At 66.8% G+C, this 57671-nt stretch carries 50 protein-coding genes (2 of these 50 running past the window's edge); 30 read left to right on the top strand and 20 right to left on the bottom strand.

The window, feature by feature from the left end; translation table 11 throughout:
• The 3 genes in view from sphst_RS17780 to sphst_RS17790 are tightly spaced (each overlapping or abutting the next) and all read left to right on the top strand, a layout consistent with a single transcriptional unit that may run on beyond the window.
• Positions 1 to 958: the 3' portion of a TadE/TadG family type IV pilus assembly protein gene (locus sphst_RS17780; RefSeq protein ID WP_159043699.1), read on the top strand. 743 nt of this gene lie to the left of the window's left edge; the window shows 958 of its 1701 coding nt (coding positions 744–1701); its start codon lies off the left edge, out of view; its stop codon occupies positions 956 to 958.
• The gene (locus sphst_RS20780) at positions 955 to 1554 is read left to right on the top strand and encodes a TadE/TadG family type IV pilus assembly protein (RefSeq protein WP_051916449.1); all 600 of its coding nucleotides are present in this window, start codon (positions 955 to 957) and stop codon (positions 1552 to 1554) included. Before sphst_RS17780 ends, sphst_RS20780 begins: the two co-directional genes overlap by 4 nt.
• Complete coding sequence (locus tag sphst_RS17790; protein ID WP_159043700.1) at positions 1551 to 2207, top strand: TadE/TadG family type IV pilus assembly protein; 657 nt, start codon at positions 1551 to 1553, stop codon at positions 2205 to 2207. The genes sphst_RS20780 and sphst_RS17790 overlap by 4 nt, the downstream gene beginning before the upstream one ends.
• A gap of 50 nt (positions 2208 to 2257) precedes the next feature.
• Here the strand turns inward: sphst_RS17790 and sphst_RS17795 are convergent, their stop codons facing one another.
• Together sphst_RS17795 and pdhA are read right to left on the bottom strand one after the other, a co-directional pair.
• Positions 2258 to 3682 (bottom strand): pyruvate dehydrogenase complex E1 component subunit beta, encoded by a 1425-nt coding sequence (locus tag sphst_RS17795; RefSeq protein ID WP_031394776.1) that lies wholly within the window; start codon positions 3680 to 3682, stop codon positions 2258 to 2260.
• Entirely contained in the window at positions 3682 to 4731 is a 1050-nt protein-coding gene (pdhA, locus tag sphst_RS17800) for a pyruvate dehydrogenase (acetyl-transferring) E1 component subunit alpha (RefSeq protein WP_031394777.1), read from the bottom strand. Before pdhA ends, sphst_RS17795 begins: the two co-directional genes overlap by 1 nt.
• Before the next feature lie 218 nt (positions 4732 to 4949).
• Between pdhA and sphst_RS17805 the strand changes: the two genes are divergently transcribed.
• The 3 genes from sphst_RS17805 to sphst_RS17815 are packed head-to-tail and all read left to right on the top strand — an operon-like array spanning position 4950 to position 8571.
• Positions 4950 to 6302 carry an MFS transporter gene (locus tag sphst_RS17805; protein WP_056676181.1) on the top strand — a complete coding sequence of 451 codons (1353 nt, stop codon included), beginning with the start codon at positions 4950 to 4952 and terminating at the stop codon, positions 6300 to 6302.
• Positions 6299 to 7219 carry a cysteine synthase A gene (cysK, locus tag sphst_RS17810; RefSeq protein ID WP_031394778.1) on the top strand — a complete coding sequence of 307 codons (921 nt, stop codon included), beginning with the start codon at positions 6299 to 6301 and terminating at the stop codon, positions 7217 to 7219. Before sphst_RS17805 ends, cysK begins: the two co-directional genes overlap by 4 nt.
• Positions 7220 to 7224: 5 nt before the next feature.
• Positions 7225 to 8571 (top strand): cell wall hydrolase, encoded by a 1347-nt coding sequence (locus sphst_RS17815; RefSeq protein WP_107045951.1) that lies wholly within the window; start codon positions 7225 to 7227, stop codon positions 8569 to 8571.
• 107 nt (positions 8572 to 8678) lie between these two features.
• Here the strand turns inward: sphst_RS17815 and ahcY are convergent, their stop codons facing one another.
• Positions 8679 to 10112 (bottom strand): adenosylhomocysteinase, encoded by a 1434-nt coding sequence (gene ahcY, locus sphst_RS17820; RefSeq protein WP_031394782.1) that lies wholly within the window; start codon positions 10110 to 10112, stop codon positions 8679 to 8681.
• Between the two features lie 173 nt (positions 10113 to 10285).
• Complete coding sequence (locus tag sphst_RS17825; RefSeq protein ID WP_031394783.1) at positions 10286 to 10846, bottom strand: YqgE/AlgH family protein; 561 nt, start codon at positions 10844 to 10846, stop codon at positions 10286 to 10288.
• Between the two features lie 109 nt (positions 10847 to 10955).
• Between sphst_RS17825 and sphst_RS17830 the strand changes: the two genes are divergently transcribed.
• The 3 genes from sphst_RS17830 (at position 10956) to sphst_RS20975 (ending at position 13536) form a co-directional block, all read left to right on the top strand.
• A complete protein-coding gene (locus tag sphst_RS17830) occupies positions 10956 to 11435 on the top strand; it encodes a peroxiredoxin (protein WP_031394784.1) in 480 nt (159 codons plus the stop codon).
• A gap of 121 nt (positions 11436 to 11556) precedes the next feature.
• Positions 11557 to 12993, top strand: coding sequence for an AMP nucleosidase (locus sphst_RS17835; RefSeq protein WP_056676192.1), 1437 nt, complete (start codon positions 11557 to 11559; stop codon positions 12991 to 12993).
• A gap of 78 nt (positions 12994 to 13071) precedes the next feature.
• Complete coding sequence (locus sphst_RS20975) at positions 13072 to 13536, top strand: hypothetical protein (RefSeq protein WP_199849014.1); 465 nt, start codon at positions 13072 to 13074, stop codon at positions 13534 to 13536.
• 164 nt (positions 13537 to 13700) lie between these two features.
• On the opposite strand, the gene sphst_RS17845 is transcribed toward sphst_RS20975, so the two are convergent.
• Positions 13701 to 15533: a M2 family metallopeptidase gene (locus sphst_RS17845; protein WP_107045952.1), complete on the bottom strand. Its 1833-nt coding sequence runs from the start codon at positions 15531 to 15533 to the stop codon at positions 13701 to 13703.
• Positions 15534 to 15695: 162 nt separating this feature from the next.
• Positions 15696 to 16457 (bottom strand): alpha/beta fold hydrolase, encoded by a 762-nt coding sequence (locus sphst_RS17850; RefSeq protein WP_031394465.1) that lies wholly within the window; start codon positions 16455 to 16457, stop codon positions 15696 to 15698.
• 214 nt (positions 16458 to 16671) lie between these two features.
• Here sphst_RS17850 and sphst_RS17855 point away from each other — a divergent pair, with 214 nt between their 5' ends.
• A complete protein-coding gene (locus sphst_RS17855) occupies positions 16672 to 17313 on the top strand; it encodes a YitT family protein (RefSeq protein WP_031394464.1) in 642 nt (213 codons plus the stop codon).
• 185 nt (positions 17314 to 17498) lie between these two features.
• Here the strand turns inward: sphst_RS17855 and sphst_RS17860 are convergent, their stop codons facing one another.
• Entirely contained in the window at positions 17499 to 18527 is a 1029-nt protein-coding gene (locus sphst_RS17860) for an aspartate-semialdehyde dehydrogenase (RefSeq protein WP_031394463.1), read from the bottom strand.
• Between the two features lie 98 nt (positions 18528 to 18625).
• Positions 18626 to 20830, bottom strand: a complete 2205-nt coding sequence (locus tag sphst_RS17865) for a S9 family peptidase (RefSeq protein ID WP_051916417.1) — start codon at positions 20828 to 20830, stop codon at positions 18626 to 18628.
• A gap of 401 nt (positions 20831 to 21231) precedes the next feature.
• On the opposite strand from sphst_RS17865, the gene sphst_RS17870 reads away from it, so the two are divergent.
• Positions 21232 to 21900 carry a DUF6975 family protein gene (locus sphst_RS17870; RefSeq protein ID WP_107045912.1) on the top strand — a complete coding sequence of 223 codons (669 nt, stop codon included), beginning with the start codon at positions 21232 to 21234 and terminating at the stop codon, positions 21898 to 21900.
• An 18-nt stretch (positions 21901 to 21918) separates the two neighbouring features.
• On the opposite strand, the gene bla is transcribed toward sphst_RS17870, so the two are convergent.
• A complete protein-coding gene (gene bla, locus sphst_RS17875) occupies positions 21919 to 22785 on the bottom strand; it encodes a class A beta-lactamase (RefSeq protein ID WP_107045913.1) in 867 nt (288 codons plus the stop codon).
• Between the two features lie 171 nt (positions 22786 to 22956).
• Here bla and sphst_RS17880 point away from each other — a divergent pair, with 171 nt between their 5' ends.
• From sphst_RS17880 to sphst_RS17900, 5 genes are all read left to right on the top strand, one after another.
• Complete coding sequence (locus tag sphst_RS17880; protein WP_031394950.1) at positions 22957 to 23811, top strand: AAA family ATPase; 855 nt, start codon at positions 22957 to 22959, stop codon at positions 23809 to 23811.
• A gap of 128 nt (positions 23812 to 23939) precedes the next feature.
• The gene (locus sphst_RS17885) at positions 23940 to 25343 is read left to right on the top strand and encodes a hypothetical protein (protein WP_107045914.1); all 1404 of its coding nucleotides are present in this window, start codon (positions 23940 to 23942) and stop codon (positions 25341 to 25343) included.
• 73 nt (positions 25344 to 25416) lie between these two features.
• Positions 25417 to 25962 (top strand): CHAP domain-containing protein, encoded by a 546-nt coding sequence (locus tag sphst_RS17890; protein WP_031394952.1) that lies wholly within the window; start codon positions 25417 to 25419, stop codon positions 25960 to 25962.
• Positions 25963 to 26026: 64 nt separating this feature from the next.
• Complete coding sequence (locus sphst_RS17895; protein ID WP_031394953.1) at positions 26027 to 27205, top strand: vWA domain-containing protein; 1179 nt, start codon at positions 26027 to 26029, stop codon at positions 27203 to 27205.
• Between the two features lie 83 nt (positions 27206 to 27288).
• On the top strand, positions 27289 to 27597 hold the full coding sequence (locus sphst_RS17900; protein WP_056676217.1) for a hypothetical protein: 309 nt from the start codon (positions 27289 to 27291) through the stop codon (positions 27595 to 27597).
• Between the two features lie 57 nt (positions 27598 to 27654).
• On the opposite strand, the gene sphst_RS17905 is transcribed toward sphst_RS17900, so the two are convergent.
• Entirely contained in the window at positions 27655 to 28752 is a 1098-nt protein-coding gene (locus sphst_RS17905) for an anhydro-N-acetylmuramic acid kinase (protein ID WP_031393575.1), read from the bottom strand.
• A 96-nt stretch (positions 28753 to 28848) separates the two neighbouring features.
• Here sphst_RS17905 and rimO point away from each other — a divergent pair, with 96 nt between their 5' ends.
• On the top strand, positions 28849 to 30177 hold the full coding sequence (gene rimO, locus sphst_RS17910) for a 30S ribosomal protein S12 methylthiotransferase RimO (protein WP_031393576.1): 1329 nt from the start codon (positions 28849 to 28851) through the stop codon (positions 30175 to 30177).
• A 78-nt stretch (positions 30178 to 30255) separates the two neighbouring features.
• Here the strand turns inward: rimO and sphst_RS17915 are convergent, their stop codons facing one another.
• On the bottom strand, positions 30256 to 30402 hold the full coding sequence (locus sphst_RS17915) for a lmo0937 family membrane protein (RefSeq protein ID WP_107045915.1): 147 nt from the start codon (positions 30400 to 30402) through the stop codon (positions 30256 to 30258).
• A 161-nt stretch (positions 30403 to 30563) separates the two neighbouring features.
• Between sphst_RS17915 and sphst_RS17920 the strand changes: the two genes are divergently transcribed.
• Complete coding sequence (locus sphst_RS17920) at positions 30564 to 31958, top strand: serine hydrolase domain-containing protein (RefSeq protein WP_031393577.1); 1395 nt, start codon at positions 30564 to 30566, stop codon at positions 31956 to 31958.
• 10 nt (positions 31959 to 31968) lie between these two features.
• The gene (locus sphst_RS17925; RefSeq protein WP_031393578.1) at positions 31969 to 33357 is read left to right on the top strand and encodes a leucyl aminopeptidase family protein; all 1389 of its coding nucleotides are present in this window, start codon (positions 31969 to 31971) and stop codon (positions 33355 to 33357) included.
• Positions 33358 to 33411: 54 nt separating this feature from the next.
• On the opposite strand, the gene tpiA is transcribed toward sphst_RS17925, so the two are convergent.
• Positions 33412 to 34167 carry a triose-phosphate isomerase gene (gene tpiA / locus sphst_RS17930; RefSeq protein WP_107045916.1) on the bottom strand — a complete coding sequence of 252 codons (756 nt, stop codon included), beginning with the start codon at positions 34165 to 34167 and terminating at the stop codon, positions 33412 to 33414.
• Between the two features lie 118 nt (positions 34168 to 34285).
• Here tpiA and sphst_RS17935 point away from each other — a divergent pair, with 118 nt between their 5' ends.
• Both sphst_RS17935 and sphst_RS17940 read left to right on the top strand, forming a co-directional pair.
• On the top strand, positions 34286 to 36229 hold the full coding sequence (locus sphst_RS17935; RefSeq protein ID WP_031393580.1) for a peptidylprolyl isomerase: 1944 nt from the start codon (positions 34286 to 34288) through the stop codon (positions 36227 to 36229).
• The gene (locus sphst_RS17940) at positions 36213 to 37718 is read left to right on the top strand and encodes an anthranilate synthase component I family protein (protein ID WP_107045917.1); all 1506 of its coding nucleotides are present in this window, start codon (positions 36213 to 36215) and stop codon (positions 37716 to 37718) included. The genes sphst_RS17935 and sphst_RS17940 overlap by 17 nt, the downstream gene beginning before the upstream one ends.
• 88 nt (positions 37719 to 37806) lie before the next feature.
• Here sphst_RS17940 and sphst_RS17945 read toward each other — a convergent pair whose 3' ends face one another.
• Positions 37807 to 38217 (bottom strand): hypothetical protein, encoded by a 411-nt coding sequence (locus tag sphst_RS17945; protein ID WP_031440380.1) that lies wholly within the window; start codon positions 38215 to 38217, stop codon positions 37807 to 37809.
• Positions 38218 to 38384: 167 nt separating this feature from the next.
• Here sphst_RS17945 and sphst_RS17950 point away from each other — a divergent pair, with 167 nt between their 5' ends.
• Genes sphst_RS17950 through moaC form a run of 4 tightly spaced genes read left to right on the top strand, consistent with a single transcriptional unit; the run spans position 38385 to position 41230 of the window.
• Complete coding sequence (locus tag sphst_RS17950) at positions 38385 to 38993, top strand: anthranilate synthase component II (protein WP_031395467.1); 609 nt, start codon at positions 38385 to 38387, stop codon at positions 38991 to 38993.
• Positions 38990 to 39982 carry an anthranilate phosphoribosyltransferase gene (gene trpD, locus sphst_RS17955; RefSeq protein WP_107045918.1) on the top strand — a complete coding sequence of 331 codons (993 nt, stop codon included), beginning with the start codon at positions 38990 to 38992 and terminating at the stop codon, positions 39980 to 39982. The genes sphst_RS17950 and trpD overlap by 4 nt, the downstream gene beginning before the upstream one ends.
• Before the next feature lies 1 nt (position 39983).
• On the top strand, positions 39984 to 40760 hold the full coding sequence (gene trpC / locus sphst_RS17960) for an indole-3-glycerol phosphate synthase TrpC (protein ID WP_107045919.1): 777 nt from the start codon (positions 39984 to 39986) through the stop codon (positions 40758 to 40760).
• The gene (gene moaC, locus sphst_RS17965) at positions 40757 to 41230 is read left to right on the top strand and encodes a cyclic pyranopterin monophosphate synthase MoaC (protein ID WP_031396379.1); all 474 of its coding nucleotides are present in this window, start codon (positions 40757 to 40759) and stop codon (positions 41228 to 41230) included. The genes trpC and moaC overlap by 4 nt, the downstream gene beginning before the upstream one ends.
• 24 nt (positions 41231 to 41254) lie before the next feature.
• Here the strand turns inward: moaC and sphst_RS17970 are convergent, their stop codons facing one another.
• From sphst_RS17970 to sphst_RS17995, 6 genes are all read right to left on the bottom strand, one after another.
• The gene (locus sphst_RS17970) at positions 41255 to 44452 is read right to left on the bottom strand and encodes an autotransporter outer membrane beta-barrel domain-containing protein (RefSeq protein WP_107045920.1); all 3198 of its coding nucleotides are present in this window, start codon (positions 44450 to 44452) and stop codon (positions 41255 to 41257) included.
• Positions 44453 to 44531: 79 nt separating this feature from the next.
• Positions 44532 to 46913 (bottom strand): TonB-dependent receptor domain-containing protein, encoded by a 2382-nt coding sequence (locus sphst_RS17975; RefSeq protein ID WP_234387733.1) that lies wholly within the window; start codon positions 46911 to 46913, stop codon positions 44532 to 44534.
• Positions 46910 to 47845 carry a FecR family protein gene (locus sphst_RS17980; protein ID WP_159043701.1) on the bottom strand — a complete coding sequence of 312 codons (936 nt, stop codon included), beginning with the start codon at positions 47843 to 47845 and terminating at the stop codon, positions 46910 to 46912. Before sphst_RS17980 ends, sphst_RS17975 begins: the two co-directional genes overlap by 4 nt.
• A 36-nt stretch (positions 47846 to 47881) precedes the next feature.
• Positions 47882 to 48397, bottom strand: a complete 516-nt coding sequence (locus sphst_RS17985; protein ID WP_031394382.1) for an RNA polymerase sigma factor — start codon at positions 48395 to 48397, stop codon at positions 47882 to 47884.
• Positions 48398 to 48505: 108 nt separating this feature from the next.
• A complete protein-coding gene (locus sphst_RS17990; RefSeq protein WP_031394383.1) occupies positions 48506 to 48805 on the bottom strand; it encodes a putative quinol monooxygenase in 300 nt (99 codons plus the stop codon).
• 72 nt (positions 48806 to 48877) lie between these two features.
• Positions 48878 to 49966 (bottom strand): Gfo/Idh/MocA family protein, encoded by a 1089-nt coding sequence (locus tag sphst_RS17995; RefSeq protein WP_267895135.1) that lies wholly within the window; start codon positions 49964 to 49966, stop codon positions 48878 to 48880.
• A 31-nt stretch (positions 49967 to 49997) separates the two neighbouring features.
• On the opposite strand from sphst_RS17995, the gene sphst_RS18000 reads away from it, so the two are divergent.
• The 4 genes from sphst_RS18000 to sphst_RS18015 all read left to right on the top strand — a co-directional run bounded on the left by sphst_RS18000 (position 49998) and on the right by sphst_RS18015 (position 55733).
• On the top strand, positions 49998 to 50891 hold the full coding sequence (locus sphst_RS18000) for an aldo/keto reductase (RefSeq protein WP_031394385.1): 894 nt from the start codon (positions 49998 to 50000) through the stop codon (positions 50889 to 50891).
• Positions 50888 to 51967: an LLM class flavin-dependent oxidoreductase gene (locus sphst_RS18005; RefSeq protein WP_031394386.1), complete on the top strand. Its 1080-nt coding sequence runs from the start codon at positions 50888 to 50890 to the stop codon at positions 51965 to 51967. Before sphst_RS18000 ends, sphst_RS18005 begins: the two co-directional genes overlap by 4 nt.
• Before the next feature lie 100 nt (positions 51968 to 52067).
• Entirely contained in the window at positions 52068 to 53318 is a 1251-nt protein-coding gene (locus tag sphst_RS18010) for an MFS transporter (protein WP_043157037.1), read from the top strand.
• An 87-nt stretch (positions 53319 to 53405) separates the two neighbouring features.
• A complete protein-coding gene (locus sphst_RS18015; RefSeq protein WP_107045922.1) occupies positions 53406 to 55733 on the top strand; it encodes a TonB-dependent receptor in 2328 nt (775 codons plus the stop codon).
• A gap of 37 nt (positions 55734 to 55770) precedes the next feature.
• Here the strand turns inward: sphst_RS18015 and sphst_RS18020 are convergent, their stop codons facing one another.
• Positions 55771 to 57177, bottom strand: a complete 1407-nt coding sequence (locus sphst_RS18020) for a coniferyl aldehyde dehydrogenase (RefSeq protein WP_442800413.1) — start codon at positions 57175 to 57177, stop codon at positions 55771 to 55773.
• Positions 57178 to 57429: 252 nt separating this feature from the next.
• Between sphst_RS18020 and sphst_RS18025 the strand changes: the two genes are divergently transcribed.
• On the top strand, positions 57430 to 57671 hold the start of the coding sequence (locus sphst_RS18025) for an alpha/beta fold hydrolase (protein ID WP_056408660.1). The gene runs 730 nt beyond the window's last position; 242 of the gene's 972 nt are visible here — the first part of the coding sequence; its start codon is at positions 57430 to 57432; its stop codon lies beyond the right edge, outside the window.

The raw sequence follows: 57671 nt of genomic DNA on the forward strand, positions 1-57671 counted from the left end.
GACCGGCGGACCTGTCTACAGCTCGCTGAACTGGTGCAACGCGTATGACGGCAGCTATTCAAGCTATTGGGGGGTCTGCTCGAACTACTGGACCTACCAGCAGGCGACGCTGAACACCGCGACGTTCAAGACGGGCGCCTCGGTACCGACGCCTGGCGGATCGCCCAGCGCGGCGACATCGAAATGGGCCGGGTGCATCGAGGAGCGCCAGACCAACAACACGACGATCGACGGCGGATCGCTGACGACGGCACCGTCGGACGCGTGGGACCTCGACATCAACCGGTTGCCGAACTCGGACGCCAGCCGTTGGGCGCCGTGGTGGCCCGAGACGGAATTCGATCCCGACCGGCGCGCCATCTATACCGACCCGAAATACTGCGCCAGCGAGGCCAGCCGCCTGAAGGAATACTACGGCGACAAGGCCGGCTTCATGAAATACCTCAATGATCTGCAACCGCTTGGCGGCACCTATCATGATATCGGCATGATATGGGGCGCCCGGTTTATCTCATCGGACGGCATCTTCGCATCGGCAACGCCCGAAACGAACAATCAGAGCGATCCGGACAATCCAAGAAAGCTTCGCGGCTTCTCGGTCAGGAAGTTCATGATCTTCATGACCGACGGCGACCTGTCGCCATACCTGGACGTCTATACGACCTATGGCGCGGAGGAGCGCGACAAGCGCGTGCTGGGAACGACGACGGGCAATACCACTCAGCTCGCCGCAGCGCAGCTGTCGCGCCATCTCCAGCGATTTCGCATGGCCTGCAATGCTGCCAGGGCGCAGGGTATCCAGCTGTACGTCATTGCGTTTTCGACCACGCTGACCAACGACATGCGGGATTGCGCGACACAGCCTTCCATGGCGTCAGGCATCACCACGTCCGCCGCGCTCATCCAGAAGTTCAAGGAAATCGGTACCAAGGTCGGATCGCTACGGGTGAGCCAGTGATCGCGCGATTAGCGCCGGCAAGGTGGCGCATTGCGGCAGACGTCGCGGGCGCAACAATCGTCGAATTCGCCCTGATCGTACCGTTACTGATCGGGTTGCTGATGATGATCCTGGAGGTCGGGTATCAGAATTATGTCGAGGCTATGGTACAAGGCGCGCTCGCAAAGGCATCACGGCTGACCACGGTCGGCAATACGACCGCCGCCAACGTGAGCGCAACGATCAAGGCCGAGGTCCGCGCCGTCGTCCCGGCAGAATATGTCACAGTGTCGACGCGCCGCTATTACAACTTCTCGAATGTCGGCAAGCCCGAGAAGATCACGTCGGACACGGACCCGCGCGGCACGTTCAATCTCGGGGACTGTTTCGAAGATGCGAACAACAACGGCATTTACGACGCGACGCCTGGCGATGACGGTGTTGGTAGCGCGGACGACGTCATCTTCTACACGGCGACCGTGAGATACCCCAATCTGACGCCGGTCGGACCGCTCATGGGCTGGACGCGCACCCGGACAGTCACGGAAACGACGCTGGTACGTAACCAGCCCTTTACCTCGCGTGCGGCACCGACGGTCGTATGTACCAAGCCATGACGAGGACGGACCGCACCGCAAGGCCAAGGGTTCTCGCGGACACGCGCGGGCTCGCGATGATCGAATTTGCGATCGTTGCGCCGTTCCTGCTGACACTGGGTCTCGCCGGCGCCGAACTGACGCACATGTCGATCGCCAAGATGCGCGTCAACCAGATCGCCACGACCGCGTCCGACAACGTCGCACGCGTGCGGGATTCGATCAACGAGGCCGATGTCAACGAGGTCCTGCTCAGCCCGAGGTTGCTAGGGACCGATATCGACTTTGCCGATAACGGCCGCGTCGTGATTTCGAGCGTCGAACCCAATGGTCAGACCGGCACGAAGGCGGGACAGTGGATCCGTTGGCAGCGGTGCACGGGGGCGCTGAACACAAGTGCCTCGCAGCCGGCTTATGGCCTGCAGGACAAGGGCAAGGCCGATGCAAGCCTGCAATATATGGGACTGGCCAGTCGCAAGATTGCGGCGGCCCCCGGAACCGCGCTGATCTTCATCGAGGTGACCTACAAGTATCAGCCGCTCGTCTCGCAGCGATTCTTCGGCGCCCCGGTCCTGCGTGCTGAAGCGGTTTACAATGTGCGCGAACGCAACGACCAGACCCTGGCCGCCGTTGCGGGAGTCACGCCGAGTCTGTGCTCGACCTACGCAGCATGATCGCTCCGACCGGTGAACCCGGTCGGAGCGATCAGCAACGGCTCACCCGATTACCGGTACGTCACCTTCTTCGCCGCATCGACGACCTTGGCGACATCGACCAGCATGAGCTTTTCGAGGTTCGCCGCATAGGGCATCGGCACGTCCTCGTTGGTCACGCGCAGCACCGGCGCGTCGAGGTCGTCGAAGCCGTGCTCCATCACCACCGACACGATCTCGGACGCGATCGAGCAGGTTGCCCAGTTTTCCTCGACGATGATCATGCGGTTGGTCTTGGCGAGGCTTTTCAGCACCGTGTCGGTGTCGAGCGGGCGCAGCGTGCGCAGGTCGATGACCTCTGCGTCGATGCCCTCCTCGGCGAGCTTCTCGGCGGCTTCGAGGCTGATGCCTACGCCGATCGAATAGCTGACGATCGTCACGTCCTTGCCCTCGCGGACGATCCGCGCCTTGCCGATCGGCAGGACATGGTCGTCGAGCTTGGGAACGTCGAAGCTGCGGCCGTACATCAGCTCGTTCTCGAGGAACACGACCGGATCGTCGGTGCGGATCGCCGCCTTTAGTAGGCCCTTGGCATCCGCGGCATCATAGGGCGCGATCACGATCAGGCCGGGGACGCTCGCATACCAGGCCGCGAAGTTGTGCGAATGCTGCGCACCCACGCGCGACGCGGCGCCGTTGGGACCACGGAACACGATCGGGCAGCGCATCTGGCCACCCGACATGTAGTTGGTCTTGGCGGCCGAGTTGATGATGTGATCGATCGCCTGCAACGCGAAGTTGAAGGTCATGAACTCGACGATCGGGCGGAGGCCACCCATCGCCGCGCCTGCACCGATGCCGGCAAAGCCGTATTCGGTGATCGGCGTGTCGATCACCCGACGCTCGCCGAACTCGTCGAGCAGCCCCTGCGTGACCTTGTACGCGCCCTGATACTGCGCGACTTCCTCGCCCATCACGAAGACGCGGTCGTCCTCGCGCATTTCCTCGGCCATCGCATCGCGTAGCGCCTCGCGGACGGTTGTCTTGACCATCTCGGTACCCTCCGGGATCGCCGGATCGGTCTTGCCGACCTTCTCCGCCGACGCGACGAGCTGCTGCGTCCCGCTCTCGGCCTTGGCAGGCGACGCGCCCTCGGGCACCGGCGGCGCCTTGTCGTCCGACGGAGTCTCCTTGGGCGCGGCGTTGGCGGCTTCGCCCGCGCGCGCCTCGGTCGGCGCGCTGTCGGCGCTTTCGCCCTCTTCGAGCAGCGTCGCGATGACGGTGCCGACCTTCACATTGTCGGTACCCTCGGCGACCATGATCTTGCCGATCGTGCCCTCGTCGACAGCCTCGAACTCCATCGTCGCCTTGTCGGTCTCGATCTCGGCTATGATGTCGCCGGACTTGACGCTATCGCCTTCCTTGACGAGCCATTTGGCGAGCGTACCCTCTTCCATCGTCGGGGAGAGCGCGGGCATCTTGATCTCGATCGCCATCAGTACGACTCCACCAGAACGTCGGTGTAGAGCTCGGCGACATCCGGCTCGGGGGTCTGTTCGGCGAAATCGGCGGCTTCGTTCACAGTCTTCCTGATCTCTTGTTCGATGGACTTCAGGTCCGCCTCGGTCACGCCCTGCTCGTCGAGCAGCTTCTTGATGTGATCGATCGGGTCGGACTTGTCGCGGACCGCCTGGACCTCGTCACGCGTACGGTATTTCGCCGGATCGGACATCGAGTGGCCACGATAGCGATAGGTCTTCATCTCGAGGATGACCGGGCCCTTGCCCGCGCGGACCCAGGCGATCGCCTCTTCGGCGGCCCCGCGGCACGCCAGCACGTCCATGCCGTCGACCTGGATGCCGGGAATGCGGAACGATTCGCCGCGGCGATAGAGCTGGTCCTCGGCCGAGGCGCGATTGACGCTCGTACCCATGGCGTACTGGTTGTTCTCGATCACGAAGATGATCGGGAGCTTCCACAGCTCGGCCATGTTGAAGCTCTCATACACCTGGCCCTGGTTCGCGGCGCCGTCGCCGAAATAGGCCATGCAGATGCCGCCGTCGTTCGAATATTTATGCTTGAACGCGAGGCCGGTGCCCAGCGACACCTGAGCACCGACGATGCCGTGCCCGCCGTAGAATTTATGCTCGGTCGAGAACATGTGCATCGACCCGCCCTTGCCCTTCGAGATGCCCGAGCCGCGCCCGGTCAGCTCGGCCATGATAACCTTCGGGTCGATCCCGTAGGCGAGCATGTGGCCGTGGTCGCGATAGCCGGTGATGACCGAATCGGTCTCGCCGTCGAGCGCGGACTGCAGGCCGACGGCGACGGCTTCCTGGCCGATGTACAGATGGCAGAAGCCGCCGATCAGGCCGAGACCGTAAAGCTGGCCCGCCTTTTCCTCGAAACGCCGGATCAGCAGCATCTGCTTGTAGAAGGCGAGCAGCTCGTCCTTGCTGGCCTCATAGGGCTTGGGTTCGGCTGGCCGTTCACGGTTGGTGATCGGGGGCTCGGCGATTGCACGTGCTGGGGGGGCTTTGGCCACGATGTGGGAAACCTCGTTTTCCGTAGGGGAGTTGCCGCAGCCTATAGGCGCGGACGGGGCCGAACATCAATTCCCGTCTGGGGTATGCGATTTTGCGACTGTCCCGCGAGCTTCGATCCGTCGCGCCTGACACGCGGGCCGTCGCCCCCGCCCCTATCCCCGCCCCAAGCAAAGCTCCGGTTGCCCTTCCCGCGCCCGACCCCCTAAAGCCCGGGACAATGAATCCTACGATCGACCCGCATCAGCATCCCTTCCGGATCGCCAATTTTCGCGCCTATTGGCTGTCGCGGTTCGCCGGCACGATCGCGGTCAGCGCGATGTCGATCGTCATCGGCTGGCAGGTCTACAACCTGGCGCGCGAAACGATGGACATCCGCCAGGCGGCGTTCATGCTCGGGATGATCGGCTTTGCGCAGTTCGTGCCGCTGTTCCTGCTGACCCCGATCACCGGGCTCGTCGCGGACAGCTTCGACCGGCGCTGGATCGTCCGCGGCACGACGACGCTGCTGGTGCTCACCGCCGCGACGCTCTGGCTGCTGACCTGGTCCGGCCATCTCACGCTCGGCGCACTGTTCGCCGCCGCGGTCGCCTTCGGCGTCGCGCGCGCCTTTTCCGGCCCGGCCTATTCGGCGCTCGCGCCCAATCTCGTGCCCCGGGCTGTGCTCCCCACCGCGATCGCGATCAGCTCGATCGCGTGGCAGGTCGGAACGATCGCAGGCCCCAGCGTCGGTGGGTTGCTCTACGCGATCCATCCCGAGGTCGCTTACGGCGTGGCCACGCTGCTCTTCCTTGTCGCGCTGGTGTTCATGTTCCTGATCGGCCCGGTGGCACAGCCCGCCGCGCAGACCGACCATCGCCCCCTCGCGCGGATCATCGAGGGCTTCACCTATGTCCGCCGCAACCGGCTGGTGCTCGCGACGATCACGCTCGACCTTTTCGCGGTACTGCTGGCGGGTGCCACGTCGCTGTTGCCGGTCTATGCCCGGGATATCCTGCATGTCGGGTCGCAGGGGCTCGGCGTGCTCGCCGCGGGCATGGGGATCGGTGCCGCGGTCACCGCGATCTGGTTCTCGATTCGACCGATGTCGCGCAATGTCGGGGTCAAGATGCTGGTCGCGGTGATCGTGTTCGGTATCGCGATCCTCACCTTCGGGGTCGCGACGCCGATCGTCGAGCTGATCGGGCTCACCCCCGGCACGATTGCGGGGTTCCCCATCCATCCCGCGTTCGTCCTCAGCCTCGTTGCGCTGATCGTCGCGGGCGGTGCGGACATGATCTCGGTCTATGTCCGCCAGTCCCTCATCCAGCTGCACACCCCCGACGTAATGCGCGGCCGCGTCAGCGCGGTGTCGCAGCTGACGATCTCGGCCTCGAACGAGCTCGGCGAATTCGAAAGCGGGGTGATGGCGTCGCTGCTCGGCCCCGTCGGCGCAGTGGTGTTCGGCGGGGTTGGTGCTATTGCCGTCACGATCGGCTGGGCGCGCCTGTTCCCGGAACTCGGGGCGGCGAAGACCTTTGATCCCCCCGAGATCCTAGAGACCGAACCACAGCACGGAGAAGCCAAGCCATGAAAGCCTCCTCGATTCTGGACACGATCGGCAACACGCCGCACGTCCGCCTGTCGAAGCTCTTCCCCGATTCCGAAGTCTGGGTGAAATCCGAACGGTCGAATCCTGGCGGTTCGATCAAGGACCGTATCGCGCTGGCGATGATCGAGGCCGCCGAAAAGGCCGGCGACCTCAAGCCCGGCGGCACGATCATCGAGCCGACCAGCGGCAACACCGGCGTCGGCCTGGCGATGGTGGCAGCGGTCAAGGGCTACAAGCTGATCCTCGTGATGCCCGAGAGCATGAGCGTCGAGCGTCGGCGTCTGATGCTCGCTTATGGTGCGACCTTCGACCTGACCCCGCGCGAGAAGGGCATGAAGGGCGCGATCGAACGCGCGCGCGAGCGCGTCGCCGAAACGCCCGGCGCCTGGATGCCGCAGCAGTTCGAAAATCCTGCGAACATCGACGTGCATGTCCGCACGACCGCACAGGAAATCCTCCAGGATTTCCGGGATACGCCGATCGACGTGATCATCACGGGCGTCGGCACCGGCGGCCACATCACGGGCGTCGCCGAGGCACTGAAGGCGCACTGGCCCGAACTGAAGGTCTATGCGGTCGAGCCCGCCGCCTCGCCGGTGATCGCCGGTGGCCAGCCGGGCCCGCATCCGATCCAGGGCATCGGCGCAGGGTTCATCCCAGCCAATCTCCACACCCAGGCGATCGACGGCGTGATCGAGGTCGATGCCGCGGTCGCCAAGGACATGGCACGCCGATCGGCGGCCGAAGAGGGCATGCTGGTCGGGATTAGCTCGGGCGCGACGCTGGCCGCGATCCTGCAGAAGCTCCCTGATCTTCCCGACGACGTCCGCGTCCTCGGCTTCAACTATGATACCGGCGAGCGCTATCTGTCCGTGCCGGACTTCCTTCCGGAGCAGTGACGACGATGACCGATGCGCGTGGCGCCGTTTATCTGCGCGTGTCGGTACTCGCGATCGCGGCCGCGGCGATCGTCGGGCCGACGCTCGTCGTGACCAATCCCCCGGCGCTACCGCACCCGGCACGCGCCGCGATGCCGAAGCAGCGCGTCGTGCCCCAGGCCGAGCTGCCCCCGGTCGAGCCGGTCCGGTTCGTCGACCTCGCGCCCGAGGACGCGCGGGCGTTCAACGCCACGGTGCCGTTCTCGACCGATCCGAACCCCGCTGCACGGCCGTTCCGCTTCGCCGGTACCGCAGACGACCTCGCACGCGCGACCGACTGCCTCGCGGCCGGCACGCTGTACGAGGCGGGGGACGACACGGTCGGCGAGCGCGCCGTCGCGCAGGTCGTGCTGAACCGCCTGCGTCATCCCGCCTTCCCGAAAACCGTCTGCGGGGTTGTATTCGAAGGCGAGACGCGCGCGACGGGATGCCAGTTCAGCTTCAGCTGCGACGGCGCGCTGCTCCGCTGGAAGCCCTCCGACGACGCCTGGCGCCGGGCCCGCAGCGTCGCGACCGCCGCATTGTCAGGCAATGTCTATCGACCGGTCGGCTATGCCACGCATTACCACACCGACTGGGTCGTCCCCTATTGGCAGTCGAGCCTCGACAAGATCGTCGCGGTCGGGTCACACCTGTTCTTCCGTTGGTCGGGCTGGTGGGGCACGCCCCCAGCCTTCCGGCGCGCGCCCGAGCAGGGCGAACCGGTCATCGCGCAGCTCGCACCTATTTCGGAGGCGCACCGCACCGCCGCCGCGCTGTCTGAAGCCGATGCCGCGATTGCCGAAGCATCCGCCGCGCTCGGCTTCGCACTGGGCGATGACGCGGTCGCCGGTGACGGCGCGAACGCGGCCTCGACGCCTTTCGCGACGGCCGAGGGCGATACGGTGCTGATGACCTTCTCGCCCGGCGTGCTCCCCAACGCCTACCCGACGCTCGCGACGATCGCCTGCGGCGACCGTGCCTTTTGTCGGTTCATGGCATGGGCCGACAAAACCAAGGCCGCAACGTCCACGCCGCTGACGCCGGTGCAGAGCGCGGCAGTCACGTTCAGCTATCTGCGCGATCGCTCGGCTGATTACGAAAAGGCGCTGTGGAACTGCCAGCAGGTCCGCCGGCCCGATCCGACGCAGTGCATGCGCGCGCGACAGACGCTGCGCGCGGCCCCCGCGGCGGCGGACAAGGCTGCACCCCCGGCGGATGCGCCACAGGAGCTCGACGGTGTGCGGCGCAAGACGCCCGCCACGCCAGCGGCGGCCGCAGCCCCGGCGTTGAAGCCGGACGTCAGGAAAGCACCGCAAGCGACCGAGATGTAACGAAAAGACTGGCATACCAGTCGCCACGCAACAGTCAGATCCAAAACAAAAGGCCGCGTCCACCCTTCGGTAGACGCGGCCTTTTCCGCTTCAGATTGCCTGGGCGATCAGTAGCGATAGTGATCCGGCTTGAACGGGCCTTCGACGGGCACGCCGATGTAACCGGCCTGCTTCGGGGTAAGCTGCGACAACTTCACGCCCAGCTTTTCGAGATGCAGCGCTGCGACCTTCTCGTCGAGATGCTTCGGCAGGACATAGACTTCGTTCTTGTAGTTCTCACCCTTGGTCCAGAGCTCGATCTGCGCGAGCGTCTGGTTGGTGAACGAGGCCGACATCACGAACGACGGGTGGCCGGTGGCGCAACCCAGGTTCACGAGGCGACCCTTCGCCAGGATGATGATCTGCTTGCCGTCCGGGAACTTCACCAGGTCGGTGCCGGGCTTCACTTCGGTCCAGTCATAGTTGGACAGCGCGGCGATCTGGATCTCCGAGTCGAAGTGACCGATGTTGCAGACGATCGACATCGGCTTCATCGCCTTCATGTGATCGGCGGTGATGACATCGGCATTGCCGGTCGCGGTGCAGAAGATGTCTGCGCGCTTGACGGCGTCTTCCATCGTCACGACCTCGAAGCCTTCCATCGCCGCCTGCAGTGCGCAGATCGGGTCGACTTCGGTGACCATCACGCGTGCGCCGCCGTTGCGGAGCGACTGGGCCGAGCCCTTGCCGACGTCACCGAAACCGGCGACGCAGGCGACCTTGCCGGCGAGCATGACGTCGGTCGCGCGACGGATCGCGTCGACCAGCGATTCCTTGCAGCCGTAGAGATTGTCGAACTTCGACTTGGTGACCGAGTCGTTGACGTTGATCGCGGGGAACGGCAGCTCGCCCTTCTTGGCGATCTCGTACAGGCGGTGAACGCCGGTGGTGGTCTCTTCCGAGACGCCCTTCAGGTTCTTCACGGTCTCGGTAAGATAGCCGGGGTTCTTTGCGACATACGCCTTCAGCGCACGCTGCATCTCGACCTCTTCCTCATTCTCGGGCTCAGGCATCGTGTGGCCGGCTTCGAGCTTCGCACCCCAGAGTGCGAACATCGTCGCGTCGCCACCGTCATCGAGGATGATGTTGGCGGTCTGGCCCTCGACGTCGCGATCCCACGAGAAGATGTCGCCGACATAGTTCCAGTAGTCGGCGAGCGTCTCGCCCTTGATCGCGAACACCGGCACGCCCGTCGCGGCGATCGCGGCGGCGGCATGGTCCTGAGTCGAAAAAATGTTGCACGTCGCCCAGCGGACGTCGGCGCCGAGCGCGGTCAGCGTCTCGATCAGCACCGCGGTCTGGATCGTCATGTGCAGCGAACCGGTGATGCGCGCGCCCTTGAGCGGCTGCGCTGCGCCGAATTCCTCGCGGAGCGACATCAGGCCCGGCATTTCGGTTTCGGCGATGTTGATCTCGGCGCGGCCGAAATCGGCAAGGCTGATGTCGGCGACGACGTAATCGGTCTTGCCGTCCGTCTTCTGGGGCGCGAGCGTGGTGGCCACGAGGATATCTCCTGGAAATCTTTGATCGGCGGGCCTCATGCCCGTGCCGGATGCAGGGCCGCATAGAGGAACGGGCCGCCCAAATCAAATATAAAGATATCTTTATATGATGCCCGAGACGGTCTCCGCCGCGCTAGAATGTCATCTTGACCCGCGGATGCGCGCGGCGATCGTCACGCCGTGCCGGTATCCGCCACCAGCAGCCGCGGGTCGACGCCGGCCCGCTCGAACGCCCTGCTCCAGCGCTCATCCGCGTTGGTGTCGAACACCAGATCGGCAGCGCCGGCGACGTTGAACCAGCCGGGGCGTGCGAGTTCGCCCTCGATCTGCCCGCTGTCCCATCCCGCATAGCCGAGCGCGACGACCCATTGCGACGGTCCCTTCCCCTCCGCGATCGCGCGGAGCACGTCGATCGTGCTCGACAAGGCCCAGAGGCCTGCGACCTCGATCGTGTCCTGCCCGCCCCAGTCGCACGAATGGATGACAAAGCCGCGACGGGGTTCGACCGGCCCGCCGAAATGCACCGGGGCATTGGGCGCGTCGCCGGGCGCGATCTCGAACTGGTCGAGCAGATCGTGAAAGCCGAGCCCGTCGACGGTGGCGCCGAGACCAATCCCGAGCGCGCCGTTTTCGTCGTGGCTGCACATTGCGATCACCGCGCGGGCGAACCGCGGATCGCTCATCCCCGGCATTGCCAGAAGGAGTTGCCCGGAAAGAAAAGCCGTCTTGTCCATGCCCTAGACCATAGCGTCGCGACGGCCCCGCCGCCACGCTTGAAATCGCGCCCCTCCCATACGAGGTACCGTCCGCCCGGGACGATCTCGCGGCGACAGGAGAATTTCCATGACGATCAGCGTCGGCGACCGGCTTCCCAACACCACTCTCGTCAAGGCCACCGCGGACGGCCCGGATCAGGTCGAGTCCGAGACCTTCTTCGCGGGCCGCAGGGTCGCGCTCTTCGCGGTTCCCGGCGCGTTCACTCCGACCTGCTCGGCCAAGCACCTGCCGGGCTTCGTCGAAAAGGAAGCCGCACTGAAGGCCAAGGGCATCGACGAGGTCGCCTGCACCTCGGTCAATGACGCGTTCGTGATGGATGCCTGGGGCAAGTCCGCCGGCGCCGGCGACATCACGTTGCTCGCGGACGGCAATGGCGATTTCGCCAAGGCGGTCGGCCTGACGATGGACGGCTCGGGCTTCGGCATGGGCACGCGCAGCCAGCGTTATTCGATGATCGTCAATGACGGCGTCGTCGAGCAGCTCAACGTCGAGGCCCCCGGTGAGTTCAAGGTGAGCTCTGCCGAGCATCTGCTCAGCGAGATCTGATTGCGACGCGCACCTGATTGAACGTCGCGCTCCGTCATCCTCGCGCACGCGGGAATGACGGAGCTGGCGTGGCACGCGCGGTAGTCTTGCCTCCGTAATCTCGCCCGCGTAACACTGGGCGATGACAATCGCATCCGACCTGGTCGCCGAACTCGACCGCCTCTACCGCGCCTCCGTTGCGCGGCTCCAGTCCGCCATGAGCGCCTATATCGCCGACGGCACCGTGCCCGATCCGGCAACCCGCAGCGATGGCTCGTTCGCCTATCCCGAAATCCGGCTGATCTACAAAGGCGGCATTGACCGCCCGACCCCGCTCCGCTCCTTCGGACGCATGGTGAATCCCGGAGAATACCGGATCAGCGTGACCAAGCCCGCGATCTTCGCCGATTATCTGACCGAACAGCTGACGCTGCTGATCGAGGATTACGACGTCGAGGTCGAAGCTGTCGAAGGGCGGCAGGAGATCCCCTTCCCGTACGTCATCGATCCCGGCCACGCGCTGAGCCTCGACGAGGTCTCTGCGACCGAACTCGCACGGTTCTTTCCCGCCACCGAGCTCGCGCATATCGGTGACGAGATCGCCGACGGGCTGTGGGTGGCACAGGACGACACCCGTCCGCTCGCGCTGTTCGATGGCTTGCGGACCGATTTCAGTCTCGCACGGCTGCGCCATTACATGGGCACCCCTGCCGAACACGCGCAGCGCTTCGTATTGTTTACGAACTATCACCGCTATGTCGATGAATTCGTTCGCTGGGCGGGTACCCAACTTGGCGAAGGCAGCCGGTTCACGACGCTGTCGGGCGCGGGCGGGATCACGATCACGTCAGGGGACGATATCGACAAGATCATCTCGGACAGCGCATGGCGGCGGCACCAGATGCCCGCCTATCACCTGATGGCGGACGACCGCACCGGGATCACGCTCGTCAACATCGGCGTCGGCCCGTCCAACGCCAAGACGATCTGCGACCATCTTGCGGTACTGCGTCCCGAGGCATGGCTGATGATCGGTCACTGCGGCGGCCTGCGTCCCAGCCAGCGGATCGGCGACTATGTGCTCGCGCATGCCTATCTGCGTGACGACCATGTGCTCGACGATGTGCTCCCGCCCGAGATTCCCGTCCCCGCGATCGCCGAAGTCCAGGTGGCGATGGCCAAGGCCGCCGAGATCGTGTCGGGCCAGTCGGGCGAGGACCTGAAGCGCCGGCTGCGGACGGGCACGATCGTCACCACCGACGACCGCAACTGGGAGCTGCGCTATTCGAAATCGGCGCTGCGCTTCTCGCTGTCGCGAGCGGTCGGCATCGACATGGAATCGGCGACGATCGCCGCACAGGGCTATCGCTTCCGCGTTCCCTACGGCACGCTGCTCTGCGTCTCGGACAAGCCGCTCCACGGCGAGCTGAAACTGCCGGGTCAGGCCAACCGCTTCTACGAACGCGCGATCAGCGAGCATCTGCGGATCGGGATCGAAACCTGCGAACAGCTTCGCCAGGAGGGCGCCAAGCTCCACAGCCGCAAGCTGCGGGCGTTCGACGAGCCGCCGTTCCGGTAAGGCCTGCCGCGCGATTTTCGGAGCGCATCGCATGCCGATGCGTTACGCCCGCGGGACCATTTGTGAGGGAGCATAGCCGTGGCCGACACCGACCCGCCTGAAACGGACGCCAAGAAGCCCGTCGTCACGCGCCGCCGCGCACCGCGCAAGGCCAGTGCACCCAAGCCGGCAAAGCCAGTGGTTGCGCCGGCCGCGCCGGCACTCGACAAGCCGACATCCGAAAAGGCGGTCCCCGTCTCGCGCAAGCCCAAGCCTGCCCCCAAGCCGCGATCGACCAAGCGCAGCACGCCGCGGCCGATATCGGCGCGCAAGACACCGCCGCCCGTTGCCAAGCCGATCGACAAGGTCGGCGGCAAATGGGGTGCCGCCGCGATCGCGGGCGGCGTCGCGGTACTCGGCGCCGCCGCCGCGCTGCTGACCCTTCGCGGCAGCACGCCCAAGCCGCCCAAACCGGCTGGCAATCATGCACATCAGGCGGACGGAACGGATTCGTCGAAGTCGTTCGAGGCCGGGATTGCCGATGAAGGGACGATCCCGGAATAATCGTCCCCGGGACCGTTCGACCGGTTCCCTCCCCCGGCTAAGACCGGGGAGGTACGGGGCTGCTGCCCCGCGGACGCGGGAGCCCCGCTAAAACCCGAAACGCGCTCGCGGCCCTGGATCCCCGCTTTCGCGGGGAAACGGGGCGGTTGAATGACAGCCTTGCCTCACCAGCCAGTCGGCTTGCCCTTGTTCTGCACGTCGAGCCACGCCTTAAGCGGCTTGAAATACTCGACCAGCGCCGCGCCCGACATCTCGCGGCTGCCCGTGAACACCTGCAGCGCGTCGGGCCAGGGCTTGGATTGCCCCATGCTCAGCATCGCGTTCAGCTTCGTGCCGACCGCCTTGTTGCCGTAGAACGAGCAGCGATGCAGCGGCCCCTTCCACCCCGACTGCTCACACGCCGCCTTGTAGAACTGGAACTGCAGCACGCGCGCGAGGAAGTAGCGCGTGTAGGGCACCGCCGCCGGGATATGGTATTTCGCGCCCGCGTCGAACTTCGTTTCGTCGCGCGCGACCGGCGGCTTGATCCCCTGATATTGCAGCCGCATCTGGTCCCACGCCGCCTGATAGCCGGTCGTCGGGATCTGCCCCGAGAACACGCCCCAGCGCCATTTGTCGATCAGCAGCCCGAACGGCAGGAACGCGACCTTGTCCATCGCCTGGCGCAGCAACAGGCCGATATCCTTGTCCGCGCTCGGCACCCGCGCCTGATCGAGCAGCCCGATCTTCACCAGATAATCGGGCGTGATCGACAGCGCGACGGTATCCCCGATCGCCTCATGGAAGCCATCGTTCGCGCCGTTCTTGTACAGCATCGGCTGCGCCTTGTAGGCACGCTGATAGTAATTGTGGCCGAGCTCATGGTGGATCGTGACGAAGTCGTCCGCATTCACCTTGGTGCACATCTTGATGCGGATATCGTCCTGGTTGTCGATATCCCAAGCCGACGCATGACAGATCACGTCGCGGTCCGCGGGCTTGGTGATCTGCGACCGCTTCCAGAAGGTCTCGGGGAGCGGCGCAAAGCCCAGCGACGAGTAGAAGCCCTCGCCCTGCTTCACCATCTTCACCGCGTCATAGCCCTTGGCCTTCAACAGCTCGCCCGTGTCGAAGCCGAGATCGCCAGACCCCTTGGGGGCGACGATGTCATAGATATTGCCCCATTCCTGCGCCCACATATTGCCGAGCAGATCGCTGCGGATCGGCCCGGTCTTCGCCTGGACCGCGTCGCCATATTTCTCGTTGAGCTTCCACCGCGTATAGGTGTGCAGCGCCATGTAGAGCGGCTCGACCTCTTTCCAGATCTTGTCGGTCAGCGCGGCGAACTGCTCGGGGCTCATATCGTAGCCCGACCGCCACAGCGCGCCGACATCCTTGTAGCCGAGCTCGCGCGCGCCCTCGTTCGAGATCGCGGTCATCTTGGCATAGTCGCCGCGCATCGGCGCGCCGACCGCGTCGTTCCAGCTCGTCCACATCTCCTGCAGCTTGGCGGGATCGCGGCTCTCGCCCATTGCCGCCTCGATGTCCGAGCCGTTGATCGGCTTGCCGTCGAGCGTCCCCATGCCTTTGCCGTAGGAGGACGACATCTTCGTCGTCAGCATCGACAGCTCGTCGGATGCGCCCGGCCGCGTCGGCGCGGGCAGCGTCAGCCCCCCGCGGAGCAGGTCGAGCTTGCGCTTCGTGTCGACCGACAGGCCTGGGACATTGGCGTATTTCGCCGCGCCCAGCGCATATTTCACGCCGAGATCGGTCATCTCCGCGCCCGACTTCGCCGCCAGCGCATCGGTATCGTCGGTGATGTAAGTCGCGTTCACCCACGCCACGCGCGAGGCGTCGACCGACTTGGCGGCAAAGACCTTTTCCGCCTCGGCGACGAATGAATCCGCCTGCGCGGCGGTCGGCTTGGATGCGGCAGCGGTGGCCTGAGCACCGGCCACTGACGGCGCAGCGCACAGCGCGCCGGCGAGAGCAAACATCGAAACGCTGAACCGAACCATCATCATCCCCTTATCGTGAGGCCCTGATGGATGATCCGCCGCCGGATGGTCAACCCGCCAGCCACGCCCCCTCCCGTCATCCTGACGAAAGTCAGGACCCAGGGTTACCGGGGACGGCGCTGCTTGGCTCCGGGTCCTGACGTTCGTCAGGATGACCGGGCGCTATTCAGCAAGAAAGTCCGCAATCGCCTGGCCAAGCTCGGGCTTCACCACCGCACTCATATGCCCGCCCGGCGTCGCGACATAGCGGCCATGCGGCAGGACCGCGGCGAGGTCCGGTGCCGACCCGTTATCCTCGTCCTCCGCACCGCACACCACCAGCGCCGGCTGCTCGATCACCTTTACCGCCTCGATCGGTGTATCCGCAAAGGTCTCGAGGATCCCGAGCAATGCGACCGGATCGCCGCCCGTGGTCTTCAGAAACGCCTCGGCCAGCCATTCCGGCGTGCCCTGAACATGCTTGCCCAGATTGGTGAGGATATTGCGGAAATGTCCCGCGCGCCGCGACGTCTCGGTCAGCCCGGCGAGCCCCATCCCCGAGAATATCACGCGCCTGGGGGTCGCGCCCGTCGCCAGCATCCGCGACGTCGTCCGCGCGCCGAGCGAATAGCCGCCGAGATCATAATCGGTCAGCCCGAGATGATCGACCAGCGCATGGCCGTCGAGCGTCAGCGCATCCGTGGGGTAGAATTCCAGCCCATGCGGCTTGCCGCTCTCGCCGTGCGCGCGCAGGTCGGGCATGATCACGCGGAGCCCCTTGGCCGCGATCTTGGCGGCATGGCCGTAGCGGATCCAGTTGGTCTTCGCGTCGGAGAAATAGCCGTGGATCAACACCACCGGTCGCCCCTCGCCGACCTCGCGCCACGCGATCCGCGTGCCGTCGAAGCTCTCGAAATACTGCGTCTCGGTCGGGGAATGTGCCACGGATCCAGATCCCTGTAGTCGTAGGATGTCGTCGCCCCCGTCCGACACACGACACCGTGCTGTCAACCGCCACCGGGACCGGCGCTAAACCCCGCAACGCACGACGCCATCACAAAAAGGGGTAGTGTGACACGCAAACTCCTTTAGCTAAGGGACAAGGATTGCGTCGAACGATCCATTGAGGATGCGCGAAGGGCCCGACCAAGGACCCGCAATGCCGCCATCTGCCGACGCCACCCTGCCCTCAGCCACTCTTCCCCTGGGACGCCCGCACAGTATTGCGGAAGATTTCTACGCGCTCGTCATCGGCTGCATCCTGCTGGTGATCGGGCTGGTCTTCCTGAAGGCGGCAGGGCTCGTCACCGGGGGCATCGCCGGGATCGCGCTGCTCTTGTCCTATCTGGTGCCCTTGCCGACCGGTGTCCTGTTCACGCTGATCAACCTGCCCTTCTTCCTGTTCGCGCATTACGCGATGGGCCGCCGTTTCGCGATCAAGACGATGCTGGTGAATGCCGGGATTGCCGCCTTCTCGACCTTCGCGGGCGGATCGATGCACGTCGACCAGATGCACCCGTTCTTCGCCGCGATCGTCGGCGGCACGGTGATCGGGCTTGGCATCCTCGTCCTCGCACGGCATCAGGCCGGGGTCGGCGGCACCGGGGTCGTGACGCTGTGGCTACAGCGTACGCGGGGATGGAATGCGGGCCGCACGCAGATCGCGCTCGACGTGGTGATCCTAGCCGCCGCGATCCCTGTCGTCAGCGCGGGTCAGTTCGGCTGGTCGGTCCTAAGCGCGGCCGCGATCAGCCTGATCCTGATCGCCTGGCACCGCCCGGGACGGTATATTGGGCACTGATCGCAGCCATAAGACGATCCAGCGAAGCAGGATCGCATAGGGCAAGATCGGCCGACGGCGCACTCAGCGCCGGTCGACGACACGGGCTTTGCCCGTGTCCGCCCACGCAGGATGACGCCCGCGATACGTCATCCCGCGCTCAACGTCGGATAAGCGGAAGGAGGCTGCCCCTCCCGCTCCCCCGCTTACGCGTCCTTCTTCAGATGCCGACGACCCAGGAGCTCGGCGATCTGCACCGCGTTCAGCGCCGCGCCCTTGCGCAGATTGTCCGACACGCACCACAGGTTGATCCCGTTCTCGACGGTCGAATCCTCGCGCACGCGGCTGATGAAGGTCGCGAACTCGCCGACGCATTCGATCGGCGTGATATAGCCGCCATCCTCGCGCTTATCGATCAGCATGACCCCGGGCGCCTCGCGCAGGATGTTCTGCGCCTCCTCGGCCGAGATTTCGTTCTCGAACTCGATGTTGATCGCTTCCGAATGGCCGACGAACACCGGCACGCGGACGCAGGTCGCGGTGACCTTGATCTTCGGGTCGAGGATCTTCTTGGTCTCGACCACCATCTTCCACTCTTCCTTGGTCGACCCGTCGTCGAGGAAGCTGTCGATGTGCGGGATCACGTTGAACGCGATCTGCTTGGTGAACTTCTTGGCTTCGGCCGGATCGCCGACGAAGATGTTCCGGCTCTGCTCGAACAGCTCGTCCATGCCCTGCTTGCCCGCGCCCGACACCGACTGATAGGTCGCGACGACGACGCGCGTGATCTTGGCGGCGTCATGCAGCGGCTTGAGCGCGACGACCATCTGCGCGGTCGAGCAGTTCGGGTTGGCGATGATGTTGCGGACCTTGTAGCCGTCGATCGCGTCCGCATTCACTTCGGGCACGATCAGCGGCACGTCCGGGTCCATCCGGTACAGCGACGAATTGTCGATCACGGTGCAGCCCGCCGCGGCGAACTTCGGCGCGTAGACCGCGGTCGCCTCCGACCCGATCGCGAACAGCGCCATGTCCCAGCCGGTGGGGTCGAAATTCTCGATATTCTGGCATTTGATCTGCTTGCCGGTGTCACCGAAATCGACCATCTCGCCCTGGCTGCGCGACGATGCGACGCAGGCGATCTCGTCCGCCGGAAATTCACGCTCCGCCAGGATGTTGAGCATTTCGCGCCCGACATTGCCGGTCGCCCCTGCGACCACGATCCGATAACCCATTATGTCGTCCCTTGATGCCGCCGCGAAACGATCGCGACATTGCTGATTTTCATCCGGGCGCGTCCGTATACGTCTCCGGCGCGCCCTGCCAGATAACTTTATTTCGTCGTGGGCAAGCTCGTCCCTTCGCTGGGAACCGGTTTGTCCTTCACCGTCCGGTCGAGGAAGTTCAGGATCGTCCCCCAGACATGCTCGCTGATCCCCGCCCCCGCAACGCGGTGCGTATAGCCCGGGTAGAACATCATCTCGAACGGCGTTGCAGTCGCCTGCATCTTGGCCGCGACCTTCGTCGAATTGTCGAGGAACACGTTGTCGTCCGCCATGCCGTGGATCAACAGCAGCGGATCCTTGATCAGCGACGCATCCTCGACCGCGGCCGACGTCGCATAGCTCGCCGGATCGGTCTTGGGATCGCCCAGATACCGCTCGGTATAATGCGTGTCGTAGAGCTGCCAGTCGGTGACCGGCGCGCCCGACACCGCAGCGGCATAGACCCCCGGCGTCTTCTCCAGCATCTTCAGCGACATGTACCCGCCATAGGACCAGCCATAGGTCGCGATCTTGCTCGGCTCGACGAACGGCAGCGTCTTCAGATACTCCGCCCCGGCCAGCTGGTCCTCGACCTCGACCGTGCCCATCGCGTGATAGATCGCGTCCTCGAACTTCTTGCCACGGTTGTAGGAGCCGCGATTGTCGATCTGGAAGAAGATCCAGCCCTGGTCGACCAGATATTGCGGCAGCGGCCCCTGCCAGCCGCGCGTGACCTGCTGGCCGGTGCCCGGGCCGCCATAATGCTGGAAGAAGACGGGATATTTCTTGCCCGGCTCGATCGGCGGGGTGATCATCTCGTAATAGAGTGTCGTGCCGTCCTTGGCCTTCAGCGTGCCGAACTTGGTCTGCTGATGGCTGGCGGCATAGGGATGATAGGGATGCCCCTCCTTCACCGCATTCTCGTTGATCCACGAAATCCGCTTGCCGGTCGCATCCGCCAGATAGACCTGGGTCGGCTGTGACGGGTTCGAGCGCGAGACGATGAACCGCGTGCCGGCACCGTCCATCGACGCGCTGTTCCACCAGCCGCTCTCGGTCAGCTTGGTGATCGCGTTCGGCTTGGCGATATCGACCGAATAGAGCTGCTGCTCCAGCACGTCGTCCTTGTTGCCCGTGAAGAACAACCGCCCCTTGGCCTGGTCGACGCCGACCAGCCCGGTCACGACCCAATCGCCCTTGGTCAGCTGCGTCCAGCGGCCTGCCGCGAACCGGTAGAGATGGCCATAGCCGCTGCGCTCCGACCGCCAGATCAGGCTGCCGTCCTTCAGCACGCGGTAGGCGTCCGACAGGTTCAGCCAGCTCTTCACCCCCGACTTCTCGGTGAACAGGATCGTCGACTTGCCCGTTGCCGGATCGACGCGCAGCATCTCGAGCAGCTTCTGGTCGCGGCTCTGGCGCTGGACGAGCAGCATCGTCCCGTCGGGCGTCCAGTCGACCCGCGCGAGATAGATGTCGGGGTTGGTGCCCAGATCGACCTTCACCTGTCCCGACCCGTCGGGCTTCATCACGTACAGGTCGACCAGCGCGTTGGGCGTGCCCGCGGCGGGATAGCGCTGATCATAGACCTTGGTCCCGGTCGCGCCGATCGAGGCACGCGTAAAGATCCGCACCGGCGCCTCGTCGAACCGCTCGACCGCGACATAGCGCTCGTCGGGCGACCACCAATAGCCCGTGCGGCGATCCATTTCCTCCTGCGCGACGAACTCCGCCTCGCCGAAATGGACGGTGCCGCCGCCGCCCTTGGTGACCGCGCGCGCCTCGCCACCCGCCAGCGGCTGGACGACGAGATTCTGGTCGCGGACATAGGACACGAACCCGCCCTTGGGGCTGATCACGGGGTTCAGCTGGCCACCCGGTGTATCGGTCAGCCGCCGGACCTTGCCGTCGAGCGTCGCGATGTACAGGTCACCGTCGAGCGGCACGAGGATCGACTTGCCATCGGGCGCCCAGTCATAGGCGACGATGCCCTTCGACCCGGCGATCCGCGCGCGCTCGCGCTGCATCTTCTCGGCTTCGCTCAGCTCGGCGCCGCTGCCGACGCTCTTCGAATCGACGAGCATCCGCTCCTGGCCCGTTGCGGTATCGACCGCCCACAGGTCGAACCGCTCCTTCTCGTCCGCCCGGTTGCGCAGCGAGGTCAACAGCGCACCGTCGGGCGACAGCCGTACCGCGCGCGGCTGCGGGCCCGACAGGTCGGGATTGCCGAACACCCGCGCCAGCGTCAGATCGCCGGCCGGGGCTACAGCTGCCATGGGAGCCGCTGCCGGATCGCTCGGCGTGGCAACGCCGTCGGCTCCGCCAGCCGTTTGCGCGGACGCGCCGTCAGCAGCCATCGCGGCGGTTCCGACCGAAGCAAGTGCAAGCCCAAGCAACCATGTACGCATCCTATAGTCTCCGATGGACGGGCTCCAGCGCGGCGCCGGTGCCGCGCGCGTTATCGCGGCGCGTCCCGCCCCCGTAAAGCCGTAAACCCCGCGTGATGCGCTCGCCCGCGGCCAAGCCGTCAAGCCCAGGCCGACCGGACCCGCCGGCGGATGGTTAGCAGCCGGTTAACGTCATGTGCACGCCGTCTTTACAGGTCGCATGCAAGGACCTGTGGCCGGACGTCCGCACGCATATGGCGCGCGGGCATCCCAGACATGACCGGGGACTAATGGCTTCGACAACGGCATCCATTGACGAAACACGGCCCGGCGCCTGGGACGTCGTCGCGCGCCTTGGCGCCGTCGACGGTGCCGCCGCGCACCCTCACGCGACGCGGCTGATTCAATCCGCCCCAGCCCAGCGCAACCTGTCAGATGCGGTGCACGCGTTCTGTGACGTCTATGGACGGCACCCAGGGATGATCGACGACGCCTTGCTGCGCGGCGCACAGCTCGCATCGCTGCCCTGGCTCGAAACCGCAGCGACCGGGTTCGCGATCGAACGCGGCTATCTCGCCCAGCTGACCGCGGCCGTGGGGCCGTTGCCCTCGACACCGGGTCAGGCGGCGACCGAGGCCGCCCTAGCTGGCGTGCGCAACGCACTGGAGATCCTGTCCGGTTCGGAGCGCGCCGGTTGCGCGACGGGGGCGGTGGCCGCGCTGCTCCACGACTGGGCGGTGACGCGCGATGTGCTCGACCTTGCCGCGACCCGGTTCGGCATCGTCGCGCCGCCGCGCGCGCTCCCGCCCCCGGAGGTCAGCGCCAAGGCGCTGGCAACGCTGGGTGCGACGCCCGGTGCGCGGCGTGCCATCACCTTCGGCGCGCAGCAGCTCTACGCCCAGCATCGCGGCCTCTGGTCGCTGCTCGAAGCCCGCGCCAGCGCGCGCGGCGATCTCTGACCGGATTGCACACGCAGCCTAGGCCAGTGTCGTAGCAACTCCCCGGGCAACCTTTGAAAACAACGTCTTGAACTGCGCCTCGGTCGGCGTGCCGCCGCGCGTGTAGACGCTGATGATAATCGGCGTGTCGGGATCGCGCCACAACACCCCCACGTCGCCGGCCGCGTCCCTGCCGTTGTTCCCCGTCTTGTTGCCGATCACCCACCCCTGCGGCAGACCGGCCCGCAACCGCGCGGCGCCGGTCCGGCATTGCCGGAGCCACAGCATGAGCAGCGCGCGTGACGAGGGCGACAATACCGGACCACGCGTCAGCCGTCCGATCGTCGCCGCCATCGCCCTCGGCGTCGTCGTGTTGCGCAACCCACCCGGCGGCGTACGGTTCAGGAACGGCTCGATATCGTCGAGCCGGCTGACATCGTCGCCGAGACCCCGCCAATAGCCGGTGAGCGCCGCAGGACCGCCGATCCGCTGCGACAAGATGTTGGCGCAGCTATTGTCGCTCTGCTCGACCGCCGCTTGGCACATCTCGCCAAGCGACATCTCGCCCCGCGCCAGATTTTGCCTGGCGACGGGTGCGTGCCAGTCCTGCAGGTCTGCGGGCGATAGCGCGATCCTGTCCGCAAGCCGGGCCCGGCCGCGATCGACCCGGTTGAGCACGCACGCGGCAAGCGAGGCCTTGAACGTGCTGCACATGACGAACCGCTCATCGGCACGCCAAGCGATCGCCCTCCCCGTCATCAGGTTGCGCGCGTAGAGCCCGACATGGCCGCCGCTCGCGGTCTCATAGTCGGCGACGCCAGGCGGAGGAGCCTCGCTGCGTGCGAAGGCCGGACGCGTGACGAGCGTTGCGGAAACGCCTGACAGGACGGCCCGCCTGTTCAGCATGATGATGGTGATGCCTCCTCCAGCCGCGCCGTTTCGCCGCGCGATCGTTCCGTACACCGTCCGGGCCCTGCCACGAACCCCGATCGCTGGCGCTGCCGTCATCGTCCGGGTTGCGTCGGATACCCAACAGCTTCTATCCGTACCGGGAATTCGATTCTGACGGGAATGGGCATGAAGCGCTTCGAAGGCACGCAGAGCTATGTCGCGACCGACGACCTCAAGGTCGCGGTCAACGCCGCGGTGACGTTACGCCGCCCGCTGCTGATCAAGGGTGAGCCCGGCACCGGCAAGACCGTGCTCGCCTATGAGATCGCCAAGGCGCTCGGCGCGCCGCTGATCGAATGGAACATCAAGTCGACGACCAAGGCGCAGCAGGGGCTGTACGAATATGACGCTGTCGCCCGCCTGCGCGACGGCCAGCTCGGCGACGAGCGCGTCCACGACATCGGCAACTACATTCGCAAGGGCAAGCTCTGGGAGGCGTTCACCCAGCCGGCACCGCCCGTCCTGCTGATCGACGAGATCGACAAGGCCGATATCGAATTCCCCAACGACCTGTTGCAGGAACTCGATCGGATGGAATTCCACGTCTACGAGACCAAGGAAACCGTCCGCGCGGTCGAGCGCCCGATCGTCATCATCACCAGCAACAACGAGAAGGAACTGCCCGACGCGTTCCTGCGCCGCTGCTTCTTCCACTATATCAAGTTTCCCGATCGCGACACGATGCAGGCGATCGTCGACGTCCATTTCCCCGGGATCCAGCGCATGCTCGTCTCGCGCGCGATGGACCTGTTCTACGACGTCCGCGACGTCCCCGGGCTCAAGAAAAAGCCCTCGACCTCCGAGCTGCTCGACTGGCTGAAGCTGCTGCTGCACGAGGACATGCCGCTCGAGACGCTGCAGAACCGCGATCCGACCAAGGCGATTCCGCCGCTGCACGGCGCACTGCTCAAGAACGAACAGGACGTGATGCTCTTCGAACGCCTCGCCTTCATGGCAAAGCGGCAGAAGAACCAGGGATAGCGGCGCGACGGCGAGGCAGTAGCGGGCGGGACGGTCGGCTCGAGCGACGCTGAAAACGCGGCTTTAATCAGTTGCGCGCTAATGCTCCGGGGGTGCGTCACCACCTGTCCCTCCCCGCGGCATACGCGTTGCTTGCGATCCTGAGCGTCGCGGTCTGGGTCCGGATCGTATCGGCCCATGGCGGGCTGTGGGTCGACGAGGCGTGGTCTGCGGTGCTGGTGGCGAGGGCGGACACACCCTGGGCCGTGTTCACCTCGATCAACCACGACAACAACCACCATCTGAACAGCCTGTGGATGCAGGCGGTCGGCTATGCCGCGCCGCCGCTGGCCCTGCGCGCGCTGTCGATCGCAACCGGCGTCGCCTCCGTGCTGGTCGTCGCTGCGATCGGTGCGCGGCGCTCCACGGCGCATGCGCTGGTCGGCGCGGCGCTGTTCGCGCTGTCGCCGATCCTGGTCAATTATGGCAGCGAAGCGCGCGGCTATGCGCCGATGCTGCTGTGCGCGCTGGGCGCGATCCTGGTTACCGCGCGCTGGCTCGACAGCCCCGCCCCTGCGCCCCGCCATGCGCCGGGGCTGCTCGCGCTGCTGACCATTCTCGGACTCCTGTCGCAGTTGACGATGCTGTTCTTCGTGATTGCGATCGCCGGCTGGGTCGCGCTGACGCTGCGCCAGCGGGTTGCCACAGCGACGGCCGCCGCGATGACCGCGCGACTGATGCTGCCGAGCGTCGTTGCGGTCATTCTGGTCTTCACGCTGGTCTTCGGTGCCGCCGCCGCAAGCCCCGGCGGCATGCAGGTCGGCGACTATGTGCCCTTCTCGTTCGCGAGCCTGGCCAGCGCGCTGCAGGTCATGCTGGCGACGACGCTCGGCGCATCCGCCTTGTCACGTTGGTGGATCCCGGTGCTCGCGCTCACACTATGCGTCGCCGCAATGGTCGCCGTCGCGCATCGACGCCCCATGGCGTGGCTGGCAATGCTCGCCATTGCAGGACTGCCGATCGCCCTCGCCACGCTTCACATCGCCAACACAGGAATGCCGCGCTACTTCCTGCTATCCAGCGTCGCGGTCCTGTTGCTCCTGACTGACCTGATCGCCACCGCGCTGACGAAAGGCCCCCGGTCAAGGATGTTGGCCGCGCTCGCCCTCACCCTCCTCGCGATCGGCATGGTCCACGACATCGCGCAGGACATTAAGCGACGACGCGGCGATATCGATGCCGCCATCGCCGGCGTCCGCATCGAAGCACCGGGCGGCGCGCGCGTTCATGTCGATCACCTCCAGCCCGTTGCCCCGCTTCGGGTCGCCGCCGCGACGGCGCGTTATCCGCTCGTTCTGACAGGCGACTGCCGACCTGTGCAATTCGTCTTCGTCGATCTCGACGGCGGCGGCGCGGCGGCGGCCACGACGCGACGCTGCGGACGCGCCTATACGCTTCGGACCATGCGCCGCCGGGGGATGCTGTCGGGAACCGACTGGGCGCTTTACGGACTACCGCGCGCGCGCAACGCCTTGTCGTCTAATCCATATTGAGGCTGGCGCATCGTCATGCCATTAACCACAGGCGGCAACATGGCGGTCATGGGACGGCCTTTAGGATCACGGGATGAATCGCTTCAGTCGCGCCCTTCTCTCCGCTGTCCTCACGATCGGCGCGGGGTCCGCTGCACAGGCATCGCTGCTCGACTATGTCGGCCAGTGCGTTCCGTTTGCGCGAGCGGCCTCGGGGATCGAGATCTATGGCGATGCCTGGACCTGGTGGCGTCAGGCCGATGGCCGTTACGAGCGGACGCACCGACCGAAGACGGGCTCGGTCATCGTTTTTGCGAAGACGGCCCGCCTGCCGATGGGGCATGTCGCGGTCATCAGCCGCGTCGTCGAGAAGCGCGTCGTGATGCTGACCCATGCCAATTGGTCGCGCCAGAACGGCGAACGCGGTCATGCCGAACAGGACGTCACGCTGTTCGACGTCTCGCCAGCCAATGACTGGAGCCGCGTCAAGGTCTGGTACAAGGATGTCGACGGCCTCGGCGGCGGGATCTACCCGGTCTACGGCTTCATCCACGGCGATGCGCGACCCGCGGCCGAACTGACCAGTCGCAATCCCGATTATGTCGGCGCGCTGATCGACGCATACGTCCCGGGCAGCTGACCGCGCATACCCGATCCTCGACTCGCCCCTCGACTTCGCGGGGCTGGAGAGGCAGGATAGGGCGATGTTTCTCAATTTTCTCGACGAGCTGCGTAGCGCGGGCATCCCGGCCAGCCTCAAGGAGCATCTGCTCCTGCTCGAGGCGCTCGACGCCGAGGTGATCGAGCGGACGCCCGAGGAATTCTACTACCTCTCCCGCGCGGTCTATGTGAAGGACGAGGGGATGCTCGACCGCTTCGACCAGGTCTTCGCCAAGGTCTTCCGCGGCCTCGCCACGAGCTATGGCACGACGCCGACCGACATCCCCGAGGATTGGCTGAAGGCGGTCGCCGAGAAATTCCTCACCCCGGACGAGATGGCCGCGATCCAGTCGCTGGGCTCGTGGGACGAGATCATGGAGACGCTCAAGAAGCGGCTCGAGGAACAGCAGGGACGCCATCAGGGCGGCAACAAATGGGTCGGTACCGGCGGCACCTCCCCCTACGGCAATGGCGGCTACAACCCCGAAGGCGTGCGCATCGGCGGCGAGAGCCGGCACAAGCGCGCGCTGAAGGTCTGGGACCAGCGTGAGTTCCGCAATCTCGACAACACCCGCGAACTCGGCACGCGAAACATCAAGATCGCGCTGCGACGCCTGCGCCGGTTCGCACGCGACGGCGCCGCGGACGAACTCGACATCGACGGCACGATCGCCGGCACCGCGCGCCAGGGCTATCTCGACATCGTCATGCGCGCCGAACGCCGCAATGCGATCAAGATGCTGCTGTTCCTCGACGTCGGAGGATCGATGGATCCCTTCGTCAAGCTTTGCGAGGAACTCTTCTCGGCCGCGACCACCGAGTTCAAGAACCTCGAATTCTATTATTTCCACAATTGCCCCTACGAGGGCGTGTGGAAGGACAACACGCGCCGCTTCGCCGAGCGTACGCCTTTGTGGGACGTGCTCCACAAGTTCGGCCATGATTACAAACTCGTGCTGGTCGGTGACGCATCGATGAGCCCGTACGAGATCACCCACCCCGGCGGCTCGGTCGAGCATTTCAACGAGGAGCCGGGCGCGGTCTGGATGCAGCGCCTGACGACTACCTATCCGTCTGCGGCATGGCTCAACCCCGTGCCCGAGGCGCAATGGGGCTATTCGCAATCGGTCCGCATCATGCGCGAACTGATGACCGACCGCATGTACCCGCTGACACTCGCCGGTCTCGACGACGCGATGCGTGAGCTTACCCGCAAGCGCTAACGCGCCGCCTGCGCGATCCCGTAACGGAACCGTCATGGACCCGGTCGGTTTAGCGTGCATCATCCCTGTGCGAGGAATAGCTTATGTCGTCGATCCCGAATTCTGCCATGCCGCATGCCAAGGTCAAGCATGACGACGACGCCGCGCCGGCTCCCGCCGCGAAGGGCGACTGGATGGACGATGCGACGGACGCGGCAAAGGCCGGCATCGCCACCGCCACTGACGCGGTGAAGTCGCACCCGAAGACCGCGATCGCGGTCGGCGCCACGCTGGTCGCCGGCATTGCCGCCGCGATTGCCGCACCTGCGCTCCGCGCAAAGGACGCACCGGAAAAGAAGACCCCGCCAAAGCCCGCGCCCAAGAAGCCCGGCAAGCCGAAAAAGGCTCACTGAGGGAAATGTGTGGCCCGCCGGCAACGGTGGGCCATAGTCTTTTGTATCTTGGCGGGCTCAGGCCGGGTGAACGATCCCGCCCATCATCGCCGCCGGCACCCCCGTCGTCCCCGGAAAACTGATTGGTAGCCCCCGGAGCGTCCGCACCGCCATATAGGCGAACCCTTCCGCCTCCAGCGCATCGCCGTTCCACCCGAGCGCGTCAGTCGCCTCAACCCGCAGCCCGGTCGCCGCGGCGATCATGTCCAACATCGTCGGATTATGACGTCCACCGCCCGCGACCAGCAGCCGCTTGGGTCGCGCAGGCAGATGCCGGACCGCGTCCGCGACCGTCTCCGCGGTGAATGCGGTCAGCGTTGCCGCGCCATCCGCCGCCGACAGCCCGCGTGCCGGCTGGATCGTGAAGTCATTGCGATCGAGCGACTTGGGCGGCGGTGCATCGAAGAACGGGTGATCGAGCATCGCCGTCAGCACCGTCTCGTCGACGCGCCCCGCCGCCGCCAGCGCGCCCCCCTTGTCGTAGCGCGCACCCGTCTCCGCCTCGACCCAGCTGTCGATCAGGCCGTTCGCCGGCCCCGTATCGAACGCGACCAGCGAGTCGTTGCCATTTGTCGCGCCTGGAATGAAGGTGATGTTGCCGACCCCGCCCAGGTTCAGCACCGCGACCGGCCCGTCGAGCGTGGACGCCAGCGCCGCATGATAGACCGGAAGCAATGGCGCGCCCTGCCCACCCGCCGCCACATCGGCCGACCGGAAGTCGGACACCGTCGTGATCCCCGTCGCGCGCGCCATCGCCGCGCCGTCGCCAATCTGCCAGGTCCAGCCGCGATCGGGCCGATGCGCGATCGTCTGCCCGTGAAACCCGATCACGTCTACTTCCGCTGCGGCGACACCGGCATCCGCCAGCAGCTTGTGTACCGCGAAGACATGCGTACGCGTGATGAGATCGCCCGCCGCGACGATTGGCGGACTTGCACGCGGCCGATCGAACGTCAGCGCCATACGTGTCGCGTCGGACAATTCCGCGCGCGCCGCATCCGAATAGGGCTCCCCACGGAACGCGATGGGGCGGACCATCGCCTCGCCATCGGTCTCGATCAGTGCGGCGTCGATCCCGTCGAGCGACGTCCCCGACATCAATCCAATCGCCAGCATTTTGGGTCCCCTTGCCTGTCCTCAAACCCGGCCATGACGGATCGTATCTCGACCGCCTAGAAAAAACCGAACTTTGCGCCTATGTGCGCGGCTCCCATGGCAACCATACTCCCCACTCCGCCCAAGATCGGCATGGTCTCGCTCGGCTGTCCGAAGAACCTCGTCGACAGCGAGCGGATTCTCACGCAGCTGCGCGGTGACGGCTATCAGATGTCGCCCGACTATGCCGGTGCCGACGTTGTCCTCGTCAATACCTGCGGCTTTCTCGATTCGGCGAAGGAGGAAAGCCTCGAGGCGATCGGCGAAGCCATCGCCGAGAACGGCCGTGTCATCGTCACCGGCTGCATGGGCAAGGAAGCCGAGGCGATCCGCGCGCGCTTCCCGCAGGTGCTCGCGATCACCGGTGCGCATGAATATGAGCAGGTCGTCGGCGCGGTCCACGAAGCCGCTCCGATGCCGCCCTCCGCATTCCTTAACCTGATTCCGGATGCCGGGCTCAAGCTGACGCCGCGCCACTACAGCTATCTGAAGATCTCCGAGGGCTGCAACCATCGCTGCTCCTTCTGCATCATCCCGAGCCTGCGCGGCGATCTCGTCAGCCGTCGTCCCGACGCGATCCTGCGCGAAGCCGAAAAACTGGTCGCCGCGGGTACGAAGGAGATGCTGGTCATCAGCCAGGACACGTCGGCCTATGGCGTCGACCTGCGCCACTCGGTCTGGCCGTTGAAGGGTGGCGGCGAGGTTCGTGCGCACATGACCGATCTCGCGCGCGAACTCGGCAAGATCGCGCCGTGGGTGCGGCTGCATTACGTTTACCCCTATCCGCACGTCGACCACGTCATCCCGTTGATGGCGGAGGGCTTGGTGCTGCCCTATCTCGACATTCCGTTCCAGCATGCCGCGCCAGCGGTGCTGCGCCGGATGAAGCGCCCAGGCAACGACGCCAAGGTGCTCCAGCGCATTCACAAATGGCGTGAGATCGCGCCCGACATCACGATCCGCTCGACCTTCGTCGTCGGCTTCCCCGGCGAGACCGAGGAGGATTTCCAGTATCTGCTCGACTGGCTCGACGAGGCGCAGCTCGACCGCGTCGGCGCGTTCCGGTTCGAACCGGTCGAGGGCGCGGTCGCCAACCTGCTGCCGGACCACGTGCCCGAGGAGCTCAAGGAAGAGCGCTACGCCCGGATCATGGAAAAGACTGCGGCGATCTCGGCAGCGAAGTTGCAGGCCAAGATCGGCCGGACGCTCGACGTGATCATCGACGTGGTCGACGACGAGGGGGCGACGGGTCGCTCACAGGCGGATGCGCCCGAGATCGACGGCGAGGTCTTCCTGCGCGACGCGGGTCACCTAACGGTTGGCGACATCGTACCCGTGACGATCGAAGATGCCGACGACCATGATCTGTACGGCGTGCCGGTCTGACGCGCCTGCGTCGGTCTTGACGCAACGGTACTACCCCAAGGTGCACGCGAAAACGCCTGCACCTTGGGGCTCACACGTTCAGACGACGTTGCGACCGGTGAACAGCTTCACGAGCACCACGATCACCGCGATCACCAGCAGGATGTGGATCAACCCGCCCGCGACGTGAAAGGCGAAACCGGCAAGCCAGAGGACGAGCAAGATGACGGCGATGGTCCAGAGCATGGCAGTTCCCAATCTGTTGTGATGACGTGATCGATGCCGCTGAAACGTCCCCGCACTCGAGCGTGTTCCGCCGTTTAACCTGATATGGGTTAAGCTCCTCAGCTAGCTCGACATTAAGTTGCGACGTTGCGCCGACACCCGCCTTCTGCTTCGATGTCGCCATGCTGTTTCGCCTGTTCACGCTCGCCGCGCTCGCGCTTCCTCTCCCAGCCATCGCCCAGTCGCTCACGCCTGCGGAACGCGCGCAGATCGATACGCTGGTCGCCGGTTCGCTCCGCGATACGGGCGTTCCCTCCGCATCGATCGCGATCGTGCGCGGCGGGCAGATCGTGTTCGCCAAGGCCTATGGCAAGCCGTCGGAAACGATCGCGCGCGCGGATCCGGCGCTGCCCTATCAGATCGCGTCGATCTCGAAGCAATTCACCGCCGCCGCCATCCTCCTGCTCGAGGACGAGGGCCGGCTGAGCCTCGACGATACGGTCGCGAAATATGTCCCCGGCGTCACCGGCGGCGACCGCATCACGATCCGCCAGTTGCTTAGCCACACCTCGGGCCTGCAGGACTATTGGCCGCAGGATTACAGCTTTGCGGCAATGGCCACCCCCGTCACGCCGCAGCAGATCATCGATCGCTGGGGGAAGAAGCCGCTCGATTTCGAGCCGGGCACACAGTGGCAATATTCCAACACGGGCTATGTCGTCGCGGGCCTGATCGTCGAGAAGGTCGCGAACCAACCGCTGCTCGACTTCCTGCAGCAGCGCATCTTCAAGCCGCTCGACATTCGCGCGCTCGATCAGGACATGGCGATCGGCAAGGCATTCCCGCAAGGCTATGGCCGTTTCGCGCTCGGGCCCGTCCGTCCCGAGACCCCGAGCGCGCCCGGCTGGCTCTACGCCGCGGGCGAGCTGTCGATGAGTGCGCGGGACCTCGCCAAATGGGACGTCGCACGGCTTACCCGCACCACGCTGCCCGCGGACGACTGGGCGGCGCAGGAGACCCCGGTCAGGCTCGTCGACGGATCGACCAATGGCTATGGCCTCGGCGTCTCGACCGGCACCGCCAACGGCCGCCGCTATGTCGAGCATAGCGGCGAGGCGGTCGGCTTCCTGTCCGAGAACATCGTGTATCCCGACGATCAGGCGGCGATCGTCGTGCTGACCAACAGCTGGTTCAGCGATGCGGTCGGCCGCATCTCGAGCGGCATCGCGAAGATCGTCCTGCCACCCCCCGCCCCGAACGCAGAGGATACCGCCGCCCTGCCCAGGGCACGCGCAGTCTACGATCAGCTCCGCACCGGCACGCTCGACCGCAGCCGCCTGACCGAGGACGCCAATTTCTATTTCAAGCCGGTGGCGCTCGCGGACTATAAGTCGAGCCTCGGCGCGCTCGGCGAACCGACTGGTTTTGCGCAAACCGGCCGCGCCCGCTTGCGCGGCGGCTTTGTCAACCGCACCTATCGCATCACCTATCCCGACCGCACGCTGTCGCTCAGCACCTATGCCGAACCCGGCACGAACGGCCGGTACGAACAATTCCTCGTGGCTCCCTCTCAGTAACTGGCACGCAATGACCGATTTCGCTTCCCTGCTTCAGCCCGACCGCGGCCAGCCCGCCACGCCGATCCACGTCGTCCGTCCGGAGGAGTTTGCGAGCTGGCTCGGTGCTCAGCCGCCGCGCATCCGCACCGCGGTCGCGGCGCATGGCCTGACCGGCAAGCCCGGCGACCGCGCCGTGCTGCCCGGCGACGCCCCCGATACATGGTCGATGCTGCTCGTCTGTGACGAGGCGATGTCGTCGCCGTGGCGGATCGCCTCGCTCGGTGCCTCACTCCCCGCGGGCACTTACCGCCTCGCGCAGGGTGACGTCGGGGGTGCTGGCCTTGGCTGGATGCTCGCACAGCATCAGTTCGATCGCTATCGCAAACCCGCCGGCAAGCCCGCACGCGTGTTGCTGACGAGCGAGGTCGCATCGATCGAGCCGACGATCCGTCTTGCCGAGGCGACCGCAATGGTCCGCGACCTCGTCAACACCGGCGCATCGGATCTCGGCCCTGGCGAGCTCGAGGCGGCGGTAGAGACGCTCGCCGCACGGCATGGCGCGACCGTGACGACGACGCGCGGCGACGCGCTCGCCAGCGGCTATCCGATGATCCACGCGGTCGGCCAGGCGGCGTCGGAGGCACGCGCGCCCCGGCTGATCGAGCTCGAATGGGGCGACCCCACGCACCCGCGCCTCGCGCTGGTCGGCAAGGGCGTCTGCTTCGACTCGGGCGGCCTCGACATCAAGCCGTCGGCGGGCATGCGGCTGATGAAGAAGGACATGGGCGGCGCTGCGCACACACTCGCACTGGCCGGGCTGGTGATGGGGGCGAAGCTCCCCGTCCGACTCCACCTGCTCATTCCCGCGGTCGAGAACGCGATTGCCGGCAATGCCTTCCGCCCGGGCGACGTGCTCGACACGCGACAGGGCATGACGGTCGAGAATACCAATACCGATGCCGAGGGGCGGCTGGTGCTCGGCGACGCGCTGACGCGTGCGGTAGAGCACCGGCCCGCGCTGATCCTCGACTTCGCCACGCTGACGGGCGCCGCGCGAGTCGCGCTCGGCCCCGATCTGCCGCCGCTGTTCACCGACGACGAAGCGCTCGCGGCGGAACTGATCGCCGCCAGCCACGCACAGGCCGACCCGCTCTGGCGGATGCCGTTGTGGAACGGGTATGACGACATGCTCAAGTCGGACATCGCCGATCTCGTCAACGCCCCCGATGGCGGTTTTGCCGGCGCGATCACCGCGGCACTGTTCCTGCGCCGCTTCGTGCCGCCCGGCATCGCCTGGGCGCATCTCGACGTGTTCGCGTGGCGCCCGACTGCGAAGCCCGGCCGCCCCAAGGGGGGCGAGGCCTATGCCCTGCGCGCCGCCTTCGCGATGCTGAGCACGCGGTACGGCACCCCCTGACCAAAGGCCTGACGCGGCACGCCCGAAGATAGGGCGTGCCGCGCTACCGGCGGATCAGCCGACGCTATCGATGCCCGCCGCGGCCTCGATGATCGGGACGAACTTGTCCGCAGTCAGGCTGGCGCCACCGACCAGCGCGCCGTCGACATTCGCGGTCGTTAGGATCGCCGCGGCATTGCTGCCCGTCACCGACCCGCCATAGAGGATCCGCACCCCCGCGGCCGCATCGCCGATCAGCATCCGCAGCTTCGCCCGCGCGATCGCATGGATCGCGGCGATCTCGTCGAGGGTCGGCGTACGCCCGGTACCGATCGCCCAGCGCGGCTCATAGGCCAGCGTGAACCAGCTCCCGTCCGCATTGTCGGGCACCGACTTCTCGATCTGCGCCTGCACGACGCGCTCGGCTCGATCGGCATCGCGTTCAGCCTCGGTCTCGCCGCAGCACAGGATGACGCGCAGTCCCTGCCGCCGCGCCGCCGCCGCCTTCGCCCAGGCGTCGTGGCTGGTTTCGTGCTGGTCCGCGCGGCGTTCGGAATGACCGACGATCGTGAAGCGCGCACCCGCTTCCTTCACCATCCCCGCCGACACGCAACCCGTATGCGCGCCCGAATCGGCCTCATGCACATCCTCGGCACCGATCGCGAGCGCCGGCGCGCGATCAGCCGCTGCGGCGATCAGCGTGAAGGGCACGGCAATTTCCACATCGACGTCCGGCGCTGCCGCCGCCGCCGCCGCAATCGCGTCGAGTTCGGCCAGCGCCGCGCGCGACCCGTTCATCTTCCAGTTTCCCGCTACCAACTTGCGCCGCATCGCACTCTCCCGATCATCATCGGTCCCGGATAGCGCCGACACCGAACGGCACAAGCTTGAAGCGCGCCGATGCGCACCGTAAAGCGGAAGGAACTCAGTCCCTGTCGATCGGCCATTCATGCTCAGTTTCTTCCGCCGCCTCACCCAGTCGAGGTTCGGCGTGATCATCACCTTCGGCCTCCTCGGCGTCATCGCACTCGCCTTCGCGGCGGGTGACATGACGGGGTTGGGCGGCGGAACAAGCGGCATCGCTGCGGACGACGTCGCCACGGTCGGCAAGGCGGACGTGACGGCGAACGAGCTTCGCACGCGTGTCCAGACCGAGATGGAAGGTTTCCGCCAGCAGCAGCCGACGCTCGACATGGCGAGCTATGTCCAGCAGGGCGGCTTCGACGGCACGCTCGACCGCATCACGGCGAGCCTCGCACTCGAGCAGTTCGGCCGGCAGCAGGGCATGGTCGTCAGCAAGCGCGCGGTCGACGGGCAGATTGCCAGCATCCCCGCGCTGCAGGGCCCGACCGGCAAGTTTGATCCGTCCCTGTATCAGCGCGTGCTGGTCGAACGGAAGCTGACCGACGCGCAGATTCGCGCCGACATCGTCCGCGACACCTATGCGCAGCAGCTGATCCTGCCGACGCGCGGCGCGTCGCAGGTCCCGAGCCAGCTCGCCCTCCCCTTCGCCTCGCTCCTGCTCGAGAAGCGCAGCGGTCTGGTGGGCTTCATCCCGACCGCCGCGGTGCCCGCCGGCCCTGCGCCGACCGACGCCGAACTGAACGCCTTCTATCGTCGCAACGTCGCGCGCTACACGATCCCCGAACGCCGCGTCATCCGCTACGCCGTCGTCGACGCGGCGCAGGTGAAGGCGCAGGCCGTCCCGACCGACGCCGAAATCGCCGCGCAATATCAGCAGGATCGTGCCCGCTACGCCCCGACGGAGAAGCGCACGATCACGCAGGTCGTCGTCGCCGATCAGGCGGGTGCAGCCGCGATTGCTGCCAAGGTGAAGGCCGGAACCGCGATCGCCGATGCCGCCCGCGCCGCCGGTCTCGAAGCATCGACGCAGACGGGTGTCGAGAAGACCGCCTATGCCGGCACGACCAGCCCGCAGGTCGCGGATGCCGTGTTCGCGGCAGCGAATGCCGCGGTCGTCGGCCCCGTCCGTACGCCGCTCGGCTGGACGATCGCTCGCATCGATTCGATCCAGAACGTCCCTGCCAAGACTCTCGACCAGGCACGCGGCGAGATTGCCACAGCACTCAGCGCGCAAAAGGCGCAGGCAGCGCTCGGCAAGATCCATGACGCGATCGACGACGGCCTGTCGGACAATGCGACGTTCGACGAGATCATCGCGGACCGCAAGCTGACCGCGATCACCACGCCCGGCCTCGTCGCCAACGGCACCAACCCCGACGCGCCCGCCACCCAGCCCGACGCCGCTCTAGCGCCGATCGTCAGTGCCGCGTTCCAGGCCGCCGAGGGCGATGCGCCGCAGATGGTCCAGACCGGGTCGGACGGCAGCTTCGCGGTCGTCGCGCTCGGCCGCGTCGTTCGCGCCGCACCCCGTCCGCTCGCACAGGTCCGTCCTGCCGTGATGCGCGACCTGATGGCCGACCGCGCCGGCCAGGCCGCCCGCAAATATGCCAATGCCGCACTGGCCCGGATCAACAAGGGCATGCCGCTGCAACAGGCGCTGGGGCAGTCGGGCTTCCCAGTCCCACCCGCGCGCCCCGTCACGGCGTCGCGCGCGCAGATCATGCAGAACCCCGAAAACACCCCACCCGTGCTACGCCTGATGTTCAGCATGGCGCAGGGTACTGCCAAGACGATCGCCGGCCCCGATGGCTGGTTCGTGGTCAAGCTCGACAAGATCGATCGCGGCAACGCGACCGGCAACCAGGCGGCGATCCAGGCCGCTCGCGGTTCGATCGCGCGCAGCGTCGGCCGCGAATATGTCGACCAGTTCGTCAAGGCCGTCCGCGCGCAGGTCGGCGTGAAGACCGATCCGAAGGCCGTCGCCCGCGTCCGGGCCGAACTGCTGGCACAGGGTGGTTCCAATAACTGAGCTCGCACGCGCGGCGCTTGCCGCCGGACGCCCCGCCCTCGTCTGGCGGCGGCAGGTCGCCGACACGGAGACGCCGGTCGCCGCCGCCCTCAAGCTCATCGAGCCGGGGCGTGGCGACTTCCTGCTCGAATCGGTCGAAGGCGGCGCAACACGCGGACGGCACAGTCTGATCGGCCTCGCGCCCGACCTGCTGTTCCGTGCCGCGGGTCATCGGGCCGAGATCAACCGTCACTGGTCGACCGATCGCGAGGCGTTCGAGCCCTGTGCGCTGCCGACGCTCGACGCCCTGCGCGCTCTGGTCGCCGAATGCCGCAGCGACGTCCCGGCAGAATTGCCGCGCGCGCTTGCCAGTCTGGTCGGTTATTTCGGCTATGAGACGGTCGGTCTGGTCGAGACCCTGCCGCAACCCGACAGCGACCCGCTCGGTCTGCCCGACATGATCTTCGTGCGTCCTTCGGTGGTTCTCGTCTTCGACCGGCTCGCCGACGCGCTGTTTCTGGTCGCCCCCGCCTGGCCGGATCCAGCCATGGATCCCGACACGATCGTCGCGCGTGCCGAGGAGCGACTCGACGCCGTCGCCGCGAAGCTCATGACCACGCCGGTGCCGGCGCCGGTCCGGGCAGTTTCACCCGAGCCGTCCTACACGTCGGCGCTGTCGCCGGATCGCTACGGCGCGATGGTCGCGCGCGCGAAGGACTATATCGTGGCCGGGGACATCTTCCAGGTCGTCCTTGCCCAGCGTTTCAGCACGCCGTTCACGCTCCCGCCGTTCGAGCTCTATCGCTCGCTGCGGCGGATCAATCCGTCGCCCTTCCTCTATCACCTCGATCTGCCCGGCTTCGCGCTGATCGGATCCTCACCCGAGATCCTCGTCCGCGTCCGCGACGACGAGGTGACGATCCGCCCGATCGCGGGGACCCGTCCGCGTGGCCGCAGTGCTGCGGAGGACGAGGCGAACCGGACCAGCCTGCTCGCCGATCCGAAGGAACGCGCCGAGCATCTGATGCTGCTCGACCTCGGCCGCAACGATGTCGGGCGGGCATCGGCGCCGGGCTCGGTCCGCGTCACGGCAAGCTATGGCGTCGAATTCTACAGCCACGTCATGCACATCGTCTCGAACGTCGTCGGGTCGCTCGCGCCCGGCAGCGATGCGCTCGATGCGCTGTTCGCGGGCTTCCCCGCCGGCACGGTCAGCGGCGCCCCCAAGGTCCGGGCGTGCCAGATCATTGCCGAACTCGAACCCGAACGACGTGGCGCCTATGCCGGCGGCGTCGGCTATTTCTCCCCCGACGGATCGATGGACTCGTGCATCGTGTTGCGGACCGCCGTCGTGAAGGACGGGATGATCCATGCACAGGCCGGGGCGGGAATCGTCGCGGACAGCGATCCCGTGTCCGAACAGCGCGAATGCGAGGCCAAGGCCGGGGCGATCCTCGCCGCCGCCCGCGAAGCGGTCGCGCGCGCCGGCGGGACGTCCTACGGGCAGTAATCCCGCCATCGTTCGACAAACACAGTAAAAGGCCGCGGGCGTCAGGTGACGACCGCGGCCTAGGATCCCGATGGTGCTCGCTGTGGCGTCAGGGATCGATCGCCTGCCCCGCAGCCTGCGCACGACGCTCGGCCGAATAGGCGCGGGCCCGTGCGAGCGCGCATCCCGACTGTCCACCCGTACCGACCGGCGAACAGGTGTCCGGTAGCCCGCCCGCGACGCGGCCGACCTGGTCGACCGTCGCAGCCCGGTTGACCCAGCTCTGGTTCTGCGCGGCGATCGGTGCGGTATCGCGCAGTTCCTTGGGGATACGATAGGGTTGGTCGAGTGTCGAGCAAACGACGATCTCGCCATTGGTCGATGTCGGGCACTTCTGCCCAGCCCCCAGCGTGACGCTGCGGATGCGCTGCGGGGGCTGGCCTTGTTCGGCCGTCTGCTCCTGCGCCGAAGCGAGGGCGGGAAGCGCGATCAGCGCGGCGAGGACGGTGAGACGGAACATTGGTGGAAAACTCCTTGCAGACAGACAACGTCTGCCGCCGCAGGTTGCTCCGTGCTGAATAGCATGCCCCGCGCGTAGCCCATCAGCGATTATCACGGGCATCGTGTGCAGCGGCCGCCGATGCGCATCCCCGTTGCACCGGCTTCGACTTCGTCTATGGCGAACGCATGATCCTGGTCGTCGACAATTACGACAGCTTCACCTGGAACCTCGTCCATTATCTGATGGAACTGGGTGTCGAGGTGGAGGTCGTCCGCAACGATGCGATCTCCGCTGGACAGGCCCTGTCGTCCGGCGCGGAGGCGTTTCTTATTTCACCCGGCCCCTGCACGCCGACCGAAGCGGGCGTCAGCCTCGACCTCGTCGCCGCCTGCGCGGATGCCGGCAGGCCGCTGCTTGGCGTCTGCCTCGGCCATCAGGCGATCGGGCAGCATTTCGGCGGCAAGGTCGAACGTGGCGGGCTGATGCACGGCAAGACGTCGCCGGTCGTCCATGACGACACCGGCCTCTATGCCGGCCTCCCTTCGCCGTTTATCGCGACGCGCTATCACTCGCTGATCGTCAACGCGGTCCCCGATACGCTGGTCGTAAACGCGACCGCGCAGGATGGCAGCGTGATGGGGTTCCGCCACACGACGCTGCCGATCCACGGGGTGCAGTTCCATCCAGAGAGCATCGCGACCGAACACGGCCACGCGATGCTCGCCAATTTCCTGACGCTGGCGGGAATTTCGCATCAGCTGCCCGACCGCCTGCGCGAGGGGCTCGATCGATGACGACCACGGTGCTCCTGCCCGATCCGACGACGCCGCTGTCGCGCGAGACCGCGCGTGCGGCGTTTGCCGACATCCTCGACGCGCGCGCCAGCGAAGACGCGATCGCCGCATTCCTGATCGCCATGTCCGAGCGTGGCGAGACCAGTATCGAGATCGCCGAGGCCGCGCGTGCGCTGCGTGAGCGGATGATCCCGATCGATGCGCCGCCGGGCGCGATCGACGTCTGCGGCACCGGCGGCGATGGCCACCATACGCTCAACGTCTCGACCGCCGTCGCACTCGTCGTCTCGGCCTGCGGCGTGCCGGTTGCCAAGCATGGCAACCGTGCCGCCTCGAGCAAGGCCGGCGCCGCCGACACGCTCGAAGTCCTCGGCCTCGACATGGACCGCGCGGGTGCGACGGCCGAGGCCAGCCTGCGCGACATCGGCATCGCCTTCCTGTTCGCCGCCAATCACCATCCGGCGATGAAGCGGATCACCCCGATCCGTCAGCGTATCGCCAGGCGGACGATATTCAACCTGATGGGGCCGCTCGCCAATCCCGCGCGAACGACGCGTCAGCTCATCGGCATCGCGCGGCCCGATTATGTCCCGCTCTACGCCGATGCCCTCGCCCAGCTCGGTACCCAGGCCGCACTCGTCGTCTCCGGCGAGGAAGGGCTCGACGAACTGTCCGGCGCGGGCCCCAGCGTCGTTGCCTCCATCGGCAACGTCGTGCTTCCCGCGCGCGTCACGCCCGACGATGCAGCGTTGCCGCGGCATGCGATCACGGCAATTCGCGGCGGTGATGCCGCCCATAATGCAGAGGCGCTCCGCCGCCTGCTGAAGGGCGAGGCGGGCGCCTACCGCGACGCCGTCCTGCTCAACGCCGCCGCGGCCTTGATGGTCGCCGGGACCGTCCCCACCCTTGTCGCGGGCGCGGCGCTCGCCGCCACCGCCCTCGACACCGGCAGCGCCGACGCGCTGCTCGACCGCTGGATCGCCTACTGACATGACCATGCTCGACCGTATCCTCGAGACCAAGCGCGCCGAAGTCGCCGCGCGCAAGGCCACCACCTCGCTGTCGGACATCGATGCCGGCATTGCCCGCATGTCCGCGCCACGCGGCTTCCGCGCCGCGCTCGATGCGAAGTTCGGCTATGCCTTGGTCGCCGAGGTCAAGAAGGCCAGCCCGTCCAAGGGGCTGATCCGCGCCGATTTCGATCCCCCCGCGCATGCCCGCGCCTATGAGGCGGGCGGTGCCGCCTGCCTCTCGGTGCTGACCGACGAGAAATGGTTCCAGGGCGCGGACGCCTATCTGTCCGCGGCGCGTGACGCCGTGTCGATCCCGGTCCTGCGCAAGGATTTCATGGTCGACCCGTGGCAGGCGACCGAGGCGCGCGCGATCGGCGCCGACGCGATCCTGATCATCGTCGCCGCGCTCGACGATATTCAGATGGCGGAGATCGAGGCCTCCGCGCTCGAATGCGGCATGGACGTTCTCGTCGAGATCCACGACGCGCACGAACTCGATCGCGCGCTCAAGCTCAAGTCGCGGCTGATCGGGGTCAACAACCGTGACCTGCGCGACTTCACGGTCGATTTCCAGCGGACCTACGACCTGGTCGACAAGGCGCCGCGCGACTGTACCTTCGTCGCCGAAAGCGGACTGACGACGCGCGCCGACCTCGACGCGATGGCCGAGCGCGGAATCCGGTGCTTCCTGATCGGGGAAGCGCTGATGCGCCAGGACGATGTCGAGACCGCGACGCGGGCGCTGGTCGGATGAGCCAGCTGACGCATGTCGATGCGGCGGGTGCCGCGCGGATGGTCGATGTCGGCGGCAAGACGCCGACCGCACGCGAGGCGGTCGCAACCGGCCGGATCACCATGTCGGCCGAGGCTGCGCGCGCGATCGCCGAGGGCTCGGCCAAGAAGGGCGACGTCATCGCCGTCGCCCGCGTCGCGGGGATCATGGCAGCGAAGCGGACCAGCGACCTGATCCCTCTGTGCCACCCGCTGCCGCTGACCAAGATCACGCTCGACCTCGACGTCGACGACAGCGGCGTCACCGCGACCGCGACCGTCGCGACCGACGGCAAGACCGGCGTCGAGATGGAGGCGCTCACCGCGGTCGGCGTTGCACTGCTGACGGTCTACGACATGGCCAAGGCGATCGACAAGGCGATGGAGATCGACGGGATCCGCCTGCTCGAAAAGCGCGGCGGCAAGTCCGGGGACTGGTCCGCACCGCGCTGACGCGGGCAGACCAGTCTTCCGTCGTTACAATCCGATCTGCAGGCTCGCGCGCAGCGACAAGGCGGCACGTCCCTGCTGCTCCTCAGCGTTGAATTCGCCGCCGAAACGGAACGCGGCATTGCCGCCGACCGCGCGCAGCTTGCCGACCCAGCCGCTGGTCCGCTCCTCGGGTGTCAGCGTGAACGCGCTCCCGCCTGCAAAGGCCGCGGTCGTCGCACCCAGCCCCCCGCCGACGAGTTCGCGCCGCCCGCCCTCGAGCTCGAAGCGGAACCAGCCTGCGTCCTGGTTCTGCCCCCCGAGATCGAGACCCAGCGCCGCGCTGCCGGTGACCGCCAGTTCGTCGCTGCTGCGCGACTGGACGACCAGATCGATCGCGGTGCCGCCACCGGTTTCGCTGTAGCCGTCCTCCTTCAGCTTGTAATAATCGACCGCGATGATCGGCCGGAACGAGATATTGCCCAGATCGGCATCATAGGACAGGCCGCCCGACGCCGAGTAGAGCGTGCCGTTCCAGTCCGCGCTCGAGACGCGTTGCACCGCCTCGGTCCCCGCGGTGCCGGCGAAGCGCCGCACGCCGTCGAACCCGATCCGTGCGCCCGAGGCGCGGGCATTGGCGTTCAGCCCACCCCAGTGCCCACGCCAATAGGCCGCGAGCTCATACTGGTTGGAGCTGACTTCATTGCTGGTCCCCTCATCGGCATCGCGGCCGCTGAGATAGGCGAGCGACGCACCGATATTGCCCAGCCCGGTCTTGTATTCGGCCCCGCCGGAGACGCCCCAGCCGGTCACGTCATAGCCGCCGGTATTGCCGATGCTCTTCGACGTGCCCCAGCCGACCTGGCTGACCCAATAGCCCCACTGCCCCTCATCCTTGAACGGGCCGTGCGGGTCGGCGATCACCCGGGCGGTCGCACGCGAGCCCATCGTCACGGTCTCGAACGTCCCGCCGGCATGATCCGGAAGCATCTGGCGCAGCGATCCGCGAAATGCGTCGCCGTCATTGATGTTCAGGAACGCCTGGCCGACCTTGGCGTCGGTGCCGAGCGCCGCATAGACTGCGTTGTAGGCGGAGGTCTGGGAGCGGTTGAGGCCGAGTTCGACCGTGGTCTTGCGGACGATGTCGATCGCAACGTCGTTGCCCGTGCCCGTCGCGACGTTCCCCTTGTACAGGAACGGCAACAGCGTGGTCGAGGCGGTCAGGTTTGCAGCACCGGTCAGGCTCCCCGCGCGCAGGACGGTGTACCGTCCTTCCGCACCGGTGATGCTGGCCAGCTTGAGCGCGAGCTTGGTGTCCTTCTCGAACGACGCTACCCCGGCGACGGTGATCGACGTCCCCGTCCCCCCGGTCTTGTCCAGCGTCACCGCCAGCACGCTGCCCGAGCCCATCGCCAGCGACGCGATCGTTGCCGCCTTGGTCAGGTCGAGCGTACCGCCCGCGACCGTCACCGCCAGCCCGCCGCTGTTTGCGAGCGTGCCCGAAAAGCGCGAGGTCCCGCCGATGGTCAGCGTGTCTGCCCCGCCACCGAAATCCGCCGCGCCGCTGAACACCGCCGTCCCGGCAAGTGCCATCGTGTCGTTGTCGGTGCCGAAGAGCGCCGTCCCCGCATAGGCTGCGTCGCCCGACAGCGCGAGACGGTTCGCGCCGCCGCCGAACCGGGTCGTCCCCGACACGGTGCCATCGGCGATCTCGAAAACGTCGTTCCCCGTACCGAAGCGGACGTCACCGACGATGCTCGGCGCCGTGACGCCCGCCGCGACCGCGGTCTGGCGGACGGTGGCGCCCGCCGTCGCTGCGGACAGGTCGATCGCGACGTTGCGCTCCGACGTTGCCAGTGCGCCGCTGGCGGTGATCGCCCCGCTATTCTCCACCAGCGTGACCCGGCCGGACCGGTCGAGGATCGCGGTGGCGCTGCCATCGGCTGCCTGTGCGCTCGCCTTGATCGTCCCGCTGTTGCGGATCGTGCCGACCGTCGCGCCCGCCTCGACGAGGACCGCGCTCGACAGCGACGCGGTCGTGCCGCCGCCCGCCGCCGCGATCGTCCCGGCATTGCGCAGTTCGGGGGTCGTCGTGCCGCTGCCGATCCGGATCGCGGTCGCACTCGCCCCATTGGCCTGCGCCTGGACCGTGCCGTTGACCGCGATCCCGTTGGCGATTGACACGCTGCCACCAAGCCCGCCGATCGAGAGACCGGTCGCGGTGATACCCGCATAGACACCGCTGCCACCGATGCCGCCATCGACGATCAGCCCGAAATTCGTGCCGCTGCCCGCGACTGCGCCGATCGCGACCGCATTGGTCGCCGACCCGATCTGGACCGCTGGTGCCGCGCCATAGGCGGTGACCATGGCCGATCCCTCCTTGCTGTCGTCGATCCCGTCCTTGTCCTCGTCATTGTCGGTCGTGCTGGCATCCTTTGGCGGCACTGCGAAGATGATCCCGCCCGACACGTTGCCCGCGACGACCAGCGCCGATCCGCCCTGCAACAGGTCGTCGGCATCGAGCTTCGACGGATCCGCCGGCGCGGTCGTGGTCCGGTAACCGGTCGCGCCGAGCGAACCCTGCACCACCAGCGCACCGGTGATCGCGCCATCGAGCCGGACCGCCACGGCCCCCTGCCCGATCGCCGCGACCGTTCCGGCGAGCCGGACGTTGCCGGTAATGTCGCCCGCCCGTACGCCGACGACGTTCGTCCCCGTCACCGCAATCGTGCCCTCGGTCTTGAGCGCACCGGACAGCGGGCCGCCGAGCCAGATCCCTGCGGACTCGTTCCCTTCGACCGTGATCGCGCCCGTATTGGCGATGGCGCCGCTATAGGCGCCCGCGGTGCGGATGCCGGTACGGCCGCTGCCCGCCGCGAAGGGGCCGTCGAGATCGCCATCCTTGTCGACATCGGTCGCTTCATAGGTCTCGTCGACGATGATCTTGCCGCTGTTCGTGATACCGCCGCCGGTCCCCGCAACCGCAAGAATGCCCGTGGTATTGTCCGCATTGGTAATCTGGACGGTGCCTTCGTTGGTGACGGCATGCACGCTGTCGATCGTCACCGCCGTGCCGCCGGCAGGGGTCACCGATCCCGCCGTCGTGATCCGGATCGCATCCGGCGCCCCGGCCTTCACGGTCGAGGTCCGCACCGCATCGGTGCGCTTGGTCTCGATCATGGTCTGCGCATGGGCCGGAACGACCGCCATCAGGCAGGTAGAGGCAAGCAGGATACGACGCATGAACCAGGTCCCTTTTCGAATATGTTTCGAACACAGGACGGAACCATTGCCGCGCAGCCTTGCCGGGCTGCGCAGCTTTTCAGAATGCCGCGTCTATCCCCAGGCGCAACGTGCGGGGACGCAATGGCGTGATCTGGCCGCTGCCGATCTGGAACGGCGTGCCCAGCGCGAAGCGATTGCCGGCGCCATCCGTCAGATTGGTCACGCCGAGCGTGAAGCCGAGTGTCGGCCGGCCGACGCGCATTGTCAACGCGGTATCTAGATAATCGCCCTGCTCCTCCCCGAGCACCGGGCCGATACCGAGCCGGGAGCGGCCGACATACCGCGCCCAGCCATAGACCCGCAGATCGAGGTCACCGCGGAGCGGCCGGCTATAGTCGAGCCCCAGCCGCCCTGCGAACCGGGCGATATTGGGAACCTGGCTCATGCGCGCGAACGCCAGGGCATAGGCCTGGCTGGGTTCGGTCACGCGGCTGTCGTTATAGGTCAGCCCGGCGTCGATCGTGAGCCCGGCGACCGGTCGCCAGGCGGCCGCCGCGCTCGCCGACCAGATCCGGCCGTTGCCGATATTGGCGGTGCTCGGCAACCCTGAGCCGTCGATGAAGTCCGCCTGGATATCGTCCCACAGCGTATGCGACAGCCCGGCCGAGACGGATACCGCGTCGATCCCGCTCTGCCCGAACCGTATGCCGCTTTCGATCGTGCGGACCCGGTCGTTGCGGAACCGCCGGACGAAGTCGCTCTCGATCGCCAGGCCGCCGGGCCGGAACCCCTGCTGGTACCGGGCATAGAGCGAGAGCCGCGGCAGCACGGTCGCGATCAGCGATCCGGATGGCAACAGGCTGGTTTCACGACGACTGGCGGTCACCTGCGCACGCGCGAGCGCAACCGGGGCGAGGGCCTCCGCCAGATCCTGGCCCGTCCCCGACAGCGCGGCCCGCGTCACGCGCGCGCCGCCGGTCGCGATCAATCCGGGGAACAGCGCGATGCTGGCCTCGCCATACAGCGTCGCCTCGTCGATCCGGTTGGTGACTCCCGTTACCGGCACCGGTGCCTCGACTGCGCCGAGTGCGCGCGACAGCCGCGTACGGTTGTGCGTGAAGCTGCCGCCCACCACCCAGCCGAAGCCGGCGCGCATCCGCCGCCACAGCCGGGTCTCGTTGGTCACCATCGCGGTCGCGTTGCGCTGCACGAACAGCCGCGGATCGCCGTCCACCATGGTGGCGTCATAGCGTTCCGTCAGCGTCTGCCCGACGATCGCCGTCGACGATCGCAGCATCAGGCCGCCAAGCGTGCCCGACACGACCAGATCGCCCATCCGGTAGTCCGCACCGAACCCTTGCACGACGGCACTGTTCCGCGTGCGGGGCGGCGCGTCGCGATCGGTATATTGGCTGTCGTCGCCGCGGGTCCGCTGGTACACGCCGCCCAGATCGAGCGTCCAGTTGCGCCCCAGATCGACGCGCAGCGTACCCCGCCCGCCGGCGATGCGGGTGCGGTTCACGTCGCTCTGCCCGAGCGTCGGGTTGTCAATATACCCGCCCTCCGTCACCGCATAGCCCACGATGCGCAGCGCCATCCGGCCCTCCATCACGGGCAGGTTGAGCGTCGCGCCGATGTCGCCGCCGGGGTCGCCATGCGTCGTCGCGGACACGCCCGTCGCGATGGCGGCCGTCGTGTCGTCGATCACCGGCGCATTGGGAACGGTGCGGATGATGCCACCGAGCGATCCTGCGCCGTATAGGGTTCCCTGTGGCCCCTCGAGCACCTCGACCGAGGCGATGTCGTAGAGCCGCAGGTCGGGATCGGGCGCGTTGTAGCTGAGCCGGATGTCGCCGAGATACTGGCCGACGGTCGTCTGTGTCGGGCCGGTAAAGCTCGAATCCGCAATGCCGCGAATGAACAGCTTGTTGCGCCCCGCACCCAGATGCGTCGACGATACGCTCGCGAGCCGCGCCAGCACCGCGTCGCTGCCCCCCGCGCCGCCAAGCGCCAGGTCGATTCCATCGAGGTGCGCGACCTGCCCGGCGAAATCGCGCAGCCGGGTGTCCCGTTTGCTCGCGGCGACGATGATATCGGCCCCCGCGATGGTCGGGACTGCCGGCGCGGCATTCGCGGTCGCCCCCGGCAGACGGCGCTGTGCCGCACGTGGCGGCGCGGCACGCGCGACCAGACGCCACCCCCCGGCCCCGGCGGACCGTATCGTCGACCCCGTCGATCGTGCGAGCTTTGCGAGCGCCTGCCGGGCCGTGAAGCGTCCCCGGATCGCGGGGACGGGTCGTGCCCACAGGACCGGGTCGTCGACGGCGATGCTGACCCCGGCCTGCCGCCCCAGTGCCATGACGGAGTCGCCCAGGCGACCCGCGCGCAGGTCGAGCGATACCGGCCCCGCCGCAGCCGACGCAGCGGTCAGCCCGGCGATCACCACCGTAACGACAAAGACCCCGCCCCGCCGGATCACCGGGCCGACATCGTCCAACCCTGGGCGGACCGCCGCATCGTCACGTCGAGCAGTGCGGCGAGCGGCGTGGGGTTACGCGCGAGCCCTGCCGTGGCGATCGTCGCACGGACGCGGCGATCGGCGACGTCCGGCGCCACCGTGATCGTGATGCCCAGTGTTCGCGACAGATCTTGGGCGACTTCGGTCATCGGCGCATTTTCGAACGCCAGCCGCCCCTCGCGCCACGACCCGACCGCCGTGGCATCGACCGTGATCCGCATCACACCGCCGCGCGCAACCACCACACCCTGCCCCGCCGTCATCCGGATCGCATTCGGACCCGGATCATAGTCGACCGCACCTTCGGACACGGCGACCCGCATGCCATCGCTGGTACGCTTGACGTCAAAGGCCGTGCCGACATCCACCAGCCGCGTCTCGCCGACCCGGACCTCGAACGGATCCGCCGCATCATGCGCGACGACGAACATCGCCTCGCCACGATCAAGCGTCGCGATGCGCGCGTCGCGTCGGTCGACGGTCACGCGTGACCCGCCCGCGAGCATGATCCGGCTTCCCTCAGCAAGCAGGATCGTCCGCGCGGCCCCCGGCGCCGCCTCGACGGCATAGGGTTGGGGGCGGCGCTCATAGACCGAAAGGCCGGCGACGACCGCCAGCGATGCGGCGATCGCCCCGCCGGCCCAGCGTCCTATCCGCTGCGGCGCGCGTCGTGACGGGCTGGCCATCGGCTGCGCCACCGAACCCGCCTGCGGCGCGCGCAGCGATGCGACGCCATCATCGATCGCGGCGCTCAGCGCGTGATAGCGCGGGGCATGCGTCGGGTCCGCCTCCATCCACGCCATGAAGCCGGGCCAGTCGTCGAATGCGGGATCTCCCGTCCGCACGATCCAGTCGAGCGCCTGTGCGTCCAAAGCTGTGTCATCCTGCGCCATCATGGCCTCCTGACTGGCTTGACGGAGACGTTCGCCTCAAACCTCATCGAGCCGCCCTTTCAACGCGATCATCGCACGATAGGCTTGGCGCAGATCACTTTCGACGGTGCTGAGGCTCACGCCCATCTCGTCCGCGATCGCACGTTGCGCGACCCCGTCGATCCGGTGGCGGCGAAACACCGCTGCGGCGCGTTCGCCGATCGCCTCCAGCGCGCGCGCTGCCATCCGCGCCTCTTCGCGCGCGATCAGCACGCGCTCACCCGACGGCGCATCGGACTGGCCCGCGACCGTGGCGCCGACCGCGTCGCTCCAGTCATTGTCGCGTCGGGCGGCCTGCCGGACCGCGCGATGACGGTCGAGCATGAGATTGTGCGCCGCGCGGTACAGATAGGCCAGCGGCGCGGCGATCGGCCCGCCGCGCGGCGTCCGCACACGGATCCAGAGCTCGTGCAAAAGGTCTTCCGCCGCATCCCCCGCGCCATGCGCCGACAGAAAGCGGAGCAGCGTATCGCGGTTGGCGAGGAAGACGGCCTCCAGACCCTGCGTGTCCATCCGTCGCCTATACCGTAAGAGAAAACGTCACGACCATGGCGGATGCTCGGCCGCAGACGGCGCGCGTTAGCCCCTCACGGATGCGCGCGTCGCGGCCGCGGTGTTGCCTCAGCCTGCAACGTCGACCGGATGCGTCGCGATGATCGTCGGACGCGCGGCGGCGAGATCGCGCGAGGCCACGCCCAGTGCCTTGAAATGGTCGGACGCCATGTGCGCCTGAACCGCGGCATCGTCGACATACAGCTCGTTGAACACGAAGCGCCGGTCGCCATCGGCCTCGCGCCACAGATCGTAGTGGAGCACCCCCGGTTCATTCCGCGACGCCGCGGCGCAGATGCGGGCGGCGTCGATGAACGCCTCCTCATGGCCGGGCTTGACGGAAACGAACGCAATGACCTTCACGGGCATATCGACCTCCTGGGCGTGATTTCGCCACAGCCTGTGCGCGCCCGGCGGATGGCGCGCAACCCCGCCAAAGGGTCAGACGCCCAGTTCCGCCATCGTCACGACCCGGTGCTCGCGCGCGCTGATCTCCGCCGCGGTACCGATCGCGACCGCGCGCAAGCCGTCTTCCGCGGTGACCTGTACCGGTCCCTCGCCGCGCACGGCGGCGGCAAAAGCGGCGTGCTGATAATAGGTTGCGCCTTCGTGCGAGCCTGCGGCCCGGGCCGCCGGATCGACCGAGACATGGCTGCGCTCGACCGCCTTGGGGTTGAGAAATCCGACCCGTGGCGAATAGACGAGTTCGCCTGCAGGAATCAGCACGTCGAGCCGCTCCGCATCGCCCGTCGCCGACATCTCCTCCTGATTCTCCGCACCATCGGCGAACATGCTGAGATCGAGCATCGCCCGCACGCCGTTCGCGAAATCGACCGTCGTATAGCTGTTGTCGATGATGTCCGGGCGCTCGCCGTCATAGCGTTCATCGAGATGGTTCACGTCCATCGCGCCAGAGCAATGGACGCGCACCGCTTCCGACCCGACGATCAGCCGCATCAGATCGAAGAAGTGACAGCATTTCTCGACCATCGTGCCGCCGGTGTTCCGGGAAAACCGGTTCCAGTCGCCGACCTTGGGCAGGAAGGGAAAGCGGTGCTCGCGGATCGAGAGCATCTGCAACCGGCCGACCCGGCCCGCCTGGACCTGCTCGATAAAGGCGGCTGCGGGCGGCATGAAACGATACTCCATCCCGGTCCAGAACGGCCTGGCGTGCGCGGCGGCACGCTCGACGATCCACCGCGCATCGTCGATCGTCGTCGCCAGCGGCTTCTCGCACAAGATCGCGGCGTCCATCGCGAACAGCTGCTCGAGCACGTCGCGGTGGGTGTTGTTCGGCGACGCGATGACGATCGCATCGACATCGGCGCGCTTCGCAAACGACTCGACCGAGTCAAACCGCGCGACGCCATCGGCCTGGTCGTCGAGCGCCTCGGTCGCCCAGTCGATCGAGGTCGCGACCGGATCCGCGATCGCGACGATCTCCGCACCGGGCAGGATCGCCAGGTTGCGGATGTGTTCGACGCCCATCATGCCCGTTCCGACGACACCGTATCTGATCGTGGCTACCAAGCTGTCTATCCCTATGCCATGAGCCGTCGGCATGACGACGATCCGCCTTTCCAACGACCTTCGCCCGCTCGGCAAGAGCGAAATCCTTGTTTCGCCGATAGCCTGGGGCATGTGGCGGCTGGCCGGAGAAACCGCGCCGGTCCGCGCGATGATCGACGCGGCGCTGGGTGCGGGGATCAACTTCTTCGACACCGCCGACATCTATGGCTGCGACGTCCCGGCGGGCTTCGGCTCGGCAGAGGCGCTGTTCGGGCGCGCGCTGGCCGAGGACCGGAGCCTGCGCGCAAAGATGGTGATCGCGACCAAGGCGGGCATCCGTCCCGGCATTCCGTATAATTCCAGTGCAGAGTATCTGGCCGACGCCCTCGACGCGTCGCTGACGCGGATGGCGATCGAACAGGTCGATCTGTACCAGATCCACCGCCGCGATTTCATGACCCATCCGCAGGAGGTCGCCGAGGCGCTGACGCGCATGGTCGACGCGGGCAAGGTGCGCAGCATCGGCGTGTCGAACTACAGCGTCCACGAATTCGCCGCGTTGCAGGCGTTTCTCGGCCAGCCGATCGTCAGCACGCAGCCCGAGTTTTCCCCTCTCCAGACCGCGCCCCTGTTCGATGGCACGCTCGATCAGGCGATGGCGAACGACGTCGCGGTGATGGCGTGGTCGCCGCTTGGCGGGGGCCGGCTGGCGCAGGGCGATCATCCGGCGGCAACGCTGCTCGCCGAGCATGGCGTGCGCTACGGCGTCGACGCCGCAACTGCGACGCTGGCGTGGATCATGGCGCATCCGGCGCGGATCATCCCGATCGTCGGCTCGCAGACCCCCGCGCGGATCGCAGCCTCGGCCGATGCTTACAAGGTCGAATGGACCCGCAGCGAATGGTATGCGGTGCTGCAGGCCGGCATGGGTGTCTCGCTGCCATGATCGATCCGTCGGCAAGCCTTCCGCCCTGCGAGATCAGCTGGTTTTCCGCGCTGTGCGATGATGATTACGAATTTCTCGGCGTCCCCGACCCTGCGCTGAAATCGAGCTGGGAGCATTGCCGCGACATCGTGATGCAGGCCGAGACGGCGGGATACGACAACATCCTGCTACCCTCGGGCTATACGCTCGGCATCGACACGACCGCGTTCGCCGCGGGCATCGCACCGATGCTCAAGAGATTGCGGTTGCTGATGGCGGTACGGATCGGCGAAAGCTGGCCGCCGCAGCTCGCCCGGCAGATTGCGACGATCGACCAGATGCTCGGCGGTCGGCTGGCGATCAACATCATCTCCAGCGACCTGCCCGGCGAGACGCTCGCAAGCGCGCCACGCTATGCGCGCACCGTCGAGGCGATGCACATCCTGCGCACGCTGCTCGACGGCAAGCCGCTCGACCATGACGGCGACTTCTGGAAACTGAAGCTCGACCCTCCGCGGACCACCACCGTGTCGGGGCGCTGTCCCGCGCTTTATTTCGGTGGCCTGTCGGAGGCGGCGCGGGAGGCCGCGGCGACCAATGCCGACGTCTATCTGATGTGGCCCGACACGATGGACGGCGTCCGTGCGATCATCGCCGACCTGCGCGCTCGCGCCGCACGCCACGGCCGCACGCTGCGCTTCGGCTACCGCGTCCATGTCGTCGTTCGCGAGACCGAGGCGGAAGCCCGAGCCGCGGCCGATCGCCTGCTGTCCAAGCTCGACGATGCCGAAGGCCAGGCGATCCGCGCGCGTTCGCTCGATTCGCAGTCCGCCGGCGTCCGTCGCCAGGCCGAACTGCGTGAGGGATCCGACGACGGCTATGCCGAGGCCAATCTGTGGACCGGGATCGGCCGCGCACGGTCGGGATGCGGTGCCGCGATCGTCGGTGATCCGGACCAGGTGCTCGCCAAGCTCAACGCCTACCGGGCCGAAGGGATCGATGCGTTCATCCTGTCGGGCTATCCGCATGCCGCCGAGGCCGACCTGTTCGCCCGCCACGTGCTGCCGCGGATCGAGCATGGTCCCCTGATCGTCTAGGACGCAGGCCTGCCCGCCGAGACCGACTGAAATCAAATAACCGACGCGGACAAGAGAAACTGGCTCGCATGCATCGCCCCATCGTCCATGCTGGCCCGCTATGACCCCGCCCATCAAGACCGTCGCACAACTCAGCGCCCGTGGCCGCACATTGCTGTTCGCGCTGGTCGTCACCGCCGGCATCCTCAACCTCGTCGACCGTCAGATCATCGCCGTACTCAAGCCGACGATCGCCGCCGATCTCGGCTGGAGCGACGATGATTACGGGACGCTCGCCGCCTGGTTCCAGGGCGGCGCGGCGTTCGCGTTCCTGTTTACTGGCTGGATCGTCGACAAGCTCGGGGTGAAATGGGCGAACCCGATCGGTGTCGCGGCATGGAGCATCGCCGCGATGGCGCATGGCTGGGCGCGATCGATGACCGAGTTCGTGATGATCCGCGTGAGCCTGGGCGCGACCGAGGCGATGGGCACGCCGACCGGGATCAAGACGATCGCGTCGGTGCTGCCCAAGAACTGGCGGTCGAGCGGGTTCGGCGCGACCAATGCTGCCAACAGCATCGGCGCGATCCTGGCGCCGCTGGCGATACCGGGGGTCGCTCTGCTCGTCGGCTGGCGGGGGACGTTCGTTGTCGCAGGTGCGCTCGGGCTAGCCTGGGCGGCGGTCTGGCTGATCGCGACCCGTCGCCTGCGCTTCACCTCGCAGCCCGTGGGCGCCGCAGATGCCGCGGCACCGGTCGGCGAATACGGCCCGATCCTGCGCAACCGCCAGACCTGGGCGATCGCGGTCGCCAAGATCCTGTCCGACGCGACCTGGTGGCTGATGCTCTTCTGGTTGCCCGACTTCTTCCACCGCCAATATGGGCTGAGCGGGGTCGCGCTCGGCGTCCCGCTGGCCATCGCCTATGGTGGCGCGGCGGTCGGCTCGCTGCTCGGGGGCGGCGTGGCGACCCGGTTGCTGAGCCTCGGCTACAGCGTCAACGCCGTCCGCAAGGGCATATTGCTGGTTGCCGCGCTCTGCGTCCTGCCCGTTCCACTCGTGCTTTACGTCGGCAGCTATCCCGTCACGATCGCGCTGATGGCGCTGACGCTCGCCGCGCACCAGGCGTTCTCGACCAACCTGTTCGCGCTGATCGCCGACGTCGTGCCGCAGGACAAGCTGGGCCGGGTCACCGCGTTCGGCTCGTTCAGCGGCAATGTCGGTGGTATGGTGATCGCCAAGGTCGCCGGGCTCGTCCTGACCGCGGGACTCGGCTACCTGCCGCTGTTCCTGTTCGCCAGCGTCTCCTATCTGCTCGCGGTCGGCTGGATTCAGCTGCTGCTGCCGCGGTTGCGCCCGGTCGAGGGACACTAAAGCTGATACGATGCGTCTGCATCCAGATCTATATACCGATCGGCTGAATGGGATTTAAAAGACGACATCATCTTCGGGAGGGATATCATGATCGATCCACGCCATGTGGCGCTGCTGGCCGGCACCGCGCTTGCGACCCTGGCCGCGCCGGCATTCGCTCAGGACACGGCCGCGGCGCCGGCAGTCGCGACGCCCAAGGCGGCGACGCCTGCCGCCGACACCGGCGAAGACGTCGTCGTCACCGCGCGCTTTCGCAATGAAAGCCTCCAGTCCGTACCAATCGCGATCACCGCCGTCAGCGGACAGTCGCTCGCCGAACGCCAGTTGAACACCGTCGAGAACATCGCCGCGACGATCCCCGCGGTCGGCTTTCGCAGCGGTGCGTCGAACAAGGACCGGACGATCTTCATTCGCGGCGTCGGCACGATCACCACCTCGCCGGGCGTCGAGCCGTCGGTGTCGACCGTGCTCGACGGCGTCGTCCTCACCCGCCCCGGCCAGTCGACGCTCGACCTGGGCGAAGTCGAGCGGATCGAGGTGCTGCGTGGCCCACAGGGCACGCTGTTCGGCAAGAACGCGTCCGCGGGCGTCGTCAACATCGTCACCCGCAATCCGACCGACGAATTCCGGATGTTCGGCGAAGCCGGCGTCACGTCGGACGAGGAATACCGGATCAAGGCCGGCATCTCGGGCGCGATCGTGCCCGGCAAGGTCCAGGCGCTGATCGGCGGCCTTTACGACGACTTCAAGGGCAATGTCCGCAATGTTACCCGCAACGACGACGTCAACGGCTATCGGCGCTACGGTGCGCGCGGCAAGCTGGTGATCACGCCGTCGGACGCGCTGAAGTTCACAATCATTGGTGACTATCTCAATTCGCACGATACCACCCCGACCAGCGTCTATGCCAGCACCAGCCGAACCGCCTATCCCACCGGCACCGTCACCAATTCGCCCGACCTGGCCGCCGCGCTCGCGGCAAGCGGCATCAGTGCGAACGCCAGTAACCGCCGCACGAACAACGATACGATCACCGACGTGCGCGACGAGAATTACGGCGGCTCGTTCACGGGCGACCTCACGCTCGGCGACTATCACCTCACCTCAATCACCGGCTGGCGGCAGTGGCTGAATACGCAGCGTCAGGATTATGACAGCGTCGCCGTGCTCTCGACCGCCTTCCCGTCGGGGCAGGACGCTGGCCACGTCAACACCAAGCAGTTCTCGGAGGAGCTGCGGCTCACATCACCGAAGGGCGGGCTGATCGATTACGTGCTCGGTGCCTATTATCTCCACGCCACCACCGACGAGACCTATCAGCGGACGCTGACGTCGCTGGCCGCTGGTGGTGCGCGCAGCACGACGACGGGCATCGCGAACTACGGCATCACCAACGACAATTTCGCGCTGTTCGGCGAGGCCAACGTCAATTTCACCCCGCGCTTCCGTGGTATCGCGGGCTATCGTTCGACCTGGGACAGCCTCGATTTCTACCATGTCCGCACGTCGAGCGCGGATCCCCTCAATACCGGCGCAGCGGCGCTCGATCGACCCGGCGTGCGCGCCTATCACAATGCCAGCGACGGGCTCGATCGGCGTGGCGACAGCTACCGGCTGGGTCTCCAATATGACATCAGCGATCACGCGCAGACCTATTTCACCTATTCGCGCGGCTACAAGGGCCCCGCGTATAACGTGTATTTCAACATGCGGTCGCTCACCGCAACGACGCCGCTCGACGAGGTTCCGCTGAGCCCCGAGACCTCGAACTCCTACGAAGTCGGGTTGAAGGGCAGCACCGCGGACCGTGCATTGAGCTACAGCCTGGCCGCGTTCACGACGAACTTCGACGGGTATCAGGCCAGCTTCAACGACGTCGTCGCGGGCGCGCAGGTCAGCCGCCTGATCAACGCCGGCTCGGTGCGGTCGCGCGGGGCGGAGGCGGACGTGACGGTGCGCCCGACCAAGGGGCTGACGCTCGACATCTCGGCCGCCTATACCGACGCCACGGTGCGCAATTTCCTCTGCCCGCCCGGCGCGCCGACGAGCTGCAACATCGACGGCCAGCCGCTCCCCTATGCACCCAAGATCAAGCTCTATGAGAATGCGGCCTACCGCTTCGCACTCAGTGACACACTAGCGCTCGAACTGCAGAGCGACGTGACGTTCAGCAGCAAGGTGCAATATGCGCTGGCGCAGACGCCGAGCACGGTGCAGCCCGCCTATGCGATCTGGAATGCAAGCGTCGCCCTGCTCAGCGACCGGTCGGGCTGGCAGTTGCGCGCCTATGTGAAGAACCTGACGAACACCTCCTATTCGTCGTTCCTCACCGCGGGGACGTTCGCAGGGACGGTCCGGTTCGTCCCGCGTGACGACCAGCGCTATGCCGGCCTGCTGCTGCGCAAGGACTTCTGACCGCCGCTGGCAGCGGCGGACCGGTTGGACGCGCGGTTCACCCGATCAGCCGCGCGGCGGCCTTGCGCGCGGTCGCGCCATAGGGGGGCTTCAGGCCAGCGAGTTTGGCGACGTCAAACCGCGCCTGCCGGAAGACCGCGCGGGCATGGCTGAACGTACGGAAACCGTCTGCGCCGTGATAGGCGCCCATGCCCGACGGGCCGATGCCGCCGAACGGCAGATCCTCCATCGACACGTGGAGGATCACGTCGTCGAGGCTGACGCCACCCGACACGGTTCGATCGAGCAACCGGCGACGCTCGTCCGCATCGCTGCCGAAGTGATAAAGGGCAAGCGGCCGGTCGCGGCGATTGATCTGGCCGATTGCGTCGTCGATATCGTCATAGCGACGGATCGGCAGGACCGGACCAAAGATCTCTTCCTGCATCACGATCATGTCGTCGGTCGCATCGCGGACGATGTGGAGCGGCATCTTGCGCGTGTTCGCACCGCTGAGGTCCTCGCCCGCCGGATTGACGATCTCGACCCGCGCGCCCTTGCCCCGGGCATCGTCGAGCCAGTCGTTCAGCCTCGCCATGTGGCGGTCGCTGACCAGCGACGTATAGTCCGCGTTGTCGAGCAATGTCGGATACATCGCGCTCGCCGCCGCGGTCAGCCCGGCCACCACCGCAGCCTCGTCCGCGTCGCGGACCAGCATGTAATCGGGCGCGAGACAGATCTGGCCGGCATTCAGCATCTTGCCGAGCGCCACCCGCTCGGTCGCGCGTGCGATATCCGTCCCCTCACCGATCACCACCGGCGACTTGCCGCCCAGCTCCAGCGTCACGGGGACGAGATTGTCGGCGGCCGCGTGGAGGATATGGCGCCCGATCCCTGTCGCGCCGGTGAAGAGCAGATGATCGAACGGCAGGCTGGCAAACGCCTTGCCGACCTCCGGACCGCCCCCGACAAAGGCCAGTTCGTCCGCCGCGAAATACCGCCCGACCAGTTCCTCGAACAGCGCACCCGTGACCGGGGTATATTCGCTGGTCTTGACGATCGCCCGGTTGCCGGCCGCGAAGATGCCGGCAAGCGGCGCCATGACGAGGTTGACCGGGAAGTTCCACGGCGCGATCACCCCGACCACGCCCTTGGGCTGATATTCGACCCAGGCCTTCGCCCCGAGCAGCCCGAGTGGGAACTGGACCGAGCGCCGCTCCGGCTTCGCCCAGCGGTCGAGATGCTTGATCGCATGCATGAGAGGCGCGATCGATCCGGCAATGTCGGTGATCATCGACTGCTCGCGGCTCCGGTGCCCGAAATCCTCCGACAGCGCGTCGCAGAACCGTGTGGCGGACTCGCGGAGCATTGCCACGGCCCGTTTGAGCCGGTCCTTGCGGACCGACAGCGGCTCGGGCATCGCCGCCATCGACGCCGCGCGCTGCGCCGCCAGGATCGCCATCATGTCGGTCATCACCATCTCCCATCCGGCGCACCCGCCCGGCCCGGTTCCAATACCAGCGTCATGCCGCCTGCGCCTGCTGCTTCGCAAGCGGGCTGCATACCGCCCATGCGACATCGACGAGATGATAGAGCGGCTCACCCTCCTTCCTGAGATGGGGTCCGCGCGAACTGGCGCTCTGGGGCGGTTATTCCAAGCGTGTCGGAGGCTTGGCGGGACCTGTCGGCGCAATCTATGTGTCGGCGGATGACGCATATGAATGAGAACGACCATGCGGCCGCCACGCCGCCTTGCCATCCGGCCGCGCGTGCAGCCGGCCTCGCGCTCGGTGTGGTGGCCGGTCTTGCGCTGTTTGCCAGGCTCGCGGCGAACCGCGTGGAACGGCGCGTGCCCGCCGACGGAACGTTCATCGATATCGACGGGCGTCGGATGCATTATCTCGAACGCGGTACGGGCCCGGCGATCGTGATGATCCACGGGCTTGGCGGGCAGATGCG

The sequence above is a fragment of the Sphingomonas sp. STIS6.2 genome, assembly GCF_000732685.2.
In the GTDB taxonomy this organism is placed as follows: Bacteria; Pseudomonadota; Alphaproteobacteria; order Sphingomonadales; family Sphingomonadaceae; genus Sphingomonas; species Sphingomonas aerolata.

Bases quoted from the DNA above. Each gene is read 5' to 3' on its own strand.
- sphst_RS17900 (WP_056676217.1), top strand. From the start codon at position 27,289: ATGTCGTCGATCCCGAATTCTGCCATGCCGCATGCCAAGGTCAAGCAT.
- rimO (WP_031393576.1), top strand. From the start codon at position 28,849: ATGGCAACCATACTCCCCACTCCGCCCAAGATCGGCATGGTCTCGCTC.
- sphst_RS17985 (WP_031394382.1), bottom strand. From the start codon at position 48,397: ATGGACACGCAGGGTCTGGAGGCCGTCTTCCTCGCCAACCGCGATACG.
- sphst_RS17795 (WP_031394776.1), bottom strand. From the start codon at position 3,682: ATGGCGATCGAGATCAAGATGCCCGCGCTCTCCCCGACGATGGAAGAG.
- sphst_RS17825 (WP_031394783.1), bottom strand. From the start codon at position 10,846: ATGGACAAGACGGCTTTTCTTTCCGGGCAACTCCTTCTGGCAATGCCG.
- bla (WP_107045913.1), bottom strand. From the start codon at position 22,785: ATGCTGAACAGGCGGGCCGTCCTGTCAGGCGTTTCCGCAACGCTCGTC.
- sphst_RS17970 (WP_107045920.1), bottom strand. From the start codon at position 44,452: ATGCGTCGTATCCTGCTTGCCTCTACCTGCCTGATGGCGGTCGTTCCG.
- sphst_RS17855 (WP_031394464.1), top strand. From the start codon at position 16,672: ATGCCGCCATCTGCCGACGCCACCCTGCCCTCAGCCACTCTTCCCCTG.
- sphst_RS17890 (WP_031394952.1), top strand. From the start codon at position 25,417: ATGAATCGCTTCAGTCGCGCCCTTCTCTCCGCTGTCCTCACGATCGGC.
- cysK (WP_031394778.1), top strand. From the start codon at position 6,299: ATGAAAGCCTCCTCGATTCTGGACACGATCGGCAACACGCCGCACGTC.
- sphst_RS17870 (WP_107045912.1), top strand. From the start codon at position 21,232: ATGGCTTCGACAACGGCATCCATTGACGAAACACGGCCCGGCGCCTGG.
- tpiA (WP_107045916.1), bottom strand. From the start codon at position 34,167: ATGCGGCGCAAGTTGGTAGCGGGAAACTGGAAGATGAACGGGTCGCGC.
- sphst_RS17915 (WP_107045915.1), bottom strand. From the start codon at position 30,402: ATGCTCTGGACCATCGCCGTCATCTTGCTCGTCCTCTGGCTTGCCGGT.
- sphst_RS17945 (WP_031440380.1), bottom strand. From the start codon at position 38,217: ATGTTCCGTCTCACCGTCCTCGCCGCGCTGATCGCGCTTCCCGCCCTC.
- sphst_RS17790 (WP_159043700.1), top strand. From the start codon at position 1,551: ATGACGAGGACGGACCGCACCGCAAGGCCAAGGGTTCTCGCGGACACG.
- sphst_RS17845 (WP_107045952.1), bottom strand. From the start codon at position 15,533: ATGGTTCGGTTCAGCGTTTCGATGTTTGCTCTCGCCGGCGCGCTGTGC.
- moaC (WP_031396379.1), top strand. From the start codon at position 40,757: ATGAGCCAGCTGACGCATGTCGATGCGGCGGGTGCCGCGCGGATGGTC.
- sphst_RS17905 (WP_031393575.1), bottom strand. From the start codon at position 28,752: ATGCTGGCGATTGGATTGATGTCGGGGACGTCGCTCGACGGGATCGAC.
- sphst_RS17835 (WP_056676192.1), top strand. From the start codon at position 11,557: ATGACAATCGCATCCGACCTGGTCGCCGAACTCGACCGCCTCTACCGC.
- sphst_RS17935 (WP_031393580.1), top strand. From the start codon at position 34,286: ATGCTCAGTTTCTTCCGCCGCCTCACCCAGTCGAGGTTCGGCGTGATC.
- sphst_RS17805 (WP_056676181.1), top strand. From the start codon at position 4,950: ATGAATCCTACGATCGACCCGCATCAGCATCCCTTCCGGATCGCCAAT.
- sphst_RS17865 (WP_051916417.1), bottom strand. From the start codon at position 20,830: ATGGCAGCTGTAGCCCCGGCCGGCGATCTGACGCTGGCGCGGGTGTTC.
- sphst_RS17860 (WP_031394463.1), bottom strand. From the start codon at position 18,527: ATGGGTTATCGGATCGTGGTCGCAGGGGCGACCGGCAATGTCGGGCGC.
- sphst_RS17920 (WP_031393577.1), top strand. From the start codon at position 30,564: ATGCTGTTTCGCCTGTTCACGCTCGCCGCGCTCGCGCTTCCTCTCCCA.
- sphst_RS17880 (WP_031394950.1), top strand. From the start codon at position 22,957: ATGAAGCGCTTCGAAGGCACGCAGAGCTATGTCGCGACCGACGACCTC.
- sphst_RS18010 (WP_043157037.1), top strand. From the start codon at position 52,068: ATGACCCCGCCCATCAAGACCGTCGCACAACTCAGCGCCCGTGGCCGC.
- sphst_RS18000 (WP_031394385.1), top strand. From the start codon at position 49,998: ATGACGACGATCCGCCTTTCCAACGACCTTCGCCCGCTCGGCAAGAGC.
- sphst_RS17830 (WP_031394784.1), top strand. From the start codon at position 10,956: ATGACGATCAGCGTCGGCGACCGGCTTCCCAACACCACTCTCGTCAAG.
- sphst_RS18020 (WP_442800413.1), bottom strand. From the start codon at position 57,177: ATGATGGCGATCCTGGCGGCGCAGCGCGCGGCGTCGATGGCGGCGATG.
- sphst_RS17895 (WP_031394953.1), top strand. From the start codon at position 26,027: ATGTTTCTCAATTTTCTCGACGAGCTGCGTAGCGCGGGCATCCCGGCC.
- sphst_RS17980 (WP_159043701.1), bottom strand. From the start codon at position 47,845: ATGGCGCAGGATGACACAGCTTTGGACGCACAGGCGCTCGACTGGATC.
- trpC (WP_107045919.1), top strand. From the start codon at position 39,984: ATGACCATGCTCGACCGTATCCTCGAGACCAAGCGCGCCGAAGTCGCC.
- sphst_RS17950 (WP_031395467.1), top strand. From the start codon at position 38,385: ATGATCCTGGTCGTCGACAATTACGACAGCTTCACCTGGAACCTCGTC.
- sphst_RS18005 (WP_031394386.1), top strand. From the start codon at position 50,888: ATGATCGATCCGTCGGCAAGCCTTCCGCCCTGCGAGATCAGCTGGTTT.
- trpD (WP_107045918.1), top strand. From the start codon at position 38,990: ATGACGACCACGGTGCTCCTGCCCGATCCGACGACGCCGCTGTCGCGC.
- sphst_RS17990 (WP_031394383.1), bottom strand. From the start codon at position 48,805: ATGCCCGTGAAGGTCATTGCGTTCGTTTCCGTCAAGCCCGGCCATGAG.
- sphst_RS18015 (WP_107045922.1), top strand. From the start codon at position 53,406: ATGATCGATCCACGCCATGTGGCGCTGCTGGCCGGCACCGCGCTTGCG.
- sphst_RS17925 (WP_031393578.1), top strand. From the start codon at position 31,969: ATGACCGATTTCGCTTCCCTGCTTCAGCCCGACCGCGGCCAGCCCGCC.
- sphst_RS17815 (WP_107045951.1), top strand. From the start codon at position 7,225: ATGACCGATGCGCGTGGCGCCGTTTATCTGCGCGTGTCGGTACTCGCG.